The 55,224-nt window shown below is 58.5% G+C and carries 56 protein-coding genes, 3 tRNA genes, 2 pseudogenes and 1 riboswitch (1 of these 62 only partly in view); of the genes and pseudogenes, 36 read left to right on the top strand and 25 right to left on the bottom strand.

Annotated elements, in window-relative coordinates; all coding sequences use genetic code 11:
• The first annotated feature begins 1,008 nt into the window (after positions 1–1,008).
• From phbB to glnS, 5 genes are all read left to right on the top strand, one after another.
• Positions 1,009–1,755 carry an acetoacetyl-CoA reductase gene (phbB, locus tag BFR47_RS02830; protein ID WP_071471673.1) on the top strand — a complete coding sequence of 249 codons (747 nt, stop codon included), beginning with the start codon at positions 1,009–1,011 and terminating at the stop codon, positions 1,753–1,755.
• Between the two features lie 44 nt (positions 1,756–1,799).
• Positions 1,800–3,008, top strand: coding sequence for an acetyl-CoA C-acetyltransferase (locus BFR47_RS02835; protein ID WP_071471674.1), 1,209 nt, complete (start codon positions 1,800–1,802; stop codon positions 3,006–3,008).
• A 39-nt stretch (positions 3,009–3,047) separates the two neighbouring features.
• Complete coding sequence (locus BFR47_RS02840) at positions 3,048–3,383, top strand: phasin family protein (protein ID WP_071471675.1); 336 nt, start codon at positions 3,048–3,050, stop codon at positions 3,381–3,383.
• Between the two features lie 109 nt (positions 3,384–3,492).
• A complete protein-coding gene (gene phaC / locus BFR47_RS02845; RefSeq protein ID WP_071471676.1) occupies positions 3,493–5,277 on the top strand; it encodes a class I poly(R)-hydroxyalkanoic acid synthase in 1,785 nt (594 codons plus the stop codon).
• Positions 5,278–5,495: 218 nt separating this feature from the next.
• Complete coding sequence (glnS, locus tag BFR47_RS02850) at positions 5,496–7,157, top strand: glutamine--tRNA ligase (RefSeq protein WP_071471677.1); 1,662 nt, start codon at positions 5,496–5,498, stop codon at positions 7,155–7,157.
• A 71-nt stretch (positions 7,158–7,228) separates the two neighbouring features.
• Here glnS and fur read toward each other — a convergent pair whose 3' ends face one another.
• Positions 7,229–7,663 carry a ferric iron uptake transcriptional regulator gene (gene fur / locus BFR47_RS02855; RefSeq protein WP_071471743.1) on the bottom strand — a complete coding sequence of 145 codons (435 nt, stop codon included), beginning with the start codon at positions 7,661–7,663 and terminating at the stop codon, positions 7,229–7,231.
• Positions 7,664–7,837: 174 nt separating this feature from the next.
• On the opposite strand from fur, the gene BFR47_RS17365 reads away from it, so the two are divergent.
• Together BFR47_RS17365 and BFR47_RS02865 are read left to right on the top strand one after the other, a co-directional pair.
• Positions 7,838–8,305: a DUF4442 domain-containing protein gene (locus tag BFR47_RS17365; RefSeq protein WP_083398982.1), complete on the top strand. Its 468-nt coding sequence runs from the start codon at positions 7,838–7,840 to the stop codon at positions 8,303–8,305.
• A 131-nt stretch (positions 8,306–8,436) separates the two neighbouring features.
• Positions 8,437–8,679 (top strand): LPP leucine zipper domain-containing protein, encoded by a 243-nt coding sequence (locus tag BFR47_RS02865; RefSeq protein ID WP_071471679.1) that lies wholly within the window; start codon positions 8,437–8,439, stop codon positions 8,677–8,679.
• A 69-nt stretch (positions 8,680–8,748) separates the two neighbouring features.
• Here BFR47_RS02865 and BFR47_RS02870 read toward each other — a convergent pair whose 3' ends face one another.
• The 5 genes from BFR47_RS02870 to BFR47_RS02890 form a co-directional block, all read right to left on the bottom strand.
• Entirely contained in the window at positions 8,749–9,654 is a 906-nt protein-coding gene (locus tag BFR47_RS02870) for a L,D-transpeptidase family protein (protein ID WP_071471680.1), read from the bottom strand.
• Positions 9,655–9,761: 107 nt separating this feature from the next.
• Positions 9,762–10,289, bottom strand: a complete 528-nt coding sequence (gene fldA, locus BFR47_RS02875) for a flavodoxin FldA (protein WP_071471681.1) — start codon at positions 10,287–10,289, stop codon at positions 9,762–9,764.
• A gap of 46 nt (positions 10,290–10,335) precedes the next feature.
• Positions 10,336–10,620 carry a LexA regulated protein gene (gene ybfE / locus BFR47_RS02880; protein ID WP_071471682.1) on the bottom strand — a complete coding sequence of 95 codons (285 nt, stop codon included), beginning with the start codon at positions 10,618–10,620 and terminating at the stop codon, positions 10,336–10,338.
• Positions 10,621–10,623: 3 nt separating this feature from the next.
• The gene (locus BFR47_RS02885) at positions 10,624–10,845 is read right to left on the bottom strand and encodes a DUF2788 domain-containing protein (protein WP_071471744.1); all 222 of its coding nucleotides are present in this window, start codon (positions 10,843–10,845) and stop codon (positions 10,624–10,626) included.
• 56 nt (positions 10,846–10,901) lie between these two features.
• Positions 10,902–11,669, bottom strand: coding sequence for an alpha/beta fold hydrolase (locus BFR47_RS02890; RefSeq protein WP_071471683.1), 768 nt, complete (start codon positions 11,667–11,669; stop codon positions 10,902–10,904).
• Between the two features lie 133 nt (positions 11,670–11,802).
• Between BFR47_RS02890 and seqA the strand changes: the two genes are divergently transcribed.
• From seqA to BFR47_RS02910, 4 genes are all read left to right on the top strand, one after another.
• A complete protein-coding gene (gene seqA / locus BFR47_RS02895) occupies positions 11,803–12,306 on the top strand; it encodes a replication initiation negative regulator SeqA (RefSeq protein WP_071471745.1) in 504 nt (167 codons plus the stop codon).
• A 22-nt stretch (positions 12,307–12,328) separates the two neighbouring features.
• Entirely contained in the window at positions 12,329–13,969 is a 1,641-nt protein-coding gene (gene pgm, locus BFR47_RS02900; RefSeq protein WP_071471684.1) for a phosphoglucomutase (alpha-D-glucose-1,6-bisphosphate-dependent), read from the top strand.
• Positions 13,970–14,295: 326 nt separating this feature from the next.
• Complete coding sequence (astE, locus tag BFR47_RS02905; RefSeq protein WP_071471685.1) at positions 14,296–15,321, top strand: succinylglutamate desuccinylase; 1,026 nt, start codon at positions 14,296–14,298, stop codon at positions 15,319–15,321.
• A gap of 196 nt (positions 15,322–15,517) precedes the next feature.
• Positions 15,518–16,381: a hypothetical protein gene (locus tag BFR47_RS02910; RefSeq protein WP_071471686.1), complete on the top strand. Its 864-nt coding sequence runs from the start codon at positions 15,518–15,520 to the stop codon at positions 16,379–16,381.
• Between the two features lie 51 nt (positions 16,382–16,432).
• Here the strand turns inward: BFR47_RS02910 and BFR47_RS02915 are convergent, their stop codons facing one another.
• Complete coding sequence (locus BFR47_RS02915) at positions 16,433–16,969, bottom strand: HPP family protein (RefSeq protein WP_071471687.1); 537 nt, start codon at positions 16,967–16,969, stop codon at positions 16,433–16,435.
• 132 nt (positions 16,970–17,101) lie between these two features.
• Between BFR47_RS02915 and BFR47_RS02920 the strand changes: the two genes are divergently transcribed.
• On the top strand, positions 17,102–17,311 hold the full coding sequence (locus BFR47_RS02920; RefSeq protein WP_071471688.1) for a hypothetical protein: 210 nt from the start codon (positions 17,102–17,104) through the stop codon (positions 17,309–17,311).
• Positions 17,312–17,362: 51 nt separating this feature from the next.
• Positions 17,363–17,453: transfer RNA gene (locus BFR47_RS02925), tRNA-Ser, on the top strand.
• Positions 17,454–17,512: 59 nt separating this feature from the next.
• On the opposite strand, the gene BFR47_RS02930 is transcribed toward BFR47_RS02925, so the two are convergent.
• From BFR47_RS02930 to BFR47_RS02945, 4 genes are all read right to left on the bottom strand, one after another.
• The gene (locus tag BFR47_RS02930) at positions 17,513–18,496 is read right to left on the bottom strand and encodes a TAXI family TRAP transporter solute-binding subunit (RefSeq protein ID WP_071471689.1); all 984 of its coding nucleotides are present in this window, start codon (positions 18,494–18,496) and stop codon (positions 17,513–17,515) included.
• Positions 18,497–18,670: 174 nt separating this feature from the next.
• Entirely contained in the window at positions 18,671–19,807 is a 1,137-nt protein-coding gene (locus tag BFR47_RS02935) for a MalY/PatB family protein (protein WP_071471690.1), read from the bottom strand.
• A 61-nt stretch (positions 19,808–19,868) separates the two neighbouring features.
• Positions 19,869–20,768: a LysR family transcriptional regulator gene (locus tag BFR47_RS02940; RefSeq protein WP_071471691.1), complete on the bottom strand. Its 900-nt coding sequence runs from the start codon at positions 20,766–20,768 to the stop codon at positions 19,869–19,871.
• Positions 20,769–20,870: 102 nt separating this feature from the next.
• Positions 20,871–21,638 carry a YciK family oxidoreductase gene (locus BFR47_RS02945; RefSeq protein ID WP_071471692.1) on the bottom strand — a complete coding sequence of 256 codons (768 nt, stop codon included), beginning with the start codon at positions 21,636–21,638 and terminating at the stop codon, positions 20,871–20,873.
• A 162-nt stretch (positions 21,639–21,800) separates the two neighbouring features.
• Here BFR47_RS02945 and sohB point away from each other — a divergent pair, with 162 nt between their 5' ends.
• Positions 21,801–22,820 (top strand): protease SohB, encoded by a 1,020-nt coding sequence (gene sohB / locus BFR47_RS02950; protein ID WP_071471746.1) that lies wholly within the window; start codon positions 21,801–21,803, stop codon positions 22,818–22,820.
• Positions 22,821–22,872: 52 nt separating this feature from the next.
• On the opposite strand, the gene astB is transcribed toward sohB, so the two are convergent.
• Entirely contained in the window at positions 22,873–24,210 is a 1,338-nt protein-coding gene (astB, locus tag BFR47_RS02955; RefSeq protein ID WP_071471693.1) for an N-succinylarginine dihydrolase, read from the bottom strand.
• 334 nt (positions 24,211–24,544) lie between these two features.
• On the opposite strand from astB, the pseudogene topA reads away from it, so the two are divergent.
• Both topA and BFR47_RS17915 read left to right on the top strand, forming a co-directional pair.
• Positions 24,545–27,168: pseudogene (topA, locus tag BFR47_RS02960) on the top strand (type I DNA topoisomerase).
• A 109-nt stretch (positions 27,169–27,277) separates the two neighbouring features.
• Positions 27,278–27,442: a hypothetical protein gene (locus tag BFR47_RS17915; RefSeq protein WP_175514048.1), complete on the top strand. Its 165-nt coding sequence runs from the start codon at positions 27,278–27,280 to the stop codon at positions 27,440–27,442.
• Positions 27,443–27,512: 70 nt separating this feature from the next.
• On the opposite strand, the gene BFR47_RS02965 is transcribed toward BFR47_RS17915, so the two are convergent.
• The 4 genes from BFR47_RS02965 to BFR47_RS02975 all read right to left on the bottom strand — a co-directional run bounded on the left by BFR47_RS02965 (position 27,513) and on the right by BFR47_RS02975 (position 31,328).
• Positions 27,513–27,866 (bottom strand): MGMT family protein, encoded by a 354-nt coding sequence (locus BFR47_RS02965; RefSeq protein ID WP_071471694.1) that lies wholly within the window; start codon positions 27,864–27,866, stop codon positions 27,513–27,515.
• A gap of 4 nt (positions 27,867–27,870) precedes the next feature.
• Complete coding sequence (locus tag BFR47_RS02970) at positions 27,871–29,424, bottom strand: methyl-accepting chemotaxis protein (protein ID WP_071471695.1); 1,554 nt, start codon at positions 29,422–29,424, stop codon at positions 27,871–27,873.
• Between the two features lie 168 nt (positions 29,425–29,592).
• Positions 29,593–29,982 (bottom strand): gamma-glutamyltransferase, encoded by a 390-nt coding sequence (locus tag BFR47_RS18950; protein ID WP_281245922.1) that lies wholly within the window; start codon positions 29,980–29,982, stop codon positions 29,593–29,595.
• On the bottom strand, positions 29,925–31,328 hold the full coding sequence (locus tag BFR47_RS02975; RefSeq protein WP_281245923.1) for a gamma-glutamyltransferase family protein: 1,404 nt from the start codon (positions 31,326–31,328) through the stop codon (positions 29,925–29,927). Before BFR47_RS02975 ends, BFR47_RS18950 begins: the two co-directional genes overlap by 58 nt.
• Positions 31,329–31,537: 209 nt before the next feature.
• Here BFR47_RS02975 and BFR47_RS02980 point away from each other — a divergent pair.
• Positions 31,538–31,613: transfer RNA gene (locus BFR47_RS02980), tRNA-Gly, on the top strand.
• A gap of 11 nt (positions 31,614–31,624) precedes the next feature.
• Positions 31,625–31,698, top strand: a tRNA-Cys gene (locus BFR47_RS02985).
• A gap of 20 nt (positions 31,699–31,718) precedes the next feature.
• On the opposite strand, the gene BFR47_RS19365 is transcribed toward BFR47_RS02985, so the two are convergent.
• From BFR47_RS19365 to BFR47_RS19375, 3 genes and pseudogenes are all read right to left on the bottom strand, one after another.
• The gene (locus BFR47_RS19365; RefSeq protein WP_425433982.1) at positions 31,719–32,087 is read right to left on the bottom strand and encodes a DUF1853 family protein; all 369 of its coding nucleotides are present in this window, start codon (positions 32,085–32,087) and stop codon (positions 31,719–31,721) included.
• The gene (locus BFR47_RS19370) at positions 31,985–32,224 is read right to left on the bottom strand and encodes a DUF1853 family protein (protein ID WP_425433983.1); all 240 of its coding nucleotides are present in this window, start codon (positions 32,222–32,224) and stop codon (positions 31,985–31,987) included. The genes BFR47_RS19365 and BFR47_RS19370 overlap by 103 nt, the downstream gene beginning before the upstream one ends.
• A 10-nt stretch (positions 32,225–32,234) precedes the next feature.
• Positions 32,235–32,567: pseudogene (locus BFR47_RS19375) on the bottom strand (DUF1853 family protein); the annotation flags it as partial.
• Between the two features lie 9 nt (positions 32,568–32,576).
• On the opposite strand from BFR47_RS19375, the gene BFR47_RS03000 reads away from it, so the two are divergent.
• The 4 genes from BFR47_RS03000 (at position 32,577) to moaA (ending at position 36,823) form a co-directional block, all read left to right on the top strand.
• Complete coding sequence (locus tag BFR47_RS03000) at positions 32,577–33,335, top strand: Nif3-like dinuclear metal center hexameric protein (RefSeq protein ID WP_071471698.1); 759 nt, start codon at positions 32,577–32,579, stop codon at positions 33,333–33,335.
• A gap of 230 nt (positions 33,336–33,565) precedes the next feature.
• Positions 33,566–34,939, top strand: a complete 1,374-nt coding sequence (locus BFR47_RS03005) for a sigma-54-dependent transcriptional regulator (RefSeq protein WP_071471699.1) — start codon at positions 33,566–33,568, stop codon at positions 34,937–34,939.
• Positions 34,936–35,310: an Hpt domain-containing protein gene (locus BFR47_RS03010; RefSeq protein WP_071471700.1), complete on the top strand. Its 375-nt coding sequence runs from the start codon at positions 34,936–34,938 to the stop codon at positions 35,308–35,310. The genes BFR47_RS03005 and BFR47_RS03010 overlap by 4 nt, the downstream gene beginning before the upstream one ends.
• A 361-nt stretch (positions 35,311–35,671) precedes the next feature.
• A riboswitch (molybdenum cofactor riboswitch) is annotated at positions 35,672–35,812 on the top strand.
• Positions 35,801–36,823, top strand: coding sequence for a GTP 3',8-cyclase MoaA (gene moaA / locus BFR47_RS03015; protein ID WP_071471701.1), 1,023 nt, complete (start codon positions 35,801–35,803; stop codon positions 36,821–36,823). (Overlaps the previous riboswitch by 12 nt.)
• Positions 36,824–36,849: 26 nt before the next feature.
• On the opposite strand, the gene BFR47_RS03020 is transcribed toward moaA, so the two are convergent.
• Positions 36,850–38,262 carry a YfcC family protein gene (locus BFR47_RS03020; protein ID WP_071471702.1) on the bottom strand — a complete coding sequence of 471 codons (1,413 nt, stop codon included), beginning with the start codon at positions 38,260–38,262 and terminating at the stop codon, positions 36,850–36,852.
• A 43-nt stretch (positions 38,263–38,305) separates the two neighbouring features.
• Entirely contained in the window at positions 38,306–39,496 is a 1,191-nt protein-coding gene (locus tag BFR47_RS03025) for a M20 aminoacylase family protein (RefSeq protein WP_217645430.1), read from the bottom strand.
• Positions 39,497–39,649: 153 nt separating this feature from the next.
• Between BFR47_RS03025 and BFR47_RS03030 the strand changes: the two genes are divergently transcribed.
• The 7 genes from BFR47_RS03030 to BFR47_RS03060 all read left to right on the top strand — a co-directional run bounded on the left by BFR47_RS03030 (position 39,650) and on the right by BFR47_RS03060 (position 44,441).
• Positions 39,650–40,564 carry a LysR substrate-binding domain-containing protein gene (locus BFR47_RS03030; protein ID WP_071471704.1) on the top strand — a complete coding sequence of 305 codons (915 nt, stop codon included), beginning with the start codon at positions 39,650–39,652 and terminating at the stop codon, positions 40,562–40,564.
• A gap of 214 nt (positions 40,565–40,778) precedes the next feature.
• Positions 40,779–41,294 (top strand): molybdenum cofactor biosynthesis protein B, encoded by a 516-nt coding sequence (gene moaB, locus BFR47_RS03035; RefSeq protein WP_071471705.1) that lies wholly within the window; start codon positions 40,779–40,781, stop codon positions 41,292–41,294.
• Complete coding sequence (gene moaC, locus BFR47_RS03040; protein WP_071471706.1) at positions 41,291–41,764, top strand: cyclic pyranopterin monophosphate synthase MoaC; 474 nt, start codon at positions 41,291–41,293, stop codon at positions 41,762–41,764. Before moaB ends, moaC begins: the two co-directional genes overlap by 4 nt.
• On the top strand, positions 41,761–42,009 hold the full coding sequence (gene moaD / locus BFR47_RS03045; protein WP_071471707.1) for a molybdopterin synthase sulfur carrier subunit: 249 nt from the start codon (positions 41,761–41,763) through the stop codon (positions 42,007–42,009). The genes moaC and moaD overlap by 4 nt, the downstream gene beginning before the upstream one ends.
• A 1-nt stretch (position 42,010) precedes the next feature.
• Complete coding sequence (moaE, locus tag BFR47_RS03050; protein ID WP_071471708.1) at positions 42,011–42,457, top strand: molybdopterin synthase catalytic subunit MoaE; 447 nt, start codon at positions 42,011–42,013, stop codon at positions 42,455–42,457.
• Between the two features lie 318 nt (positions 42,458–42,775).
• Positions 42,776–43,582, top strand: coding sequence for a MetQ/NlpA family ABC transporter substrate-binding protein (locus BFR47_RS03055; protein WP_071471709.1), 807 nt, complete (start codon positions 42,776–42,778; stop codon positions 43,580–43,582).
• Between the two features lie 16 nt (positions 43,583–43,598).
• Positions 43,599–44,441: an alpha/beta fold hydrolase gene (locus BFR47_RS03060; RefSeq protein ID WP_071471710.1), complete on the top strand. Its 843-nt coding sequence runs from the start codon at positions 43,599–43,601 to the stop codon at positions 44,439–44,441.
• Here the strand turns inward: BFR47_RS03060 and BFR47_RS03065 are convergent.
• The 4 genes from BFR47_RS03065 to BFR47_RS03075 all read right to left on the bottom strand — a co-directional run bounded on the left by BFR47_RS03065 (position 44,438) and on the right by BFR47_RS03075 (position 47,568).
• Positions 44,438–44,695 (bottom strand): DUF1289 domain-containing protein, encoded by a 258-nt coding sequence (locus BFR47_RS03065; RefSeq protein ID WP_071471711.1) that lies wholly within the window; start codon positions 44,693–44,695, stop codon positions 44,438–44,440. The genes BFR47_RS03060 and BFR47_RS03065 overlap by 4 nt on opposite strands.
• Before the next feature lie 63 nt (positions 44,696–44,758).
• The gene (locus tag BFR47_RS03070; protein WP_071471712.1) at positions 44,759–46,033 is read right to left on the bottom strand and encodes an NAD(P)/FAD-dependent oxidoreductase; all 1,275 of its coding nucleotides are present in this window, start codon (positions 46,031–46,033) and stop codon (positions 44,759–44,761) included.
• Between the two features lie 177 nt (positions 46,034–46,210).
• The gene (locus BFR47_RS18955) at positions 46,211–46,360 is read right to left on the bottom strand and encodes a hypothetical protein (RefSeq protein ID WP_281245927.1); all 150 of its coding nucleotides are present in this window, start codon (positions 46,358–46,360) and stop codon (positions 46,211–46,213) included.
• Entirely contained in the window at positions 46,291–47,568 is a 1,278-nt protein-coding gene (locus BFR47_RS03075) for a glutamine synthetase family protein (protein WP_281245924.1), read from the bottom strand. Before BFR47_RS03075 ends, BFR47_RS18955 begins: the two co-directional genes overlap by 70 nt.
• Positions 47,569–47,813: 245 nt before the next feature.
• Between BFR47_RS03075 and BFR47_RS03080 the strand changes: the two genes are divergently transcribed.
• From BFR47_RS03080 to BFR47_RS03110, 7 genes are all read left to right on the top strand, one after another.
• Entirely contained in the window at positions 47,814–49,142 is a 1,329-nt protein-coding gene (locus tag BFR47_RS03080; RefSeq protein WP_071471747.1) for a glutamine synthetase family protein, read from the top strand.
• Positions 49,143–49,249: 107 nt separating this feature from the next.
• The gene (locus BFR47_RS03085; RefSeq protein WP_071471713.1) at positions 49,250–50,611 is read left to right on the top strand and encodes an aspartate aminotransferase family protein; all 1,362 of its coding nucleotides are present in this window, start codon (positions 49,250–49,252) and stop codon (positions 50,609–50,611) included.
• A 20-nt stretch (positions 50,612–50,631) separates the two neighbouring features.
• Complete coding sequence (locus BFR47_RS03090) at positions 50,632–51,738, top strand: extracellular solute-binding protein (RefSeq protein ID WP_071471748.1); 1,107 nt, start codon at positions 50,632–50,634, stop codon at positions 51,736–51,738.
• A gap of 167 nt (positions 51,739–51,905) precedes the next feature.
• Complete coding sequence (gene potG / locus BFR47_RS03095; RefSeq protein WP_071471714.1) at positions 51,906–53,027, top strand: putrescine ABC transporter ATP-binding subunit PotG; 1,122 nt, start codon at positions 51,906–51,908, stop codon at positions 53,025–53,027.
• Positions 53,028–53,034: 7 nt separating this feature from the next.
• Entirely contained in the window at positions 53,035–53,931 is an 897-nt protein-coding gene (gene potH / locus BFR47_RS03100) for a putrescine ABC transporter permease PotH (protein WP_175514050.1), read from the top strand.
• Between the two features lie 3 nt (positions 53,932–53,934).
• Positions 53,935–54,786 (top strand): ABC transporter permease subunit, encoded by an 852-nt coding sequence (locus BFR47_RS03105; RefSeq protein WP_071471716.1) that lies wholly within the window; start codon positions 53,935–53,937, stop codon positions 54,784–54,786.
• 16 nt (positions 54,787–54,802) lie between these two features.
• Positions 54,803–55,224: the 5' portion of a cupin domain-containing protein gene (locus tag BFR47_RS03110; protein WP_071471717.1), read on the top strand. The gene runs 121 nt beyond the window's last position; only the first 422 of its 543 coding nucleotides appear in the window; it begins with the start codon at positions 54,803–54,805; its stop codon lies beyond the right edge, outside the window.

Below are 55,224 nucleotides of genomic sequence, written 5' to 3' on the forward strand. Positions count from 1 at the left end.
ACCAGCGACATACGGATTAACAGTCCGCCGTTCTACCGACTGAACTAAGGGGGAAGAGGCATTGCTTGAATGCGAGGCGCATGTTAATGGCTGCCCCTGAGGCTGTCAACACTCAAAGCGACTTTCCCAGTGAAATCAGCCTGTTTGGCCTAAGAGTATGCAGAAACGGGTGAATTCTGCATCACCTGCTCGTTCACGGGGAATCGAATGACACTTTTTTACCCGAAGTCGAATCTCGGCACGTGGTGTCACGAAGAAAACGAGAAGAAGGGATCTCGTTCCCGTTGTGGTGGCCGAGTTCGGCAACCGTCTGTCTGCACATCCGGTTTGTCTCCGGGCCTTTCTCTGGCATGCCCCGATTCGCCGCCTGTCTCGGTCGGGGCCACTGGGGGCAGGGCGCACTCCGGTGGCCGTTCGACGAACACAAACGTCTTTCATCTATATGTCATCCTTTATATGTCATCCTTCGCTTATGATTCTTTCTACCGTTATTGATCGCAGCGTAATGAAGGACACCCATTATGAAGCACTATGTATATACAATTACCCAATGGTGGAGCAACTGCTCTATTGGTGTAAATTGTGTTTACCTGGTGCATATTATTCCGATAAAAACGCCGTGAAATCCACGGGGCGGTTTTTGGCTTTTTTCAAGGAGGCCGTGCCAAGCAGGAGCAGCATGTACCATCGGTAGAGTTTTATTTCTAGGTGGTGGTTTTTTTATCTGTTTTAGGTTTTTTTGTGGTTTTTTGTGTCGGGTTTTCATTCTTTGGTAGTGGCTATATTTTTTTTGTATTTTTAGTGGAAAATTAAAACAAGTTAATTTATTTGTCATAAAAATAAGCCTATAGTGATTCTCATGTTTTCCGTTTTAGCCGATGATCGGGAAAGTAGAGTGTCTTTGACGGGATATTAATTTCATGTAGAGCAATGAAGTTATTTGCTGTTTAGGCCTGGCGTACGCCGGGTCTTCAATGGCAGGAAAATAAAAAACAAAGGAGTGATTCGATGGCGGATAAAAAAATTGCACTGGTTACCGGGGCCGCAGGTGGTATCGGTACCGAAGTGTGTCGTTTGTTCTTGAATAATGGATACAAGGTAGTCGCAACACACCGGCCTGGCAAAGAGCAACAGGCGGCCAGCTGGTTGCGGGAAGAAAATCTGGATGGTGCCGATATTCAGCTGCTGGCACTGGATGTCAGTGATCACAAGGCGGTTTCCGAAGTGCTGGCCGAGGCGCTGCGCGAGCTGGGCAGCATCGACGTGCTGGTGAATAACGCCGGTATTACCCGTGACGCCACTTTCAAGAAAATGTCCTGGGAGCAGTGGCAGCAAGTCATGGATACCAACCTCAACAGTCTGTTTAGCGTGACTCAGCCCATCTTTAATAAGATGTGCGAGCAAGGCAGCGGCCGTATTATTAATATTTCTTCGGTTAACGGGCTGAAGGGGCAATACGGTCAGGTAAACTATTCGGCTGCTAAGGCCGGTATGATTGGTTTTACCAAGGCGCTGGCTGCAGAAGGTGCTCGTTTTGGTGTTTGTGTTAACGCCGTGGCTCCTGGTTATACCGCCACTCCCATGGTGACCGCCATTCGAGAAGACGTACTGGATTCCATTAAAGCGACCATCCCCATGAAACGGCTGGCGACCACCGAAGAAGTGGCGGGTGCTGTTTTATATCTGGCGGGCGAGCATGGCGGCTATGTGACGGGAGAAACCTTGTCGGTCAACGGCGGCCTGTACATGCAATAAATACAAGACTCAATAATTTGTCATCTATAGAGTGAATATAATTTATGTCTGAATCTGTATACATTGTTGCGGCAAAGCGTACGCCTATTGGCAGTTTCTGTGGCGCACTGAAAACGGTTCCTGCGGCCGAACTGGCCGGTATTGCCATTAAGGGTGCACTGGCCCAGGCGGGACTGGCGGCCGAGCATGTGAATGAAGTGATTGTCGGCAACGTGATCAGCGCCGGCCAGGGGATGGGCATTGGCCGTCAGGCGGCCCTGGCTGCCGGTATTCCGGTGGGTGTTCCGGCGTACAGCCTGAACATGGTCTGCGGCAGCGGCATGAAGACGCTGATGGATGCCTGTGCCCACATCAAGGCCGGCGATGCCGAAGTGGTGGTGGCCGCCGGTTGCGAAAACATGTCACAAATTCCTTTCGTGGTGAAAGGGGATCTGCGTAACGGTCACAAAATGGGTGACATGGCGCTGAGCGATCTGCTGATCAACGATGGTCTGACTGACGTCTTCAACAAGTATCACATGGGTGTGACCGCCGAAAATGTGGTGGCCCAGGAAAACATCAGCCGCGAGCAGCAGGATGATCTGGCCGCAGCCAGCCAGGCCAAGGCCGTGGCGGCGATTGAAGCCGGTCACTTCAAGGCCGAAATCACGCCGGTAGAGGTGAAAACCCGCAAGGAAACCCTGACCGTCGATACCGACGAGTATCCCAAGGCCGGCACCACTGCCGAGAAACTGGCTGGCTTGCGCCCTGCCTTCAAGTCCGATGGTTCCGTCACTGCCGGCAACGCTTCCGGCATCAACGACGGCGGCAGCGCCATCATCGTGGCCAGCAAGTCGGCTGTCGAAAAGTATGGCCTGACGCCGCTGGCGGAAGTGGTCAGCTACGGTCAGGGCGGCGTTAACCCCGAAATCATGGGGTTGGGCCCGGTACCGGCCATCGAGCAGGCGTTGACCCGTGCCGGTCTCAGCCTGGCACAGATGGAGCGACTGGAATTGAACGAGGCCTTTGCTGGTCAGGCACTGGGTGTGGTCAGACAATTGTCCGGCCAGCATGACGTCGCCGAACAGGCATTGCTGGATAAAACCAATATCAACGGCGGCGCCATCGCCCTGGGTCACCCCCTGGGTGCCTCCGGCAACCGTATTCTGGTGACCCTGCTGTATGAACTGCAACGCAGCAACAGCTCGCTGGGGCTGGCCTCACTGTGCGTGGGTGGCGGCATGGGCACGGCAGTCGTGCTGAAACGAGTGTAATGAATCTAGTAATTAACGGCTTTTATTAAGGAACAGGCTATGTACACGGATATCTTCAAGAACTTTAGCGAGCAAACTGAAAAAACATTCGGTCCCATGATGAAATATAATCAGCTGGTGGCCGACAACTTCACTGCACTGACCAATCTGCAACTGGACGCGGCGCGTCAGTATGCGGACATCGGTCTGGCGCAACTGCAGGCTGGCAGTCAGGTGAAAGATGTACAGAGTCTGGTGAGCAGTGGCGCCAAGCAACTGGAAACCATGACCCGTGTCAGCCAGCAGATGATGGAAGACGGCAAGAAGCTGGCCGATCTGGCGCAGGAATTCAAGTCCGGTCTCGAAGCCCTGGCTGCAGATGCACAGAAAAAATAAGGTCTGTTAAGGGTTAACCCTTCAGCTACCGCATATTGCAGGGAAGGGGCTTGGCGGCTCCTTCCCGTTGTCGTTGCTGTTGGGGCACAAACTCTATCAGGGAGGGACAATGCAGCAAGATATGTTTAACGGTACCGACCCCATGCATCAGTTTTTCCAGTGGAATGAAACCATGTGGTCAGAGATGCAACGGTCCAGACTGGGGGACAACCCGGTCAGCCAGGCGTTGTCAGACGTCAACGCCGAGGATCTGAAAGTCTTTTACCAGGCGGTATCAACCAATCCGATGCGGCTGCTCGATATGCAGATGCAATGGTGGCAAGGGCAACTGGCCATCTGTCAGAACAGCATGATAAAAACCCTGGATAACAGCACCGAAAGTCTGGTGGCTGATCCTCCCGGTGATCGTCGCTTCAAACATCAATCATGGAAAGACGATCCTCATTTTGATTTTATGCGGCAGTCTTATCTGCACTTCGCCAAATCGCTGGCCGATATGCTGGAGGTGATAGAGGGGGTGCCCGAGTCGGTTCGCCAACGGTTGAGTTTTACCTTTCGCCAGACCATCAATGCACTTGCACCGACGAATTTCATCTGGAGTAACCCCGAGCTATTGCAACGGACCCTGCAAGAAAAGGGAGCCAATCTGGTCAAGGGTGTCGAACTGTTTCAGGAAGACCTGGCTGCCAGTGCCGATCTGCTGAAAATCCGCATGACCCGTCAGGCAGCCTTTACCCTGGGTAAGGACCTGGCCACGACGCCGGGTGAAGTGGTATTCAGAAACGATATTTTCGAGCTGATCCAGTATACGGCCAGCACCGAAACCGTGCATCAGACGCCCTTGCTGGTGATCCCGCCCTTCATCAACAAGTTCTATATTCTGGATCTGAAAGAACAGAATTCGCTGGTGAGCTGGTTGCGTGATCAAGGACACACCGTCTTTATCATGTCCTGGCGGAACCCGAGTAAAGCGCAGGCCAGTACCGGTTTTCAGGATCTGATCCACTCCGGTACCATGGAGGCCATTCGCGTCATCGAGCAAATCACCGCCGAGAAAGAAGTTAACGCCATCGGCTACTGTATCGGTGGTACCCTGCTGGCTTCTACCATGGCCTTGTACGCCGCACGGCGTATGAAGCCACGAGTCAAGAGTGCGACCTTTCTGACGACCCTGCTGGATTTTACCCAGCCCGGCGAAGTGGGGGTCTTTATCAACGATCCCGTGGTCAGTGCCATCGAGCAGATGAGCGAGGCCCAGGGGTTCTTCGATGGTCGACAGATGGCGGTGACCTTCAGCCTGCTGCGAGAGAACAGCCTGTACTGGAACTATTACATCGATAATTACCTCAAGGGCGAGGAACCATCCGATTTCGATATTCTGTACTGGAATAGCGACAGCACCAATCTGAGTGCCACCTGTGCCAGCTTCCTGCTGCGCGAGTTGTATCTCAATAATCGCCTGAGCCAGCCCGGTCAGGTCAAGGTAGGCAATTTCGGCATCGATCTGGGCAAGGTCAAGACGCCAAGCTACTTCCTGTCCACCAAGGAAGACCATATCGCCCTGTGGGATGCGACCTTCAGCGGCTCTCGTCTGCTTGGGGCGGATACCACTCTGGTACTGGGTGAATCCGGTCATGTGGCCGGTGTGGTCAATCCACCGCACAAGAACAAGTACGGTTACTGGCTGAGTGATGCGGACTATGATAACGCCGAGCAGTGGCTGGCTTCGGCCAAGCGCGAAGCGGGTTCCTGGTGGACCCACTGGCAACAATGGGTCAGTCCTTATCTTGGTGACAAAACGGTTCCGGCCCGCGCCCCGGGCAGCGATGCATTCCCGAGCCTGATGCCGGCCCCGGGTCAGTACGTGCAGCAAACGCTGCCGGTCGAGGAATAAGACGGCAGGCCGCGTCCGGGGACAACGCCTTCGGTGATACCTTACCGACGGGATGGGCGCGAGCTCATCCCGTTGTGCGTTAAACTACCTGCTATCTCGGCGGCCACCGGCTTTTTGGGTGGCAAAACCGCTTATTCCTGTTCTGGCTATTGAGCAGCGGGCGGAGATCATGGATCATGGCTGTTTGATTATGCCATCCCCACACTCGAGGTGTATGAATGAGTCAGGCGGACCATCGTCCCAGCAATTTTATTCGCCAAATCATCGATGAAGATTTGGCCAGTGGCAAACATCGGTCGGTACAGACCCGTTTTCCTCCGGAACCCAACGGTTATTTGCATATCGGTCATGCCAAGTCCATCTGTCTGAATTTCGGTATCGCACAGGATTACCAGGGGCAGTGCAACCTGCGCTTCGATGACACCAACCCGGAAAAAGAAAGCGTCGAATACGTTGAGTCTATCCAGCGTGATGTGCGTTGGCTTGGATTTGAATGGAGTGGCGATATCCGCTATTCCTCCAACTATTTCGATCAGTTGTACGGCTATGCCGTCGAGTTGATCGAAAAAGGCCTGGCTTATGTCGACGAACTGACCCCGGAGCAGATACGGGAGTATCGTGGTACCCTGACATCGCCGGGCCGCCGCAGCCCCTACCGGGACCGCTCGATAGAAGAAAACCTGAGCCTGTTTACCCGTATGCGTAACGGCGAATTTGCGGAAGGCACGGCCTGTCTGCGGGCGAAGATCGACATGGCGTCTCCCTTCATGGTGCTGCGTGATCCCGTGTTGTACCGGGTGCGTTTTGTGCATCACCATCAGACCGGGGACAAGTGGTGCATCTATCCGATGTATGACTTCACCCACTGCATTTCGGATGCCATCGAAGGCATCAGTCACTCGCTGTGTACTCTGGAGTTTCAGGATAACCGCCGCCTGTACGACTGGGTGCTGGACAACATCAGCATCGACTGTCATCCGCGTCAGTACGAGTTTTCCCGACTCAACCTGGAGTACACGGTGATGTCCAAGCGCAAGCTGAATCAGCTGGTGACCGAGGGTCATGTCGAGGGCTGGGATGATCCGCGCATGCCGACCATCTCCGGTTTGCGTCGTCGTGGCTATACCCCGGCCTCGATCCGCGAGTTCTGCCTGCGCATCGGTGTAACCAAGCAGGATAACACCGTGGAAATGGGCATGCTGGAAGCCTGTATCCGCGATGATCTGAACGAGAATGCACCGCGAGCCATGGCAGTACTGCGGCCGGTACGGGTGGTGATTGAAAATCTGGCGGCAGAGCATGAAGAAATTCTGACTGCCCCCAATCATCCCAGCAAACCGGAAATGGGTTCTCGCGAGCTGCCCTTTACCCGCGAAATCTATATCGACGAAGCGGATTTCCGGGAAGAAGCCAACAAGAAGTACAAACGACTGGTGCTGGGCAAGGAAGTCCGTTTGCGTAACGCCTATGTGATCAAGGCCGAGCGAGTGGAAAAGGACGATGAAGGTAATATCGTCACTGTCTTCTGCAGCTACGATCCCGATACCCTGGGCAAGGATCCGGCCGACGGTCGCAAGGTCAAGGGCGTGATCCACTGGGTGTCCGCCCAGTACGGTGTGCCTGCCGAGGTGCGTCTTTACGATCGGCTGTTCAGTGTACCCAACCCGGGCGCGGCCGAATCCTTTGAGCAGGCATTGAACCCGGCCTCGCTGCAGGTGCTCGGTGGTGCCGTGGTCGAGCCGTCATTGCTTAAGGCTACGTCGGAGCATGCGTTCCAGTTTGAGCGGGAAGGTTACTTCTGCCGGGACAGCAAGGAAGAAGGCATGGTGTTTAACCTGACGGTGGCACTGCGTGATTCCTGGGGCAAGGAAGAGGGTTAATCCCCTTTCCATGGCCCACAAAAAAGCCGCAGTCATACTGCGGCTTTTTTAATGCTGGCTGGTGCCCGGGCTTAGTCTTCGTCGTTATGATGACACTGATCGTTGTTGCAGTGGCCATATAAATACAGGCTGTGGTTGGTCAGCTTTATATTGTAGTGGGCGGCGATGTCCCGCTGACGCTGTTCGATCATTTCATCGTGAAACTCGATCACCTTGCCACAATCGAGGCACACCAGATGATCATGATGTTCCTGAGTCGCCAGTTCAAATACGGATTTTCCGCCTTCAAAGTGGTGGCGGGCGACAATACCGGCATCATCGAACTGGTTCAGCACTCGATAAACCGTGGCCAGACCAATCTCTTCACCCTGTTCGATCAGTAGCTTATACAGATCTTCCGCACTGACATGCTGGGTTTCGGGTTGCTGCAGCAACTCAAGGATCTTCACTCGTGGAAGCGTCACTTTGAGCCCTGCTTTTTTCAGTGCTTGATTGTTGTCAGCCATAAAAATAAAGGTTCGCATTTCGTTTGGTTATTGCTTTTATTGTGCTTGTTCCCGGCGGCAAAGGCAACCGCAATCTGGTTTTGTCCGGATACGCCATGATCTCGGCCAGGAAGTCTGCCTATTTCTGTTCATCTTTGTTAGTATCCGGCCATACACACTGGTCGGATGAGCGTGATGAGGCTGATATTTTCCCGTCCCCGGTTACTGAAAACACTCCTTAACTGCTGGCCGCCCTTTTGGGGCGCCGGTATCCGCATCGAACAGCTCAGCAGTGATTACAGTTACTGCCGGGTAGGGCTGGCACTGCGTTGGTGGAATAAAAATGCCAACGGTAGCCAATATGGCGGTAGCCTGTTTTCGATGACCGATCCTGTCTTTTCGATACTGCTGATGGCGCGACTGGGGCCTGACTACCATGTGTGGGACAGGGCCGGCAGCATTACCTTTCTCAAACCCGGCAGAGTTCGGGTCTATGCTGATGTTCATTTGAGTCGAGAGCGGCTGGATGACATACTCGTGGCGACGGAGGGCGGTGATAAATATTTCCCGCATTTCCGACTCAATATCCTTGATGAGCAGGGGAATTTGGTCGCCGAAGTCGAGCGCACCGTCTATGTGCGCAAAAAACAAACAAATGAATGACATATCAGGGCCTTAAGCAAATTTTCCTACTGTCATGAGCGATAAAATAATTTGCGGTAAGCAGGGAACTTCGTCCATACTTAGCTTGCCTAAGTGGTCTTTTTGACTCCCATAGAAACAAGGAGCTAGTAATGCGTAATAAAATGATGTTGGTTGGTGGTGTTGTTGGTACTCTGCTGCTGGCAGGCTGTAGCTCTACCGATGCACTGGAAACCAAACTGGACAGCCTGGCGCAAGACGTACAAGCCGTTCAGCAAGGCCAGCAAATGAACTCTGCCAAGATCGATCGTCTGGCTGCCGACGTTGCCGAAGCTCGCGCTTCTGCCGACCGCGCCAACTCTCGTCTGGACCAGATGGGCCGTTACACCAAGTAATTTGGTGGTACGGAAAAAAAAGCCTGGCTCATGCCAGGCTTTTTTATGTCTGTCATCCGGTGAAATGACTCAGCGGAGTTGTCCCACCAGTTGTGGCATGCCTTGCTGGTTCTGGATCACCTGCTCAATCAGCTGGCGGTCGGCGCCCTGCTCCAGCAGTGGCATCAGCGCCGTCATGTCCAGCGGGCGGTTATCGGCCAGGCCTTCCGGGGTCAGCGGCTCGTGCGCTTCAACAAAGGTCTGACCGTATTGGTCGGTGCTGACCTTGAGTGCCTGGTTGACGATCTGCACCGGGGTACCGCTGTCGACCTGGGCAAACAGCCATTCCACATGCTCAGGATACATACGAATACAACCGGCACTGGCACGCAGGCCCACGTCCAGCGGATCGTTGGTACCGTGGATCAGGTATTCACCGCTGCCATAGGCCAGGCGCATGGCATATTCGCCGAGCGGATTGTCCGGGCCTGCTGGCACGACCGCGGGTAGCGGCAGCCCTTTGGCTGCATATTCGCGCCGGGTGGTGGCCGTGGGCGTCCAGGTCGGATTTTTACGCATCTGGCTGATACGCGTGATCATTTCCGGGGTCGCCCGGCCTACGCGTCCGATGCCGATGGGGAACACATAGACTTCACCATTTTGCTCGGGGTAATAGTAGAGTCTCAGTTCCGCCAGGTTGATGACGATGCCCTGGGTTTGTGCACGGGGCAGTAGCAGCTGATTGGGGATAACAACGGATTGTCCCGGTTGCAGCAGGAACAAATCCTGATCCGGGTTGGCGGCCAGCAGCAAAATCGGGCTGACGCCGTAATAACGGGCCAGACTGGCCAAGGTATCTCCTTCCTGGGCGGTGTGGAGCAAGATCTGTCCCACCGGCTGCCCTTTGTCTTCAGGCAGCGGAAGCGGTTTGATGTTGGCCTGGGCCATGGCGGCCGGCAGCAACAGTATCAACAGTAAAACACTTAACCTTTTCATAGTTGCTCTCGTGAGTTCTATCGGGTTAGCGGATGCCATCGACATGGTATCCGGACACAAAAAAGGGATGCGCCTTCCGCATCCCTGATTAGACCTGAAAAGCGGGATTAAGCTTCCAGCTCTTTCAAGCACATTTCTTCATATACCTGTTTGCACCAGTCTTTTACCCGGCTCTGGGTCAGCTCTGGCTGGCGATCTTCGTCGATGCCCAGACCGATGAAGTGTGCGTCGTCCACCAGGGCGCGAGAGGCTTCAAAGTCGTAGCCTTCGGTCGGCCAGTGACCGACGATGATGGCACCTTTGGGTTCGATGATTTCACGCAGGGTGCCCATGGCATCGAGGAAGTACTCGGCATAGTCTTCCTGATCGCCACAGCCGAACAGGGCCACCAGTTTGTCGTTGAAATCGATACTTTCCAGCTCGGGAAAGAAGTCGTCCCAGTCGGCCTGGGATTCGCCGTAGTACCAGGTGGGGATCCCGAGCAGCAATAAATCAAAACCGGCGATGTCCTCTTTGGTGCTCTTGGCAATATCGTGCACCTCGATGAGATGCTTGCCCAGCTCTTTCTGGATCATCTTTGCCACGGCTTCGGTATTGCCGGTATCACTTCCAAAAAACAGACCTACACTTGCCATAATAATGCTGTACCTGTCGAAAATGTGGGTGGTCAGGCCGCCGGACCTAATTAGGATCCTGCAGCTCAAGCTGTTGCAACAGCAGGGCCTGGATCAATTCGGCCCGGCTGAGCTGTTGCTCGGCGGCCAGTAAATTCAATCTGCTCAACAACTGCTCGTCTACTTTGAGTTCGATGCGGCGAAGGCCGCGTTCTCGATCACGCTTAAGCTGATTGCGCTTGTTGAGTTTCAGTTGGGCTTGCCGGGGCAGGGGATTGGTCTTGGGTCTGCCGCGCCGGCGCTCATCGGCGAACAAGTCCAGCGTGGTTCTGTCTGCATCTTGCTTGGCCATGAATTAACCGACACCGCCCCCTTCCCAGAGCGCTTCGATAACGCCTTTGGTGATAAAGCCGGCACAGCCCAGAAACAACACCAGCCAGACGATGTAACGACCAAATTTGGGCACATTGCCTCTTTTGAGTACATCCTGAATGGCCAGTCCGATCAACAGGAAGATGGCCACGAAAAACAGCTTGAGACCGAGGCTTTCCAGTAGCTCGATTTGTTCCAATGACATCATGTTGTCCGACCGTTGAAATTGGGCGCCACTATATCACAAAGGATTTAAGCCTGTTAACTGACCTCGGTCAGGAAATCCTGCACCAGACGGTTGAACAGCTGGGGTTTTTCCGCATGCAGCCAGTGGCCTGTACCCGGTATCACCTTGGCCCGGGCATTGGGGAACTGTCGTGCCACCTCGGGTTGATGTTCGGGTAGCAGATAGTCGGAGTCACCGCCCTTGATGAAGAGCACGGGACCCTCGTAAGGCTGGCTGACGCCGGGCCAGTTCATGATGCCTTGATAGTGGTCGAACAACACCGGCAGGTTGAAGCGCCAGGGATCGGTGCTGTTGGGGACAAAGGACTTCAGCAGGAACTGACGCACCCCGGCGATGTTCACATAGCGGCTCAGCACTTCGTCGGCGGTTTTCCGGTCCCGGCAACCGGCTGCGGCGACGGCTTTCAGTCCTTGAAAGACGCCATCGTGGCGCGCCTGGGTATAGCCGACCGGGGCGATGTCGGCGACGACCAGGCCATGGATGCTGGCGGGGGCAAGGCCGGCGGTCATCATGGCCATTTTCCCCCCCATGGAGTGGCCGATCAGCACAGGCTTGTCCAGCTGCAATTGTTCGATCAGCTGCAGGATGTCCCGGGCCATGTCGTGATAGCTCATGTGCTCACTGCGTGGTGACAGGCCATGGTTGCGCACGTCCACGGCGATCACATCGAAGTGCTCGGACAGCGGCTTGCTCAGTCCGTTCAGGTTATCCAGACTGCCGAACAGACCGTGGATCACGATCACCGGCCGACCTTGACCCTGACGGCGAAAATTCAGTTGCATGTTCATTTCCAGACGAGGAACCAGAGGCGATATTGTTGCCTGCCCATGCCACCGGTGCAACCCGCTTGGGCACATCGCCCGCTCCATGTATAATCAGGCTCCGTCATTGGGAGTGGACATGCCAGAAAACATGATGAAAACCATAGAGGTAGATGAAGATCTTTATCGTTATATTGCCAGCAATACCCGGCATATCGGTGAAAGTGCCTCGGATATTTTGCGGCGCCTGCTGAAACTGGACTCGATACAGGCGACCGATCAGGCGTCGGCGCCTGCCGTTGTGGCGGAGCCGGAGCCGGGCCGGGGTGTGGTACAGATGCTCAACGGTGACGAGCTGACGGCACAGGAGTCGGCCATCGACCGCTTTATGCATATTCTGTCGGTGCTGTATCGCGAGAACCCGGCGGCCTTTGCTCAGGCCAGCGATATCAAGGGACGCAAGCGTATTTATTTTGCCGACGACGAAGCGGCTTTGCTGGCCAGTGGCAATACCACCAAGCCGAAAGCCATCGAAGGCAGCCCCTACTGGGTCATTACCAATACCAATACCGGTCGCAAGCGCAATATCGTGGCTCAGCTGATGGCGGCCATGGGCTATTCCCACAGCCTGATCGAGCGGGTGTGTCACAGTATCTAATGCAGTAAAAAGGACGAATGTTATGAGCGCAGATCCCCGCGCCGGGATGCCGGCCAGTGCCGCCGATCTGGTCAATATTCCGCGGCTGATGGCCGCCTATTATCAACGGCAGCCCGACGTCGACCAGGCGGCGCAGCGCGTCGCCTTCGGGACCTCAGGCCATCGCGGTTGTGCCCTGGATACCAGCTTCAATGAGCGGCATATTCACGCCATCTGTCAGGCCGTTGCCGAGTATCGTCGCCAGCAGGGGCTGAGTGGTCCCTTGTTTCTGGGCATGGATACGCATGCTCTGTCGGAGGCGGCCTGGGGGTCGGCACTGGAAGTGCTGGTTGCCAACGGGGTTGACGTATGCATTCAGCCGGGGCCCGGTTATACGCCGACACCGGTGATATCTCATGCCATTCTCAACCACAACCGCGCTCATCCCGAAAGCCTGGCCGACGGCATCGTGATCACGCCATCTCATAATCCTCCCCGCGATGGGGGCATCAAATACAACGGCCCCGACGGAGGCCCTGCCTCAAGCGAGGCCACCGGATGGATCCAGGACAGAGCCAATGAACTGATCGCCACCGGCGGCGATATCCGCACCGTGCCGCTGGCCCGCGCATTGGAACAGGCGACGCCCCTTGATTACATCGGTGCCTATGTCGCCGAGTTGGGGGAGGTGGTGAACATGGCTGCCATTCGCGACGCGGGCATTCGCATCGGTATCGATCCGCTGGGCGGCGCCGGTCTGGCATACTGGCCCCATATCGCCGAGCGTTACGGCCTCGACATCACGGTGGTGAATCCGAGCCAGGAGCCGACCTTTTCCTTCATGACTCTGGATCACGACGGCCAGATCCGTATGGATTGCTCCAGCCCTTACAGCATGGCCAATCTGCTGGCGATGAAGGATGACTTCGATATCGCCTGCGGCAATGATCCCGATTACGACCGTCATGGCATTGTCGATACGGACGGCCTGATGAATCCCAACCACTATCTGGCGGTGTGCATTCATTATCTGTTTACCCATCGACCGGCGTGGCCATCCCATCTGGCGGTGGGCAAGACCCTGGTGTCTTCATCGATGATCGATCGGGTGGCAGACCAGCTGGGGCGTCCCCTGATGGAAGTCCCGGTGGGCTTCAAGTGGTACGTCAAGGATTTGATCGACGGCCGGCTGGGCTTCGTCGGTGAAGAAAGTGCCGGTGCCTCCTTCCTGCGCATGAACGGGGAGCTGTGGAGCACCGACAAAGACGGATTCATTCCTTCGTTGCTGGCGGCGGAAATCCTGGCGGTGACCGGGCTGACGCCTCATCGCTATTATCAGAAACTGGCGGCCGAGCTGGGTCAGCCGGTGTACCGCCGGGTCGATGCCCCCGCCACCCTGGCTCAGAAGCAGGTGTTGGCGAAGCTGGACGCGGCCGACATCGATGCCGATACCCTGGCCGGAGACCCGATCATCGCCCGCTTGACCCGGGCGCCGGGTAACGGAGCCGACATCGGCGGACTCAAGGTGGTAACCGAGCAGGGCTGGTTTGCGGCCCGGCCCAGCGGCACCGAACAAGTCTACAAAATCTATGCCGAAAGCTTCAGGGGAGAGGCTCATCTCGAGACCCTGATCCGGGAAGCCCAGGCGCTGGTCGGCGCCACCTTTACCAAGGCCGGCGTGTAATCCATGGCGGGCACTGCGGTGCCCGCCTGTCCTTAATCCTCGTTTCCTTCCTTTCTTCCTCCCATAGCCGGCTTTTTCGCCGGGCATGAGCTTCTTTGTGCCGATATTGTTTCTGCAGTGACAGATGCATAATCATACGGAGAAAGTGGCAATAACCGCATGAAATAGCATCATGGTCACTTGCTTTAAGCACAGCGGCCGATAGGCATCACCGGCGTTCGGCGTCCTGGGAATGCTCTGCCGGTGCCACTGCTAGACATTACTGCTGAAATCATGTTTTATCACCATGTGATATTTTGTTTTTATTGGTGTTACTGGAGGTAAATGTGAACGGAAGCCGACTCGATGATTTTTTAACCCTTAGCAGATCACATCCCTGGGAGCTTGCCCCCTTCAGTGAATCTCTACCCGATGGTGGTCAGGTTCAGGTGTGGGATACCGGGGTATTGTGTATTGAGCCAGTGGCGCCGGCAGGCAGAGACCTGGTGTTGTCCTGCGGCATACACGGTAATGAAACCGCGCCGATCGAACTGTGCGCGCGCTTGCTGAATGCCATTTTAAGCGGTCGTTTGCCTTGTCGTCAGCGGCTCCTGTTCATCTTCGGCAATCCGGCGGCGATGAATCTTGGCGCGCGCGAAGTGGAAGAAAACCTCAATCGGCTGTTTTCCGGTGCCCATGCCCGAGGCGATAAAACGAACAAAGAACGGCAACGGGCGGCCCGGCTGGAACAATATGTCGAGCGCTTCTACCGGAGCCGGGAAGGAACCGAACGGCTGCATTACGATCTGCATACCGCCATTCGGCCGTCGGCGTACGAAAAGTTCGCCATCTACCCCTTCACCCATGGTGCACCCTATAGTCGCAACCAGCTGGCCTTTCTGTGTCGTGCCGGGGTAGACACCATACTGCTGGCCCATGGTCCCACCACCACCTTCAGTTATTTCAGTGCTCATGTCTTTGGTGCCCATGCCTTCACCGTGGAGCTGGGCAAGGTCATGCCCTTTGGCCAGAACGATGCCAGCCGCTTCGCGGCCATGGAGCGTAACCTGGAGCAACTGATCGGCGAGCCGGACTGGCAACCGGCCCCCGTCGACATCAAACAGATACGGGTATTCAGGGTATGTCAGGAAATAGTCAAACAAAGTGAACAGTTCTGTTTTCATTTTTCCGAGAAAGTCGCCAACTTTCACGCCTTCCCGCCCGGGACGCTATTGGCGGAAGACGGTGAACGGCAATGGTTTGCTCATGAGCAGGAAGAGGCGGTGGTCTTCCCCAATGTCAGGGTGGCCAATCAGCAGCGGGCCGCGCTGATGGTGATGGCAACCGAGCTTCCTCCCGAAATGCTGGCTTGAACCGACGATGGGCAGTGATGAATACAAGAGCTTACGAGTAATTTGTGATTTTTATTGTGAACAATATGTAGATCTTTGGTGTTGGTTTGTGTAATTATTTTTGTGCTTTTAATGGCAGAAAAATCCACGCACCGATGTCGTTCAAATCAATAAAAATCAGGACGTCACACTTCAAGCATGTGAGGGAATCACGAATATGAAGCAACTCAGTAAGCGTATTTTTACCGTCTCTGCCCTGGCGCTGGCCGTCTCCGCCGCTCCCCAGCTCAGTGCCGCCACCTGGTCTGATACCTATGTCGGCTATCGTTACGGCTCCGAGTTCACCGAGCCGGGTAATTCCAATGATGTAGAAAAACACATCCTGCAGCTGACTCATGCCAGCGGCTATGCCTACGGGCAGAACTTCTTCAACCTGGATATTCTACAGTCCGACAATATGGACCCGGCCAATGGCGATGTGCGCGGTGAGGGTGATGGTGCAACCGAAGCCTATCTGACCTACCGTCACCAACTGCATCTGGGCAAGGTGCTGGACAAGGATCTGAGCTTCGGCCCGGTCAAGGAAGTGGCGCTGACGGCTGGCTTCGATCTGAACACCAAGAACACCACCTTCGCACCGCGCAAGCAGCTGCTGGTGGTGGGCCCGACCCTGAAGTTCGGGCTGCCCAAGGGCTTTGCCGATCTGAGCGTGCTCTACGCCTATGAACGAAATCACTGTGGTGCGGTTTTCTGCCAGGTTAATGACATCAGCTTTGATCCTTACTACATGATCAGTCTGGCGTGGGGGCTGCCCTTCCAGGCGGGGCCGGTGCCGATGAAGTTCCAGGGTTTTGCCAATTACAACGGCGCCAAGGGTGAAGATTACAGCTTTAACGACACCAAGCCGGAAGTGCTGGCCCGAGCCTCGCTGATGTTTGATGTAGGCCAGCTGGCATTCGACAAGAGTAATACGTTGTGGGCCGGAGTCGGTTACGAATACTGGGATAACAAGTTTGGCAACCACGGCAAGCCGGGTGTTGATACCCGTGCACCGACCTTCCAGATGGAGTGGCATTTCTAAGCCGGTGGCATTTTATATGAACAAAAAAGAGCGCTGGGCGCTCTTTTTTGTTCATGGTGACTTGTTAACCCGACGCTCAGTGGTGGTAGCCTTCGATGTCGGCTGGATGGCCGCTTTGGGGCCGAACGGATAACGGCGGTGGGTAAAAACATAGTGATACAGGCTGGCAAAGGCGACCATGAACAGGCTGCCTGTCAGGGTAGGCACCATGAAGTCCAGCGGTGGCAGATGGGCGCCGGACAGATAAATCAGAATCGGGTTGGCGCCCGCCGGGGGATGCAGGGTGTCGGTCAGTACCATCAGGGTGATGCCGAGACCAAAGCAGGTGGCCAGTCCCAGCATGGGATCGGGGATCAGCTCCAGGCCGAGCACGGCAATACCAGTGGTCAGCAGATGGCCCAGAATGACGTGCTTGGGGCGCGACAGCGGGGCTGAGGGTAACAGCAGCAGCAGTACCAAGGTAGCGCCCAGCGGTGCGCTCAGCACCATGAAATGGGCCCAGCTCTTCAGGTAGCTCAGTAAAATCACGGCGACAAAGGCCGCCAGGCCGGCGAGGGTGGCGTCGCGCAGTCGGTGCTTGAAGTGCATATAACCTCGAGGACAGTAAAAGACGTTGCAGTATGCGGTGTTCAGTCAGCGGGTATAAAGTGTATTCAAAATACATAAAAAAGAAAAGATACGACTGCTATTCTGAAATCATGACTTGGCACCGGAGCCGATATGAGCGAGCATGAGTCACTACGTAAGGCCCTGTCCTGGCTGCTGGAGCATGAGCAGCTGAACCCACAGTTGATCGCGGAGGCAAGCCGGCAGTTTGACCTGTCGCCGGTCGATGAGGAGTTCTTGCGTCGGTATTTTATCGATGAACATCGACAAAAGTCCGACATGAAGTCAAAAAACACCCGAAATGATGATTTAGACAGCAGTTGAATCCCGGGCTATTTACAGGCCCCATCAGTATCAGTATTATTCACGCCGTTCGGAGGGGTGGCAGAGTGGTTGAATGCACCGGTCTTGAAAACCGGCGTGGGTTTATAGCCCACCGTGGGTTCAAATCCCACCTCCTCCGCCACATTGAGAAACGCCGCCAGGTTCTGCCTGGCGGCGTTTTTTGCTTTTTGCTCCGGTACGTTATTTCAGCAAGCCCTTTTCTTGGAAGTATTGGCTTGCGCCAGGGTGCAACGGCGCAGTCAGGCCGACGCTGACCATCTGTTCTTGCTGCAGCAAACCAAACGAGGGATGCAGGCGGGTAAACTGATCGAAATGGTTGAACACTGCGCCGGTCAGGGTATGTATGACCTCATCCGGCACACTGGCGTGAGTGAGCAGATTGGCACCCACGCCAAAGGTGGGGGTTTCTTCATCGTTGCCGCTGTATTGCCCGGCAGGAATGGTGATATGGCGGTAGTAGCCGTGCTCGGCCACCAGTTTATCGATCACCGGACCGCTGACCGACACCAGCCTGGCTTCGCAGGCCATGGTGGCTTCCCGGATGGAACCGTTAGGGTGACCGACCACATAGACAAAGGCATCGATACGGTCGTCACACAACGCCTGACTGTGCTCGGCCGGAGACAGCTCGGATACCTGACTGAAGTCGTCGTAGCTCCAGCCATAGGCCTTGAGCAGGGTATCCAGGGTATCGCGCTGGCCAGAGCCGGCATTGCCGATATTGACTCTCTTGCCCTTGAGATCCTCGAAGCGGCGAATGTTGGTATTCTGCCGGGTCACGATGGTGACCGCTTCACCATGCAAAGAAAAAACGGAACGCAGATCCGAATAGGGTCCCGGTTTGGCGAAGGGACCCTCGCCATGATAGGCCTTGTACTCCAGATCCGACTGAACTATTCCCAGCTCCAGCTCGCCGCGCTGCAATGCGTTGATGTTGTCGGTCGAGCCCCCGGTACTTTCTACCGAGCAGCGTATTCCGTGTTCGGCCCGGCCCTGATTAACCAATCTGCAGATGGCTCCACCCGTTGGATAGTAAACGCCGGTCATGCCGCCGGTGCCCATGGTGATAAAGACCGGCTCGACCGCCAGCGGCGTCGACAGTACGGCAAACAGGCTGACGCCGATGGCGGTGGCAGTGCTACCGAGGACTTTCTTGATCGACATGGTTGTTTCCTTATCCTGACTGTAAACCATCGTTCAGATTTGATTTTGCTGCTAAGTGTTTAAAATATAGCAAAAAATACTTAATTAAGGGAGCGGTTCCGTGGTCGAATACGACAACGCAGACCGGGCTGGCTAGGATATGACCGGGCCGCGGTGGCGGCCCGGAGAGAAGGTTCAGCGATTGTTGATGGCGGCGATCATGCGGTGCAGGGCTTCATCCAGCATGGCTCGGGAGCAGCCGAAGTTGAGCCGGACAAAATCGCTGCCGCCGAACTGGCCACCGGGCGACAGGCCGACCCCGGCCTGCTCGAAAAAGCCGATGGCATCATCCAGTGCCAGCGCACTGATATCAATCCAGGCCAGGTAGGTGGCTTCCGGTGCCAGTACCTTGATGCCGGGCACCTGATTGAGGCGTTCCACCAGCAGATCCCGGTTCTGGCGCAGGTAGGCTATCTGGGCTTCCAGCCAGTCATCCCCGGCCCGATAGGCCGCTTCGGCGGCGACGAAGCCGAGCAGGTTGACGTCGGCCATGATGCCGCGGGCGGTACGGGTAAAGCGGGTGCGCAGCTCGGGGTTGGGGACGATGGCGAAGGAGCAGCAGAGGCCGGCGATATTGAAGGTCTTGCTGGGCGCCATCAGGATCACGCTGCGGCTGGCGGCATCGTCGTCCAGTGCGGCGTAAGGAATATGGGGCTTGCCCTCGTCGAGCAACAGATCGCAGTGAATTTCGTCCGAGCAGACAATCAGGTTATGGCGTTTGGCGATGTCGTTGATGGCGAGCAGCTCGTCACGGGTGTAGATGGTGCCCCCCGGATTATGCGGGTTGCAGAACAGCAGCAGTTCGCTGTCTTTGGCCTGTTGTTCAAGCTGCTCCAGATCCAGCAGCCAGCGACCGTCTTGCTCGACCATCTCTACATAGGCGGCCTTGCGGCCATGAAACCCCGGCGCATGCAGGAAGGGATAATAAATCGGTTTGGGGGTGATCACGGGGCTGCCTGGCTCGCTGAAGGTCTGGCAGGCCAGGTTCAGGGCGGGGACCACGCCGGGCATGTACACCAGCCAGTCGGCTTCGATCTGCCAGCCGTAGCGGTCGGCCATGCGTTGGATGATCAGCTCGGTCAGCTGCGGGCTGGGCCGACTGTAGCCGAAAATACCGTGCTCTACTCGCTCACTCAAGGCCTCGATGACCGCGGGCGGGGCCTGGAATTCGGTATCGGCCACCCACATCGGCAAAATATCGGTGCCTTCGTATTTCAGCCATTTCAAGGCGCGGGTCGGGCGGCGGTCTATCCACTGATCAAAATCAAACATTGGGGTTCCTTGTCAAATACGAGGCCATCAGCATAAGGAAGGCGATTCGGGCTGGCAAGGATCAAGAGGCGGGAAGGCTGCCTTCGTGGTCGCTGTAATGATGCCGGATCATGGTCAGCAGCAGGCTGGCAGCCGGTCCCGGCGGCGTGGCCCGGGGCAGGATCAGATGGGTAAAACGCTTGCGCAGCGCCTGATTGGCCATGGGTAGCTGGGTCAGCAAGCCGCTGTCGATCAGCGGCGCCACTACCTCCAGTGGCAGCCAGGCAAAGCCGATGCCCCGGCGCAACAGCGACAGGGTATCGTGCAGGTGGTTGATGATCCAGCGTTGCTCGGCCCGTTCCCAGCCCTCTTCCTGTTCGTTGCCATCCGCCAGAATAAGCTCCAGTTCGGGCTCAAGCTCATGGGCGGTGACCTCCTCCAGTTGAGCCAGCGGATGTTCAGGGGCACAGACCGGTACATACACGGTGGTGGCCAGCGGCAGGCTGGTGATGCCCGTAAAGGCGCGACAGGCAAAGACTAGGTCGGCGGCTTGCTTGCTGACCACCGCCTGACAACCGGTGGGCTGAGCTTCGACCAGATGGATACGACACCCCCGGGAGCGGCCGGCAAAATCGGCCAGGGCGTGATAGAGCGGTTGGCGGGGCAGGGATGCCTCCACCACGATACGCAGAATAGGCTCCCAGCCGCTGGCCAGTACATCGGCCAGTAGCTCGAGATCTTTCATGTCCTGGGTGAGCTTGCGTGAACGGCGTAAAAATACCTCGCCTTCCGGCGTCAGATAGGCCTTGCGGCCTTTGACTTCCAGCAGCGCCACCCCCAGTCCTTGCTGCAGCTTGGCCACGGCGTGATTGAGGGACGACTGGCTTTTACTGAGGGTTTCCGCCGCCTGGGCATAGCCACCACTGTCGACCACCGCCTGAAATATTCGCCATTGTTCTACCGTGCTCTTGGGGCGATACATGACTGTTGCCTCATCCTTTTGGCAATGGGGTCAAGCTGTTATGACCCCGCAGTTAACGAACCGGTAAGATTAGTTTTAGACGAAGTTAGGCCGCCTGTCAGCTTATTGGCTGGCGCGGGGACGAATTTTGTCTGGCTGGGCGGCGAGCGACTGGCCGTTGATATGCTGGCTGTCATTTCCCATCAGATACAGATACAGCGGCATGATCTCCCGGGGGGTACGCAGGGTGGCCGGATCTTCGCCGGGATAGGCCCGGGCCCGCATGTCGGTACGGGTCGCCCCCGGGTTGATGCAGTTGAACCGCACCCCGCTATCGTCGAATTCGTCGGCCAGCACTTCCATCATGCCTTCGGTGGCAAATTTGGAAATGGCGTAGCTGCCCCAGTAAGCACGTCCTTGTTTGCCGACGCCGGAGCTGGTGTAGATCACGGATGCGGCAGGGGTGGCTTTCAGTAGTGGCAACAGCGCCTGGGTCATCAGGAACTGGGACTTGAGGTTGATCTGCATCACCTTGTCCCACTCGTCCTCCCCAATCATCTCGAAGGGGCCGAGCACGCCCAGGTGACCGGCGTTGAACAGTACCCCGTCCAGGCGACCAAATTGCTGCTTGATGGTCTCGGCCATGTCCAGATAATGCTGTTTGTTGGCACCTTGCAGGTCCAGCGGGATAATGGCGGGTTCCGGGCTGCCCTGAGCCAGCAGCTCGTCGTAGACCGCTTCCAGTTTTTTCACGGTTTTGCCCAGGAGTATGATGGTGGCGCCGTGAGCACCAAAATGTAACGCCGCCTGTCGGCCAATGCCATCGCCGGCACCGGTGACCAGAATCACCTTGTCGTTGAGTAAGTCGGGGGATGCGTGATAATCGAGCATTTGCCTGTGTTCTCTCAGCAAAAATCAAAGTGGCCCGATCAAACCAGACTCTGGCCGAGGATGCCAGTGCTGAACATAAAAAGTTGGCAGCAAAAGCCCATTGGTGTTCGGTGTGATGGCTTTTACAATGGGTGTCGAATTACGCCTTAAGGAGATGTCATGCTGGAGTTTTTATACGAATACGGCCTCTTTGCCGCCAAGAGCCTGACCTGGGTACTGGCCATCGGTGCCGTGGTGGCACTGGTGGCCGGGGTGGCGACAAAACAGAAGCAGGGGAACGACCGACTGGACGTTGAGGATCTGGGGGCGGCTTTGCGCCTGCAGCAGCAACGGTTGAAGCTGGCCACGGCGGTTGGCGATGGTGAACGCAAGCAACTCAAGCAGCAATTCAAACAGCAGGCCAAGGCCGACAAGAAAGCGGTGGAAAGCGGTGCCCGGCTCTATGTGCTCGATTTCAAGGGCAGCATGGATGCCCATGAGGTGGCCGGTCTCAGCCGGGAAATCACCGGCCTGTTGCAACTGGCCCGGAAAGGCGACGAGGTCTTGCTGCGGCTGGAGTCCGGCGGTGGCGTGGTGCACGGTTATGGCCTGGGAGCCGCCGAGCTGGCTCGGCTCAAGGCGAAGGGGCTGCACCTCACGGTGGCGGTAGACAAGGTGGCGGCCAGCGGTGGCTACATGATGGCCTGCGTTGCCGAGCGGATCATCGCGGCGCCCTTTGCCATCGTCGGTTCCATCGGCGTGGTGGCGCAGTTGCCCAACTTCAATAAATTCCTCAAGAATAAGGACATCGACATCGAGTTGCATACCGCCGGTCAATACAAGCGCACCCTGACCCTGTTCGGCGAGAACGACGACGAAGGCCGCGCCAAGTTCCGCGAGGAACTGGAAGTGATCCATCATCGTTTCAAGGATTTTATTGCCGAGAACCGGCCGGCACTTGCACTGGACAAGGTAGCCACCGGTGAACACTGGCTGGCTACCGACGCCCGTGAGTTGGGCCTGGTGGACGAGCTGATGACCAGCAGCGACTACCTGCTGGCGCAAAGTGCCGACAAGCGGGTGATCCGACTGCATTATCAGCCGAAGCAGAGCCTGAAGGACAAGCTGGGCAAGGCGGTGGAAGCGGGCGTCAGCCGGGCGCTGATGAAGCTGGTGGAAGCGGGGCAACGCCCCTTCGGGTGATTAAATTCGGGGACTGGGGACAATGTCCCCAATCCCCAATCCCAGCCTTTAACTACCGTTGGAAGGGGTAGACCGAGCCCAGTTGCAGGATCTGGGTCAGCTCGTCGAGGGCCGAACGAGACTCCAGCAGCAAGGCCGGGTCACGCAGATCGTTCAGACTCAGGCGGTCGCGGTAATGCCGGTCAACCCACTGGTTGAGACGGCCAAACAGCGCCTCGTTCATCAGGCAGGCGGGATTGGTGGCCGCATGCTCTGCCTCGTTCATCGCGACCCGCAAGCGCAGGCAGGCCGGCCCACCGCCGTTGCGCATGCTCTGCTTCACATCCATGAAATGCACTTCCCGGATCGGGGTGTTCAGGGTCAGCAGCTTGTCCAGATAGGCTTTGACGCTCGGAGTTTCGGCACACTCGGAAGGGGCGATGATCGCCATGTGGCCGGGTCTCAGGGTCACGATCTGGGTGTTGAACAGGTAGCTCTTTACCGCATCCAGCACCGGTACCTCGGTGGTAGGCACTTCGATGAAATGCAGCTCGGTGTCGGGCAGCTTGCGACGGATTTCATCCAGCGCGGCGGCGGTGTCGAGAAAGGCTTCCTGATGATAAAACAGCACATTCTGGTTGCCGACCGCGATCACGTCGTTATGGAAGACGCCCTGATCGATGACATCGGGATTCTGCAGGATAAAGATGGCGGTATCGTCGTTCAGACCGTGCAGTCGGGCCACGGCGCGGGAGGCCTCAAGGGTCTGGCGGGCCGGATAGCGGCGGGGCGCCGGCTGGCTCAAATCGAAGGCGCTGCGGCCATAAACGAACAATTCAACCCCGCTCCGGCCGTAATCGGCGCACAGACGAGTGTGGTTGGCGGCCCCTTCGTCACCGAAATACTCGTTGGCAGGCAGCGCCTGATGGTGACAAAAATAGCGCTCGTCGGCAAAGACCTGGCCGAGGATACGGCCGGTGACTTCATGTTCGATGGAACGATGAAACTTGTTGGTCAGGTTTGCCGGGGTAAAGTGAATGCGGCCGTCCTGGGTATCGGCGCTGGGCGAGACGGTGGCGGCATTGGCGGTCCACATGCTGGACGCGGAGCAACAGGCGGCCAGTAGCACCGGGTCTTCGCGAAAGGCTTTTTCCAGCACCTGGGCATCGCTGCCGGTAAAACCCAGCCGGCGCAGGGTGTTGATGTCGGGGCGCTCCTGGGGCGCCAGTACCCCCTGTACCAGACCCAAATCGGCCAGGGCCTTCATTTTTTGCAGGCCCTGTCTGGCCGCCTGTTTGGGGCTGGAGGCATCCTGAGCATTGCTTTGAGAGGCTACATTGCCGTAAGACAGGCCGGCGTAGTTATGGGTGGGGCCAACCAGACCGTCAAAATTAGCTTCAAACTGTACCATTATATTGTCCTTTTAAATGGTGTTAGGGGCAGAGAAAATGCTGATTGAAGCCATTATATGTGGATTTTTTGGGGAGATGTAACCCAATTTTAACAACAGATTATGCCTTAATCATAACAATGCATAAAAAGCGGTCGAACAGGCAGCTTATTCAAAAAAGCGGTTGATTCCTGCTGGTATGAAGGTGTTAATAAGTAAATATAAATTCATTGAACTTTTTTCCGGCTCTAGCCTGGCAAGTTTGCATTTTACGGCTTTTTAACTTATACAGCCGTCATTACCTTGCCGCCGGACCCCTGAACGGGGGCCAGACCTTAAGGACCTTACGCGCTTTATGAGCAAATCGCTGGTTATCGTGGAATCGCCCGCCAAGGCAAAAACCATCAACAAATATCTGGGTAAGGACTTTATCGTCAAATCCAGTGTCGGCCATGTGCGGGATCTCCCCACCGCCGGCTCCTCTGCCGCCAAGAAAACCGGGGGGAAAAAAGCCGACACCAAGCAGCTGAGCCCGGAAGAAAAGGCCCGGCTCAAACAGCAGAAAGAACAGAAGGCGCTGATCGCCCGTATGGGAGTGGATCCCAACCATGGCTGGAAGGCGAATTATCAGGTGCTGCCGGGTAAAGAGAAGGTGGTCACCGAATTACAGACGCTGGCCGAAAAAGCCGACACCATCTATCTGGCAACGGATTTGGACCGCGAAGGGGAGGCGATAGCCTGGCACCTCAAGGAGCTGATCGGTGGTGACGATGAGCGCTTCAAGCGGGTGGTATTCAACGAAATCACCAAGACCGCCATTCAGGATGCCTTCAGTCGTCCCTCCGATCTGAACCAGAACCGGGTCAATGCCCAGCAGGCCCGTCGTTTTCTGGATCGGGTGGTGGGCTACATGGTTTCGCCCCTGTTGTGGAAAAAGGTCGCTCGTGGCCTGTCTGCCGGTCGGGTGCAGTCGGTTGCGGTACGGCTGCTGGTAGAAAAAGAACGTGAAATCAAGGCGTTCGTGCCGGAAGAGTACTGGGACATTCAGGCCAGCCTGAGCAACGAAGAAAAGCTGGCGCTGTCGATGGCGGTGGCCAAGTACCAGGCAAGGAATTCCGCCCGGTCAACGAAGCCCAGACCATGGCCGCGGTCGATGCGCTCAAGGCGAGCCGTTTCGAAGTGGTCTCGCGGGATGACAAGCCGACCCAGAGCAAGCCACCGGCGCCCTTCATTACCTCTACCCTGCAGCAGGCGGCCAGTACCCGGCTGAGCTTCGGCGTCAAACGTACCATGATGCTGGCCCAGCGACTCTACGAGGCGGGTTACATTACCTACATGCGAACCGACTCCACCAACCTGAGCCAGGAAGCGGTGGCCGGGGTGCGCGAGTTTATTCAGGAGCAATACGGCCCGTCCTATCTGCCCGACGATCCCAATGTCTACAGTGCCAAAGCCAACGCGCAGGAAGCACACGAAGCGATTCGTCCCTCCGACGTGGCGTTGGCCGCCGACCAGCTCGATGGTATGGAAGCGGATGCCAAGCGGCTGTACGACCTGATTTGGCGCCAGTTTGTGGCCTGTCAGATGGTGCCGGCCCAGTATGACAGCAGCACCATTACCGTGCGTGCCGGCGACTACGATCTCAAGGCGCGGGGTCGCATCCTGAAGTTTGCCGGCTGGACCAAGGTACTGACACCCCAGAGCCGAAAGGGCGAAGACACGGTGCTGCCGGCGGTACAGGCGGGCGAAGTGCTGACGCTGGATAAACTCGATCCCAAGCAGCATTTTACCAAGCCGCCGGCGCGCTTTACCGAAGCGGCGCTGGTGCGAGAGTTGGAGAAGCGTGGTATCGGCCGCCCTTCCACCTATGCGTCCATCATTTCCACCATTCAGGACCGGGGCTACGTCAAGGTGGAAAGCCGGCGCTTCTATGCGGAAAAAATGGGTGAGATCGTGGCCGATCGGTTGCAGGAAAGCTTTGCCGAGCTGATGAACTACGACTTTACTGCCCAGATGGAAAGCAAGCTGGATGAAATTGCCGACGGCAGCCTCAACTGGACTCAGGTGCTGGACGCCTTCTATGCGGAGTTCAGCGAAGATCTGGAAAAGGCCGAGATGCCGGCGGAAGAAGGTGGCATGCGTGCCAACGAAATGGTGCTGACCGACATCGACTGCCCCACCTGTGGGCGCAAGATGGGTATCCGTACCGCCAGCACCGGGGTCTTTCTGGGGTGTTCCGGTTATGCACTGCCACCCAAGGAACGCTGCAAGCAGACCATCAACCTGATCCCCGGTGACGAATTCGTGCTGGCCAACGACGAGGAAGCGGAAACCGACGCCCTGCGCGCCAAGCACCGCTGCGGCAAGTGCGGTACCGCCATGGATGCCTATCTGATTGACGACAAGCGCAAGCTGCACGTCTGTGGTCAGAACCCGGACTGTGACGGCTACGAGCTGGAGCAGGGCCAATTCAAGCTGAAAGGCTATGAAGGCCCGGTGATCGACTGTGATCGTTGTGGTGCCGAGATGCAGTTGAAGAACGGCCGCTTCGGTAAGTATATGGCCTGCACCAACGAGGAGTGCAAGAACACCCGCAAGATCCTCAAAAATGGCGAAGTCGCTCCGCCCAAGGAAGATCCGGTGCATCTGCCCGAGTTGCCCTGTACCCAGTCCGATGCCTATTTCGTGTTGCGTGACGGTGCGGCGGGCATCTTCATGGCGGCGAGCAATTTCCCCAAATCGCGGGAAACCCGGGCGCCGCTGGTGGAAGAGCTGGTGCAGTTCAAGGATCGGCTGCCGCCCAAGTTCCTGTACCTTACCGAGGCACCGACCGAGGATCCGGAAGGTAACAAGGCGGTGGTGCGATTCAGTCGCAAGAACAAGGAACAATATGTGATGACCGAGGTCAATAAGAAAGCGACCGGTTGGACGGCTCATTATACTGATGGTAAATGGCAGCAGCGGCAGAAAGGAAAGTAACCGCGATACCAGGCCGGCCAGAATGGCTGGCCTGATCAGATAACCAAGGGTGAAGGTTATCGCAAGGATGTCAATTTAAAGCGGCAAACCCTGCCTATGGAGAGTGAATATGGATATTCATGACATCAGACCGGGTATGATTTGTCATACTTCGGACGGCTCCGGTTATGTACTGGAAGTCGACATCAACAATCAACTGATATTGCTGCAGCGAGAAGATGAAACCATTCCGTTTCAGGTTCATGTCAGTGAACTGCTGGAAGAGGCGGACTGAGCCGCCAGCGGTGTTTAATGTTCCATCAGCACCTGGATGGCGGCCGGTTCTGGCAGGTTTGCCATCTGTTTCAATGTTCCATCAGCATCAGGATAACCGCTAAATCGGGCCGCCATCTGTGTTGCTCCATCGCGACCCTGTTCCCTTGCAACAAGACGCCCTCTGCCTGTAACCGGTATCGTTGTTCAAGCCAGCCATCACTGCCAGCGGGCAGACTGATGCGGCCATCGGCGGCGACGACCCGGTGCCAGGGCAAGGCTGAAGTGTCTTCGGTACGCAAAATGCGGCCGACCAGCCGGGCTCTTCCCGGCAGGCCGGCCAGATCCGCCAGTTGCCCGTAACTGACTACCTGCCCCGGAGGGACCAGGGCAAGCAGGTTCAGCACGTGGCGGTGATGGTCGGGTTTGTTGCTGTTGTTTGGCAAGGGCTCAGGAAAAGGTCCGGGTCAGATCGTTGAGTCCCTGGGAGCGATCCAGCAGTTCTTTGCTGGAGCTTTCCACATGGGCGATTTTGTGCAGGTTGGCCGAGGACGTTTCCGAGATCTGATGGACATTGTGGCTGATTTCTTCTGCTACCAGTTGCTGTTGCTCGGCGGCGGTGGAAATTTGCACGGTCAGGCCGACGATATTGTCAATTTCGGTCACCACTCGAGCCAGGCTGGCGCTGCCGGTTTCGGCCGCATGCACGCATTCCTGGCTGTGCTCCATGTTGGCGTCCATCATGGAGCGCCACCGTGCCAGCGTCTGCTGGATCTGACTGATACTGGTCTGAATCTGTTCGGTGGCACCGTGGGTGCGGGTGGAGAGGGCGCGGACTTCTTCCGCCACCACCGCAAAACCGCGACCGTGTTCGCCGGCGCGAGCCGCTTCGATGGCGGCATTAAGCGCCAGCAGGTTGGTCTGGTCGGCAATGCCCTGGATTTCACTCATCAGGGTGCCGATGCGGTCCGACTCCTGGGTCAGGGCCAGGGTCGCCTCGGCGGCGTGTTCGGCCTCCCGGGCCAGATCGATAATCTTCTGTTTGGTTTGTTCCAGCTGCCCCTGGGTCAGGTGGCACTGGTGCTGGGCCTCTTCCGCATTGCTGGCCGCCTGCTGGGTATTGCGGGTGATTTCGTTGGCGGTAGCCGACATTTCATCGATGGCGGCGGCGATTTGATGGGTATCGCTGTCTTGCTGGCTCAGATCGGCGCGCGCGCCGGTCATGGATTGCATCATGCTGCCCGCCAGCGCCTTGAGCGAATGGGTGGCGTCATCGACCCGGCCCAGTATGGTGCGGGTACGGGCCTGCCACATCTTGAGGTGGTAGTCGGCGATGGAGTGGGGTTCATCCCCGGAATAGATCAGCCGGGAAATACTGTCGTATTCGCGACCCAGTCCCTGGAGATAATGTTGGGTGCCAAACAACGACTTGCGGTAGCAGAGGGTGAACCAGGCTACGGGCAGTAGGCTCCAGAGCAACTGGCTGGTGCCGCCATAGGCAAAGGATCCTGCCAGCAAGGCCACCAGACCGCTTGCCGATAACCAGGGAGTGATCCGTTTCAGCGAGAGGCGAGAGCCGCTGTTGTTCTGTTCCTGTTTCAGTAACTGCCGGTAGGCCTGCGCAGCCCGGTCACGGACGCGATCGTCGAGTCGGGTGCGCACCGACTGGTAGCCGGTGACTTTTCCTTGCTGGTAAATGGGTGTTACATAGGCATCTACCCAGTAATAGCGGCCGTCTTTACAGCGATTCTTTACCGCGCCCCGCCAGGCCTGACCGGCCTTGGCATGTTCCCACAGATCCTGAAAGGCCGCCTTGGGCATATCCGGGTGGCGAACGATATTGTGATTTTTGCCAATCAGTTCTTCGGGTTGATAGCCGGCAACATGACAGAATACATCGTTGGCATAGGTGATAACGCCGCGCAGGTCGGTGGTGGAAACCAGTTGCTCCTGGTCGTTGTAAGTCACTTCCTCATCAATAAGGTGCTGGTTTCTTCTGCTCATCGGTATCCGCTATTTGTTATGGAATGACGGTGGTGTGTGTTCGGGTTATCGGTCCCGGCGCCGCAAACTTTAGTAGCGTCTTTCAAGGCCATCAATATACGGTGATTCTACGTAAAATACAGGCTTTACCTGTATATTATGTAGGGTTATTCGGTTTTCGGTCATCGTCTAGTCGGCGGCCAGCGCAACCCCTTCACGCCGTGGGTCGGCAGCGCCGCTGAGATGGTCCTGATGCAGCATGATGCCGTGCAGGCCGGAGTTGAGTTCGGTCAGGCGGGTACTGAAGCCCTGCTGTTCCAGAGCCGCTTGCAACGCCTGGTTGCGCCCTCCCGGCTCCATTTCCAGTACTCCCCCGCGATGCAGTATATGGGGCTGATGCAGCGCTTCCTGCAGGTTCATGCCCCAGTCGAGCACATTGAGCAGGGTGTGCAGCACATAGCCGATAATGCTGCTGCCCCCGGGTGAGCCGATCACCAGCAGGGGGCGGCCCTGATACAACACTATGGTGGGCGCCATCGACGAGCGAGGGCGCTTGCCTGGTGCCAGTCGATTCGCCACCGGTATGCCTTCCGATGGGGGCTGAAGGAAAAGTCGGTCAGCTCGTTGTTGAGCAGAAAGCCCTGTACCATCAGGCGAGAGCCGAAGCCGTTCTCGATGGTGGAGGTCATGGACAGGGCATTGCCTTCCCGGTCGACGATGCTGAGATGAGACGTGGAAGGAAACTCGGGAGAGCGGTCGGTAGCCTGTTGCCCGAGCGAGGGCAACGGGGTGCCGGCGCTTACCCGGGGTAGCGCACGGGTGGCCTCGGTGATCAGTCGTGCCCGGTCGGCGAGATAGCCGGGGTCGAGCAATTCGTCCACCGGCACCGGGACAAAGTCGCTGTCGGCGGCATAGACATTGCGATCGGCAAAGGCCAGTCGTGAGGCATCGGCAATCAGCCGCCAGCTTTCCGGCGAGTTGGGGCCCGTGGTGGCCAGCTCGACATGGGACAGGATCCCCAGTATCTGTCCCAGCGCCAGGGTGCCGGAGCTGGGCGGTCCCATGCCACAGATCTGATATTGCCGGTAGGGGGCGCAAAGCGGCGCTCGTTCCTTGACCCGGTAGTCGGCCAGGTCGGTCAGACTAAGGTGGCCGGCGGGGGTGGCCTGACGTACCTTGTCGACCATGGCGTTGGCCAGTGCACCCCGATAGAACGACGAGGGGCCTTCGATGCTGAGTCGGGTGAGCATGGCAGCCAGCAGGGGGTTGGTCCTGATGGCGCCGGCCTGTAGCGGCTTTCCGTCATTATCGAAGAAATAGCGGCGGCTGTCCGGATCCCGCGACAGGTATTCCCGATCCTGTGCGATCAGTCGGGCCAGGCGTGGTGATACGATAAAGCCGTCCAGCGCCAGGGAGATGGCCGGGACGAACAGCTCGCGCCAGGGCAGGGTGCCGAAGCGCTGATGCGCCTGCCACATCAGCATGACGGTGCCGGGCGTGCCGACCGAGCGCCCGCCGACCACCGCATCGAAAAAGGCCAGTGGCTGTCCCTCTTCATCGAGAAACAGATCGTCCGGCGTCGTCATGGGGGCGCTTTCCCGCCCATCCAGTGTGGTCAGACGGGCCTGCTGTTGCTGCCAGTACACCAGAAAGGCGCCACCGCCCACCCCGGAGGACTGAGGTTCGACCAGAGTCAGTACCGCCTGGGCCGCCACCATGGCATCAACCGCGCTGCCGCCTTGTTGCAGTATCTGTTGTGCGGCCTTGCTGGCATAGGGATTGGCGGTGACCACCATCGCCTTGTGGGCGGTGACCAGTGGCTTGTCACGCCAGCCGGTGGCGGCTTCCGGTGCCGGCACACCGGACAGGGTGTCGGCCTGAACAGCGGGGACCAGCAGCAGTATCATCAACAGCAGCAAGGACATGGGGCTACTCCATGGAAACAGATGCTGGCAAGCTTAGTCAGTTTCGGGCAGAACGGCCAAGGCGGCGGCTTGTTAAAAAATGCTCAACTCGCTGAAAATTAAAACGAATAAACCAAATGACATAAAAATGACTTGTATTGGCCGTCGGTCCGCCTATAATGCGCAGCCATCGGACGGCAGCAACTGCGGCCCGGTATACCAGATTTAAAGCGGGAATAGCTCAGCTGGTAGAGCACAACCTTGCCAAGGTTGGGGTCGCGAGTTCGAATCTCGTTTCCCGCTCCAAATTCTGCAAAGGCGCGTTAGCAAAGCGGTTATGCAGCGGATTGCAAATCCGTTCAGTCCGGTTCGACTCCGGAACGCGCCTCCATTTTCCAGCTTTATCCCTCGTTATCTACCCCTTGTGTCAAGCCACTCCTCATCGACTCTGATGTACCAGTTACCTTCCCGGTTATGGAAATTCTGTTTTTTATCCTGATGATCACCGAGCCGTCCACCGGTCAACCAGCCCATTTTCTGCTGTGGTTCAAAAGAAGCATCCGGATACGCCAGGCCCCAGTACCCGCGCTCCCCCTGTTCGGATAAAAATTGTTGGCAGCCGGACGGGTAATACAGGCGTCCTTTCAGGATCATGCGTGTTTTTTGTGGCATTATTTTCAGCTGACCGAGCCGTTCACGGATGGTGGGGTGCTGGCTGAGCCGGAGCTGATGGTGGAGCATGTGCTCGACCTTGTGTCGTAGTTTGTCGCGAGGGTTGATGCCACAGCCGTGACCATAGGAGCGCCGGGATCGCTTATCAGGTAGAATTTTACCGCCAGCTCCCAGTGTTCGATACGCTGTGATGCCCGGTCCCAGACGATAAAGTCGAAGGCACCGAGGGTGGTGCCGTCGACCACCTGCTGCCAGTTGTAGGCCAGCAGCTGAAAGCGATGATGATCGAGCAGAAAAAAAGTGCCAGAGCGCTTCGAAATACAGGCCCAGCCTGCGGTAAGTACGACAATGGGCGTGCAGCAGCTCGGGGGCCGCATCAAGCTCGAACAGTCGGGGTTGGTATTCATCGAGTAGCTGCCGATACCAGTCATTATCGGGTGCCTGCTGGCTGACCTGCAACAGGTTGGGGCTGGCGAGCGCCCAGGCCAGATCCCGTACTACCGGATCGCTCAGCCGCGCCAATAAAGAACGAAATGCATGACTCATCAGCGGAACCTTTTGTTTTACAATGGGGCAAACACACGTCATGGAGCCAGTATGAATAATCTGGAACTCGAACAGCTGCTCAACAGGCAGCTCAATGCAGACGCCATCAAGGATTATTGTCCGAATGGCCTGCAAGTGGAAGGTAAAAGCGAGGTTCGCCACGTGGTAACCGGCGTCACCGCTAGCCAGGCGTTGATCGATCATGCGGTGGCCGTGGGCGCAGACGCCGTGCTGGTCCACCATGGTTACTTCTGGAAAGGCGAAAACGAGTGTGTACGCGGCATGAAGCGGCAACGACTCAAGAGCCTGCTCGGCCATGACATTAATTTATATGCCTATCACCTGCCCCTCGACATCGCGCCCGAGCTGGGCAATAACGCCCAGCTGGCGGCGTTGCTGGGGATCCGGGTCGAGGGGCCACTCGAGCCTGGCAACGCGCTGTCGGTGTCGATGCGGGGAGAACTGGATGACGCGCTTGACGGCCAGCAACTGGCCGAGCGACTGCAGCAACGGCTGGGGCGTCCGATCTTGCACGTTGGTGACAGTGGCCCGGCAGTGATCCGCCGGGTCGGCTGGTGTACCGGCGGGGGGCAGGGCTATATCGATCTCGCCGCCGAGCAGGGTATGGACGCCTTCATCAGCGGTGAAGTGTCTGAGCAGACCGTGCATGTGGCCCGGGAACGAGGCATCCATTTTTTCGCCGCCGGTCATCATGCCACCGAACGTTACGGCATCAAGGCGCTGGGCGAGTGGCTGGCGCGAGAGCAGGGGCTGGAAGTCAGTTTCAAGGATATCGACAATCCGGCTTGAGTCGTAAAGACGCAGGCATAAAAAAGACCAGGGTACACAGATACCCTGGTTTCGCAGCAGCCACAGAGGCATAAAACGGTTGTCGTACTAACAATGAGATGGCAGTGATGAGAGAGTGACAAATGAGTCACACTTGATGTTGGCTTGATGTTAACATGAAGTTAACTTGCTGCAAGTATTTTTTCGTGGGCCGTAGCAGCCGAACCGGAGATTGAGGGTGAGAGATAAAGATGGTAGATGAAAGACTGAGCGTCTTGCTGGTAGAGGATACGGCTTCCCTGGCGGCGCTGTATCAGGCCTATCTGCAAGATGAGCCGTTATCACTGACGGTGGTCACCAATGGACAGCAGGCGTTGGAGCATATCCGGCGGCAACCACCGGACATTCTGTTGCTTGACCTGATCCTGCCGGATATGCCCGGCATGGAGATTCTGCAGTGGCTGCACAGGGAGCAACCGAACGTCACCACCATCGTGATGACGGCCCATGGCTCAGTGGATGTGGCGGTAGATGCCATGCGCCTGGGAGCCCATGATTTCATCAACAAGCCGGTGGAAGCCGAACGACTCAAGGTGACCTTGCACAACACCATGAAGTTCCGCCATCTTAACCAGCTGGTGAATCGTTATCGTCATGAAATTGAACAAGAGCGTTTTCAAGGCTTTATCGGTGACAGCTTGCCGATGCAGAAAGTATACCGCCTGATTGAAAACGCCGCCCCCAGTACCGCCACCGTCTTCATTACCGGCGAGAGTGGTACCGGCAAGGAAGTCTGTGCCGAGGCGTTGCATCAGCTCAGTGGCCGCACTGAAGAGCCCTTCATTGCGCTGAACTGTGCCGCCATTCCCAAGGATCTGATGGAAAGCGAGCTGTTTGGGCATATCAAGGGCTCCTTTACCGGGGCACAGCAAGACAGAGACGGAGCCGTGATCAGGGCCGATGGTGGCACCCTGTTCATGGATGAAATCTGCGAAATGGATCTGGAGCTGCAGAGCAAGCTGCTGCGCTTTTTGCAGACCGGACAAATTCAGCCGGTGGGCAGCTCTCAGCAGATCAAGGTCGATGTGCGCATCGTCTGTGCCACCAACCGGGATCCCCTGGTTGAGGTGGAGCAGGGGCGTTTCCGGGAAGATCTCTATTACCGTTTGCATGTGATCCCGATTAACCTGCCGCCGTTGCGGGAGCGGGGTGCAGATGTGATCAGCATTGCCACCGCTCTGGTCCGCCAGGCGTCCCGGGAAGAGGGCAAGTCTTTTGTCGGTCTGTCCGAAGCCACCAAGGACCGGCTGCGGGCCTACCACTGGCCGGGTAACGTACGCCAGCTGCAGAACGTGATCCGCAATGCGGTGGTGCTGCATCAGGGTGAATGGATAGAGCTGGATATGTTGCCGGCCCCGCTGGATACTCCGCTGGCACACGGCACACCGGCACAGTTGGTGACCGATGCCATACCGGCGCCGGTCGTTCCCCTGGCCGTTGTCGAACGACAGGCCATCGAAAAGGCGATCAGCCATTGCCAGGGTAATGTTTCCCGGGCCGCCGCCTTGCTGGAAGTCAGCCCGTCCACCATTTACCGCAAGCTGCAGAGCTGGGGTAATGAATGAGTGACTGGCTTCGCCTGCAGGCCCGTTTACCGCTGCTCGAACCTCACCATCTGCAGCGGATGGAGCGGGAGCTGGGGCCCGAGGTACTGGAGCGACTGCTGCGGCTCTTTGTGCAGGATGGGCAGCAGCAGAGCGCGGCCCTGCAACGGGCCTTTGGCGAGCGAGATTACGACGCGATGGCCCGTAGCTGCCACAGTCTGAAGTCGGCCTGTGGCAGCTACGGAGCCCTGCGCTGCCAGTACCTGAGCGAAAAGCTGGAGCAGTCCTGCCATGAGCGGGATGAGGCGAGGGTGGATGCTCAGATGCAGGCATGGCAGCCAGCGCTGGAGGAGACCCTGCAGCAGCTTGAAACCCGGCAGTATGGGGAATAGCAGGCAAAAAAATGGCCAACCCAATGGGTTGGCCGAACTTCAGCTAGAGCTGAAGAGAGCACGGGATAAAAACAACTGCTGTTATATATGAAATTATCGTGCCAACTTCGCAAAGCCAGTGCTGGCAAGGCATGTTACCGAAAAGGCTGAAAATTGACCGGCGCATATTGCGAAAAGTGGACTTTTTGCAACATTCTCTTTTGCAATATGATACTCACACCTCACACCTCACACCTCACACCGCACACCTCACTCGGCGATGGACGATAAAGGGTGAGCTCCCTCAGAGAATCCACCCTGGCTCCATATTCTTCTTGATCTGAAGTTATGTTTTTACCTAAGGTGGGGACAGAAAACCGAGAAACGTCAAAAACTCCGAGTCGGGTGGACCTACGTTGACCGACGTCAATAAGGTTGCCAGACCGTTCAGCCTGGTGCTGTAAGGGTAGGGGGAGAAATGCCCCTGCCTCCCGTATTGGAAAGGTGTTTTATGTTTGAATTACAGGATGCGTTTGCGCGCAAGTTCCAGTATTTGCGGCTGTCGGTCACCGATGTCTGCAACTTCAAGTGCACTTATTGTCTGCCGGATGGCTACCGGCCCGATGGCCGCAAGTCATTTCTTACCCTGGATGAGATCCGCCGCCTGACCCGGGCCTTTGCCGCCATGGGCACCAGCAAGGTGCGTATTACCGGTGGCGAACCCTCGTTGCGCAAGGATTTTACCGACATCATCGAAACCGTGGCGGCGACCCCCGGCATCCGCAAGGTGGCCATGACCACCAACGGTTATCGCATGGCGAAACAGGTCGCCGACTGGCGTCGTGCCGGCCTGACCGCCATCAACGTCAGCGTCGACAGCCTGGATCCGCGCATGTTTCACCAGATCACCGGCCAGAATCGCTTTCATGAGGTGATGGCTGGCATCGATGCGGCCTTCGACGCCGGCTTCGAGCAGGTCAAGGTTAATGCGGTGCTGATGCGTGGCCTCAACGACGGGGATCTCGATCGTTTTCTGGCATGGATCAGGGACAATCCCATTCAGCTGCGATTCATCGAACTGATGCAGACCGGCGACATGGACGAGCTGTTCAACCGCCACCATGTACGCGGGGCCCTGATCAAGGAGCAACTGCTGAAAAGTGGCTGGCAACAGAAACTGCGCGCCCACAACGACGGTCCGGCCGAGGTATTCTGGCACCCGGATTATGCGGGAGAGGTCGGTTTGATCATGCCTTATGCTAAGGACTTCTGCGCCAGTTGCAACCGGTTACGGGTGTCGTCGCTGGGCAAGTTGCACCTGTGCCTGTTTGGAGACCATGGCGTGGACTTGCGTGATCTGCTGGCCGAAGAAGGGCAGCAGGCGGCGTTGCAGCAGCGGCTGCGGGAAGCCCTGGCCGACAAGAAAGCCACCCACTTCCTTCATCAGGGGCACACCGGCATGACGCCGCACCTGCCTCCATCGGCGGCTGAGCATAGCCCTCTTGATTGCTTTTACCGAACCGCTCTGGCCTAAGCCAGAGCGGTGATGGTTAAAACGTATCAGTAGCCCAGGTAGGCGGCGGCCACCATCATGACCCAGCAGAGCGCGTAAATGGGCACCATGATGGGCACAATGACCGGTAACCACTGGGCGTAGGACACCCGGCCCAGCGCCAGCATGGCCAGAATGCCGCCCGCAGTGGGAATGAAGAGGTTGGTCAGTCCATCACCGATTTGAAACGCCGAGACCATCAACTGCCGGCTCATGCCGATGAGATCGGCCAGCGGGATTAGGATCGGCATGGTGATCAGGGCCTGGGCCGAGCCACTGGGAATGAACAGGTTGATCACCCCCTGAATGATGCTGGTCACCACGGCGGCCAGGGCCACGGGCATGCCTTCCATAATGGAACTCAGCGATTTGACGATGGTGTCAATGATCTGGGCGTCCTGCAAGATCACCGGGATCGAGGCCGCCAGGCCTATCACCAGAGCACCCGAGGTGACCGAGGCGGCACCTTCCATCATCCGCTTGACCAGCTGGTGGGCACTCATGCCCGCCGCAAAACCGATCACGATCGCCATCATCAGGAAGATGGCGGTAATTTCCTTGATGTACCAGCCATGGGTGAACACGCCGGTCACCAGGGTAACCAATCCGGTCAGGAAGATGCCGAGAATGATCAGATCCTGGCGTGACAGCCGGTATTCATGCAGCGACTTGCTCATCTCGACCGGTTGATCGTCATGGAACTCCAGCTTGACCACGCGCAGACAGAGATAGGCCGACAGCATGGCCAGCGACGCCAGCACCATCAGGATACGCAGCTCCCAGCCCGAGAACAGCGGCAGCTCGCCAATGCTCTGGGCCACGCCCACGGTATAGGGGCTGATCGGTGACAGGGCAAAACCGATGCCGATACCGCCAACGGCCATGGTCACGCCCACCAGCCGCGAGCAGCCGATGGCTGACGCAATCAGCACGCCCACGGGCACCAGGGCGATATTGTTTTCACCGCCGACGGCCACGCCGAAAAAGCCGTAGATAAAGGTACCCAGCACGATGATCAGGTTGCGGCTCCTGATGCTGTTGCCGGCCCCGACCTTGTTGGCGGCCACGCCGACCAGGTTTTCCAGTGCGCCCGTGCTCTGCAGCACATGAAAGAGGCCGCCGGCGATAAACACGATAAACAGGAAGGGGGCGGCATTGATCATGCCCTGGGGAATGGCCAGGAACAGCTCGAAGACGTGCAGCGGGGCCGTCTCCGTTATCAGCTGGAAGGAGCCGGAAATGACCCGGCTTCTGCCATCCACGAGTTCGCGCGCGAACTCGCCGGCCGGAATAATGAAGGTCAGCAGGTAAACCGCGACCAGCACCATGAAGATAAGTACCATGGGGTCGGGGAACTCGCGAAACCATCCTCGTCTGGTGACATTGGCTCCGGTGCGGGAGTGGGGCTGTTGTTGGCTCATATTGTTGTCCTGATATGTTTACAAACAGTAATGAAGGAAGGCGTCATTCTTCAAGCGGGGTGTGCCGGGAGAAATAACGGGATATCAGGCTCACCAGGAAAGTGGCGGCCGCCTCCATGCAGTCGTCGTTGAAGTCGTAATGGGGGTTGTGCAGGCTGCAGGGGCCCAGTCGGGCGCCGGCTTCATGGCCGTTGTCGCCGTTGCCGACCAGGAAGTAACAGCCGGGCACCTGCTCCAGGAAGTAGGCGCAGTCTTCACTGCCGGTCAGGGGCGCGGTGGGCGCCTCGACACGGTCGTCGCCGAACAGCTCCCGGGCCGTGTCGATCGCCAGTTGGGTGGTGTCAGGATCGTTCATCAGCACCGGATAGCCGCGCTGGTAGTCGATGTCGCACTGGCAATCGAAGGCCTCGGCCTGTGACCGGGCCAGGGTACGGATGCGGCGCTCCAGGGTGTTGCGCACCTCGGGGTCCAGGGTGCGAATGGTGAGCTCCAGCTCGGCGGTATTGGGGATCACGTTGGCGGAGGTGCCTGCCTGCATGCGGCCGACGCTGATCACCGAGACGAGATTGGGGTCTACATTGCGTCCCACTATGCTCTGCAGGGCCAGCACGGTGGCGGCCGCCGGCAGGGTGGGATCCTGGGCCAGCTGGGGCAGGGCGCCATGACCTCCCTTGCCGATAAAGGTCAGTTTGGCCGCATCCGAGGACGCCATGAAGGCGCCGGGGCGAAAGCAGAGCTGACCCACGGGCATGCCGGGGAAATTATGCAGGGCAAAGAGCGCATCGCAGGGAAAGCGTTCAAACAGCCCTTCTTCAAGCATGCGCTGAGCGCCACCGCCGCCGCCCAGCTCCTCTGCGGGCTGGAAAATCAGGGTCAGGGTGCCACTGCCGGGCAGTCCCTGTTCACGGTGCCGGCGCGCCATGACGTCGGCGACGCCCAGCAGAATGGCGGTGTGGCCATCATGACCACAAGCATGCATCTTGCCCGCCACCTGGCTGGCCCAGGGCAGCCCGGTGGCTTCCTGAATGGGCAGGGCATCCATATCCGCGCGCAGACCCAGGCGTGGTCCCGGTGCCTCTCCCCAGCGTAGTACCCCTACCACGCCGGTGACCGCGATGCCCGTGTGGACTTCGTAGCCCCATTCCTGGAGTCGTTCCGCCACCAGCTGACTGGTTGAGAACTCTTCAAAGCCCAGCTCCGGGTGTTGATGGATCTGGCGTCGCCAGTCCTTCATCTGTTCGAGACCTGGTTTAATGTCTGCGTTCACTGTCATAATATTCACCGGCTGACATGGTTTTTCATTTATGGTGCGCAATGGTGTCAGCCGTAAGTGATACTGTAAAGGCAACGAATATTGACTGGTGACAACCTGAGGTAATCACTTTATATGAAAGATCATCAGCTCAGGGCCTTGATAAAAGTAGCCGAAGAAGGGTCGATTCGCGGTGCGGCCAGGGCGCTGCATCTGAGTCAGAGTGCCCTGACCAAGGCCTTGCGCGAACTGGAGGCCGAGCTGGGGGCAAAGCTGCTGATCCGCAGTTATCGCGGGGTCGAATTCACGCCCGCCGGCAAGAGGCTGCTGACTCGGGCGCGTCTGGCCCTGTCCACCCTGGACAAGGCCCGCGACGAGATCCGCTGGCTGCAGGGGGGCGCCGGGATCCAGGTCACGGCGGCGGTGACCACGGCCATTGCCTCGACCGCGCTGCCCATGGTGCTGAACGAGTTTGAACGTGAGTTGCCGGATGTCAGCCTGAGGTTTGTCGAGGGCATGCTGACCACGGTGCTGCCCGGGTTGCTGGAGGGGCATTTCGACTTCGCCATTGCCGTGGCCGAGCCTGAACAGCTGCCCTACGAGATCGCGTTCGAACCCCTGACCCGTATTTTCTCCGAGCCGGTGGCGCGGGAGGGGCACCCGTTACTGGCGGCCACCGACTGGTCCCAGATGCGGGATGCCCGCTGGGTCCTGAACCTGACTACCGGCAGCTCGGCCCAGCAGCTGGTGAGCTGGCTCGACACCCAGGGGCGGTCACCGCGTATTGTCCGCTGCGACTCACCCTTGCTGATGATGGAGCTTATTCGCCGGACCGACCTGGTGGGCTTTGGCCCCCGGGTCTTTTTTGAAGATCCGCTCTCCGGTTGCGGGCTGACCTGCTTTGACGCACTGCCCCGGTTTCCGGCCCATGCGCTGGGTATACTCAAGCTCAGGGGGGTGCCGCTCAACCTGGGGGCAGAGCGACTGGCCGCCCTGTTCAAGCGTCATATCAACGAGCAGGCGCTGGTGCCTCGGGGGCTGGCCACCTGAGCCGGTTCACGGGCGCGCAGCAGACGACCTTGCAGCTGCGGTTGCGGGAATCTGGCCTCCATCGGCGGCTGACCGCCAACTGCCTTTCATCGTCCCCGGCGCCGAGCGCGCCGCCGCCGGCTTTATTTTTGAGACGGCTCTCGTTGATCTTGTGTTTCCCTGTGCGAGAATGCGGTTATCAATATTCTTTATGTAAAAATTTTGTGAGGATTTCATGAGCCATGCCGATACGGCCTTTGTGCCTTTGAACATAGCGGTACTCACCGTCTCCGACACCCGTAACGAAGACACCGACAGCTCGGGCCGTTATCTGGTCGAGGCACTGACCGGGGCGGGGCACCGGCTGGCGGAAAAGGTCATCCTCAAGGATGACAAATACGATATTCGCGCCCTGATTTCCCGCTGGATCGCCAGTAAAGAAGTGCAGGTCGTGATCATCACCGGCGGCACCGGCTTTACCGGCCGCGATACCACGCCCGAGGCGGTCGCGCCCTTGCTTGACACCCATATCGATGGTTTCGGCGAGTTGTTCCGCCATATCACCTATCAGGAACTGGGTACCTCCACGGTGCAGAGCCGGGCCCTCGGCGGTCTGGCCAACCGTACCGCCGTGTTCTGCCTGCCGGGCTCCACCGGCGCCTGTCGCACCGGCTGGAACGGCATTCTGGCGGAACAGCTCGATGCCCGGCACAAGCCCTGCAACTTCGTCCAGCATCTGGTGACCGCATGAGTGGGCTGACTCACATCAACGCCTCGGGTGAGGCCAACATGGTGGACGTCGGCGACAAGGCGGTGACGGTGCGTGAGGCCCGAGCCGAAGCCTGGGTGCTGATGGCCGACGAAACCCTGCAGCTGATCCTGAGTGGCCAGCATCACAAGGGTGATGTGTTTGCCACCGCCCGCATCGCCGGCATCATGGCGGCCAAGAAAACCGCCGACCTGATCCCCCTGTGCCATCCGCTGGCGTTGTCCAAGGTGGAAGTACAGCTGACGGCGGATGCCGAGCGGGGCGGGGTGCAGATCAGCAGTTACTGCAAGCTGTCCGGTCAGACCGGGGTCGAGATGGAAGCACTGACCGCCGTCTCGGTGGCGGCGCTGACCATCTACGACATGTGCAAGGCGGTGCAGAAGGACATGAGTATCGAAGGGGTCCGGCTGCTGGAAAAGCGCGGCGGAAAATCGGGAGATTTCACGGCATGACCATCAAGGTGGTATTTTTCGCTCAGGTACGCGAACTGGTCGGGCAGGATGAGCTCAGCTTGCTCGCCGATTACGCCAATGTGGAGTCGCTGCGTCAGGCACTGGTGGCCCGGGGCGACAAGTGGGCGCTGGCGCTGGCCGACGACAAGCTGCTGGCGGCGGTCAATCACACCATAGTGCCGCTCGATACCCCCATCAAGGCGGGAGACGAAGTGGCCTTCTTCCCGCCGGTGACCGGAGGTTGAGATGATTCGGGTACAGACAGAAGACTTCAGCCTGGGCGAGGAATACACCGCCCTCAGCCAGTCGCATCAGACCGGCGCCGTGGTCACCTTTATCGGCAAGGTGCGCGAAATGAACCAGGGAGCGTCGGTCAGCGGCATGACCCTGGAACATTACCCGGGCATGACCGAGCATGCCCTGCAACAGATAGTGAGCCAGGCCCAGGGCCGCTGGCCACTGCTGGAATGCCGGGTGATCCACCGGGTCGGGGCATTGGCATTGGGCGACCAGATTGTCTTCGTCGGGGTGGCCAGCCAGCACAGAGAGGCGGCCTTCGAGGCCTGTCATTTCATCATGGACTACCTCAAGACCTGGGCGCCGTTCTGGAAGAAAGAGCAGACCGCCACCGGCGAGCGCTGGGTCGAGGCGAAAGACAGTGACACCCAGGCGGCAGAAAAGTGGCACCAGTGATCTGAGCCGTTCTTTCTGCCCACTTCAATATCAGCGTAGGCTGCAACCTCACCTTGTAGATGGCACCAACGGATAACGCCGGAGCATTAAGGAGGACGAAGGGATCTGCTTCACCGACCATCACATGACAGGGATGTCATGTGTTGAGCGTCACAGTGAGGTGCTTGAGCGGGTCGGAGAAGCTGGCCCTTTGTCCGGGATTGATATGACATGCTGATTTCCACTTGGCGTCAAACGGCCTCCTTGTTAGTATAGCCATCTAAATGTCCAAACACTCAAGCGTGCGTTGGTCGTTGCCGTCATTCTCAAGGAGTTGTCATGCGTCGTACCCTGCTCAAGTTGCCCCTGCTGGCCCTGGCCTTCGGTGCCTTTCCGGTGCTGGCCGCCGATGAAGATAAAAAGGAAATCGTCATCGGCACCACCGTGGGCGACTTTGCCGACATGGTGACCGAGTCAATCAAACCCCAGCTGGAAGCCCTGGGCTACCAGGTCAAGCTGGTAGAGTTTACCGACTACGTGATGCCGAATCTGGCACTGGCGGAAGGGGCGCTGGACGTCAACTGCTTCCAGCACCGCCCCTACCTCGAGACCTTCAGCAAGGATCGGGGCCTGGATTTGAGCCCGGTGGCGCAGGTGCCCACCGGCCCCATGGGCCTGTATTCCGGCAAGCTGAGTGCGCTTGACCAGGTGAAAAAGGGCAGCACCGTGGCCATTCCCAACGACCCGACCAATCAGGCGCGGGCGTTACTGATGCTGGCCGATCTGGGCTGGATCACCCTGCGCGACGATATCGATCCACTGCGCGCCAGCGAATTCGATGTGGCCGACAATCCCAAGGGCATCAAACTGGTGGTGCTGGAAGCGGCGCAGCTGCCTCGTTCCCGGCAGGATGTGGATTTCTCGGTGATCAACGGCAATTACGCCGCCTCCAGCGGTATCGCCTTCAGCGAGGGCCTGTTCCTCGAGCGCAGCTACGACTTCATCAACTGGGTGGTGGTGCGCAGCGAAGACAAGGACAAGAGCTTCGTGCAGGACGTGGTGGCGGCTTACGACTCGGATGCCTTCAAGGACTATGCGGTGAAGCGTTTCGAGGGCTACAAGTACCCCGAGAGCTGGAACCGTTAAGGCACCTCCATTTCCGATGCATTCATCATGGCAGTTTGAGGTTCATGGCCGACGGCTGGCGGTGATGGAGTGGGGCGACCCGCAGGGGATGCCGGTGGTGGCGTTGCACGGCTGGCTCGACAACGCCGCCAGCTTCACCCTGCTGGCCCGGCATTTACCCCGGATACGGCTGATCGCCCTCGACCTGGCCGGGCATGGATTTTCCGATCACCGAGCGGCCGGCCAGCCCTACTATATATGGGACAATGTGGCCGATGTGCAGGCCTTGCTCGACGAGCTGGCGCTGGACAGCGTGGCCCTGCTCGGGCACTCCATGGGTGCCGGGGTCGCAACCCTCTTTGCGGGCGCCTTTCCCGAACGGGTCAGCCGGCTATTGCTGTTGGACGGCCTGACCCCTCTCGATTATCCCGCCGAGCAGTTGCCGCAGCAGATGGCCGAGGCCTTGCTGAAAGGTACTCGCCTGAGTCGTCGTTCGCTGCGGCCCTATGCCAGTTTCGAGCAGGCGGTACAGGCGCGCATGAACGGGCGCTGGCCGGTAAGCAGAGCGGCGGCGTGCTGGCTGCTGGAGCGGGGCTTGAGGCAACAACCGGATGGCTGGGTCTGGCGCAGTGACCTGGCCCTGACCCGGCCCTCGGTGGTTCGCCTGTGCGAGCAACAGATTACCGCCTTCGTGCGCCGGCTGACCATGCCGGTGCTGCTGGTGATGGCGGAGCAGGGTATTGGCATGGCACGGGTCGAACCATGGCTCGAACTGATGCCGTCGCTCGAACTCAAGGTGCTGGCCGGCGGCCATCATCTGCATCTGGAAGAAGAAGCGGCGGTACGGATTGCGGGCTGGATAGGCGAGCGGCTGGTCTAAAGCAGCGAATCCTGGGGCGGGGCGTCCTGTTGGGCCAGATCCAGCTCCAGCTGCTTCTTGCGGGCGGCGGCCAGCACCCGGCGCTTGCGATCCTGGCACAGGCGGATCACCTCGCGCTTTTGTCCCGAGGTGAATTTCAGCCAGTTGAAACGTTCGTCCCGGCTGCGAAAGCAGCCCTTGCAGTAGCCTCGGTTGTTGACCTGACAGACACCGATGCAGGGGCTGACGACCTCGAAAAACTCCAGTTGCTCCATCTGTTTCCTCCCAATCCCCCCTAAATGGAGCATATTTCACCGCGTTCGGCAAGCGGCCCGGACCTACAGCCAGTCGCGCATCCGGTACCAGGCCATGGCCAGCACCAGTGCCGGGGTGCGTAATAGCCGGCCACCGGGAAAGTCGTGGTGCGGTATTCGCCCGAACAGATCGAAGCGTTCGGCGCTGCCGGCGATGGCATCGGCCATCAGGCTGCCGGCCATGCCGGTGAGGGCGATGCCGTGGCCGGAAAAACCCTGGGCGAAATAGACGTTGCCGTTCAGGCGGCCGAAGTGAGGCGCCCGGTTCATGGTGATACCCACATAACCACCCCAGGTGTAGTGCTGTTTGACGTCCTTGAGCTGGGGGAACACCTGACGCAGCCGCTGGCCCATGGCGCCGGCCAGATTGAGCGGATCCAGCCGGGAATAGCTGACCCGTCCGCCGAACAGCAACCGGTGATCGGCACTCAGGCGGAAGTAGTCGAGCACGAAGTTGATGTCCGCCACCGCCATGTTGTTCCTGATCAGATCCCGGGCCCGCTCGGCACCCAGTGGCTCGGTGGCGGTGATGTAGGTGCCGACCGGCATGATCTTGCGTTCTATGTCCGGGGCTATACCCTCCAGATAGGCGTTGCCGCACAGCAACAGGTGGCGACAGCGCACCCGGCCACGGGCGGTGTGGGCCACGGGCGTGGCGCCCTGCTCGACGCGGGTGACGGCACTCTGCTCATAAAACTGTGCGCCCGCCTGCTGGGCCGCCTGTACCAGCCCCAGGGTGTAGTTGAGCGGATGCACATGACCGCTGTTGGGGTCATAGAGGCCGCCCAGATAGGACTCGCTGGCCAGTTGCGCCTGCACCTGCTCCTTGTTCCACAATTGCAGGCTGTCGTAGCCAAAGTGACGGCGCAGATCCTCGGCCCAGCCTTCCAGCTCGGTCATGTGGCGGGGTTTGACCGCCGCATGCAGGTGGCCGTCGGCCAGGTCGCAGTCGATGGCATGGGTCTTGATGCGTTGGCGCATCTGGGTCATGGCTTCGAGCGAGATGTCCCACAGGGCCCGGCTGGCGTCCTGGCCGACCTGCTGGGTCAGTTTGGACTGATCGCAGGCGTAGCCGAAAATCATCTGGCCACCGCTGCGTCCGGAAGCACCCCAGCCAACCTGGTTGGCTTCCAGCACCGCCACCTTGTAGCCTTTCTGCACCAGTGACAGTGCCGCCGAGGCGCCGGTGATGCCGGCGCCGACGATGCACACGTCCACGTCCAGATCGTTTTCCAGGGTTGGGTAGCTCAGGGGCAGATTGAGGGAGGCGGCATAGTAGGAATCGGCGTGCTGCTGCATAAAGGGCTCCGTTAGTCACTTTGTTGTTTTGCTTTAATATCCTGGGTCGGCCCACCAAAGGGGCCACTCCGCCGACACGCTGTGAATACCTCCATGTACGCTCTCCGCTTCATCCTTGAAGCGGAAGGTCGGCGGAGCAGCTCCCTTTGGCCGTCTACCTGATATGGAGTCATCTTGTTACACCAGGTGTTGGTACCACTGGTATTCCAGCGGGGTTACGTGCTGGTCGAATTCGGCCAGCTCGAAGCGCTTGTTGATCAGATAGGCGCGATGAAACTCCTTGCCCAGATACTGGGACAGCCGGTGCGACTGGGCGAAACGGTCCAGCGCATCCTGCCAGCGATAGGGCAGCAACGGCAAATCCAGCTTGTTGGCGTCGCCTGAATCGGGGCCGGGGCCTGCAGTTGCTCGCTGATGCCGTGATCCACCGCCGCCAGAATCGCCGCCACCACCAGATAGGGGTTGGCATCGGCGCCGGCCACCCGGTGTTCAAGGCGGGTATTGGCCTTGTCGCCGGAGGGGATACGCAGCGCCACGGTACGGTTGTCGAAGCCCCAGCTGGCGTGCAGCGGCACAAACATGTGCGGTTGCAGACGGCGGTAGGAGTTGGCGTTGGGGGCAAACAACGCCATGCATTCGGGTAGCATGCTGCAGTTGCCGGCAATGGCCTGGCGCAGCAGCTCGTGATCTTCGGCGAACACGTTGTTGCCTTCTTCGTCGAGCAGGCTGACGTGAATGTGCATGCCGGAGCCGGCCTGGCCGTTATAGGGCTTGGCCATGAAGGTGGCGTACATGCCTTCCTTGTTGGCCACCGCCTTGATCGCCCGTTTGAGCAGCACCGCCTGATCGCAGGCGTCCACCGCGTTGTGCTGGTGGGTCAGGTTGATCTCGAACTGGCCCGGGGCGTATTCCGCCACCGCGTTGTCGGCGGGAATCCGTTGCAGCTTGCAGACCTCCGACACCCGCATCAGAAAATCTTCCCAGCTGTCGAGATCGTCGAGGGAGTAAACCTGGGTGTCGTGCATGCGCTCATCGGTGCCCGGCAGTATTGGTGGCTGCGGCAGACCATCGGCACCTTCTTTTTGGTCCACCAGGTAGAATTCCAGCTCCACCGCCACACAGGGGCGTAGTCCCTTGTCCTGCAGCCGTTGCACCACCTGCTGCAATACATGGCGCGGATCGGCGAAGAAGGGACTGCCGTCGCTTTCTTCCATGGTCATCAGGATCTGGCCGGACGGCGTCTTGTGCCAGGGCACGGGCGCCAGGGTATGGGGCAACAGCCGGCACAACCGGTCGCTGTCGCCCTGAGCCAGACCCAGCCCGGTTTCCTCCACCGTCTGGCCGGTGATATCGAGGGCGAACACCGAGGCGGGCAGGCAGATGCCGTCATTCATGGCCTTTTCCATGGCGCTGCTCTGAATACGTTTTCCCCGGAGTACCCCGTTGATATCGCACAGCATCAAATCGATGGATTGATAATCGGCCCAGGGGCGGGTGGAGTCGATATGCGGTTGGTCGCTGAAATCCTGGCTCATGGCGTCATCCTTAACGGTGTTCATGGTGATGGTGTCAGATAATCACCACCCTGGCTGTTTAATATATGGATATTTTGGTTAACTTTGAACTCGGTCGACGTTACTTTATCTCAAGATGAAAGAGAGTTTGCTGAGCAATAATTCTTATGTCTAGCATGATATTAGCCAAATATGGACTATGCTGACGTTTGTTTCCTCAACCATGGGCATTGGTTATGAGTGTTCAAGATCCCGAAAAACGAGATATGGAATGGTTAAGACTGTGGATGCAGCAGCATGCCATTACCGAGGTGGAATGTCTGCTGCCGGATTTCACCGGTAACGCCCGGGGCAAGATCCTGCCCGCCAGCAAGTTTCTGAAGGAAGGCGGCATGCGGCTGCCGGAAAATATCTTTCTGCAGACCGTCAACGGTGACTGGCCGGACGACGAGAATATCGACTGGACCGAGCGCGACATGGAGCTGCACGCCGACATCAAGACCCCGCGGCTGGTCCCCTGGGCCAGCGAGCCCACCGCCCAGGTAATCCACGACTGCTTCGATGCCAGCGGCAATCCGGTCGACATGGCTCCGCGCAGCGTGCTGCGCCGGGTGCTCAACCTCTACGAGGCGCAGGGCTGGCGGCCGGTGGTGGCCCCGGAGCTGGAGTTTTTTCTGGTCAAGAAAAACGAGGACTGGGACTATCCGCTGGAGCCGCCCATCGGCCGCAATGGCCGTCCCGAGACGGCCCGGCAGTCGTTCAGCATCGACGCGGTTAACGAATTCGATCCCATTTTCGAGGAAATGTACGACTTCTGCGAGGCCCAGGAGCTGGAAGTGGACACCCTGATCCACGAGTCGGGGGCGGCACAGATGGAGGTCAACTTCATTCACGGTGACGCCCTGGATCTGGCGGATCAGGTGTTTCTGTTCAAGCGCACCATGCGCGAGGCGGCGATGCGGCACGATGTGTACGCCACCTTCATGGCCAAGCCGATGAAGAACGAGCCGGGCAGCGCCATGCATATCCACCAGAGTCTGGTCGACGCCGACGGCAACAATCTGTTCGCCAATGCCGACGGCAGCCACAGCGAGCTGTTTTTGCACTTCATCGGCGGCATGCAGCGCTACATTCCCAGTGCGGTGGCGCTGTTTGCCCCCAACGTCAATTCCTATCGCCGGCTGGCCTTTGGCGATTCGGCACCGCGTAACATGGCCTGGGGGGAAGACAACCGCACCGTGGGGTTGCGGGTGCCGCGCTCCGGCCCGGCCGACCGGCGTCTGGAAAATCGCTTCGCCGGGGCCGATGCCAACCCTTATCTGGCGCTGGCCGCCAGCCTGGCCTGTGGCTATCTGGGCATGATGAACAGTATTGCTCCTACCGAACAGGTGCAGGGCAGCGCCTATAACATGCCCTTCGGTGTGGCGCGCAGCCTGGAAGAAGCCCTGCTGGAGCTGGAGCAATGCGATGAACTGTGCCAGCTGCTGGGTCCCCGTTTCGTCAGCGCCTTTATCGCGGTCAAGCGCAAGGAATACGAGGCTTTCTTCACTGTGATCAGCGCCTGGGAACGGGAGTTTCTGCTGCTGAACGTGTAACGGGCAAACCGCGCCCGCAAACCGGTGATGGTCATGCAGTGCGCAGGGGCGAATTTATTCGACCCTAACAAGTGAATGGAATGGCGATAGCGAACAGGGAGTCGAGGATGCCAAAGTCACACAAGAGTCCATTGCAGCAACTGGATGCAGCCCATCATCTGCATCCCTTTACCGACAGCCAGGCGCTGCATCAGAAAGGTGCCAGGGTGATCGAGCGGGGCGAGGGCGTCTATCTGTGGGATGCGGACGGTCAGCGCATCCTCGATGGCATGGCCGGGCTCTGGTGCGTCAATCTGGGGTATGGCCGGGAAGAGCTGATCCGGGCCGCCGATCAGCAGCTGCGCCAGTTGCCCTATTACAATCTGTTTTTCCAGACCACCCATCCGAGGGCCACCGAGCTGGCTTCCACCCTGGCCACGCTGTTGCCCGGCGACATGGAGCATGTCTTCTTCACCGGCTCCGGCTCCGAGTGCAATGACACCGTGATCCGCATGGTGCGTCATTACTGGGCCGGGCAGGGGCAGCCCGGGCGCAAGACCATCATCAGCCGCCACAATGCCTATCATGGTTCCACCCTCGCCGGCGCCTCCCTCGGCGGCATGAAACCCATGCACGCCCAGGGGGGCTTGCCGTTGCCGGACATCGTGCATATCGACCAGCCCTACCATTTCGGGGAGGGTCAGGGGCAGGATCCGCACCAGTTTGGACTGGAGCGGGCCCGCCAGCTCGAACAGAAAATTCTGGATCTGGGGCCGGACAAGGTGGCGGCCTTTATCGGCGAGCCCATTCAGGGCGCCGGTGGCGTCATCATTCCGCCAGACTCCTACTGGCCGGAAATTCAGCGTATCTGTAACCGCTACAACATTCTGCTGGTGGTGGACGAGGTGATTTGCGGTTTTGGCCGCACCGGCCACTGGTTTGCCAGCGAACATTACGGCCTGGAGCCGGATCTGCTGTGCATGGCCAAGGGCATCACCTCCGGCTATATCCCGCTGGGGGCGGTGGCGGTGGGGCCGCGGCTGGCTCAGGGGCTGATTTCCGGCGGCGAGTTCTTTCACGGCTTCACCTATTCCGGCCATCCGGTAGCCTGTGCGGTGGCGCTGGCGAATATCGAGGTGATGCAAAAGGAGCGGCTGGTGGAGCGGGTACATGACGATATCGGGCCCTATCTGCAGCAGGCCTGGGCCAGCCTCGGCAACCATCCGCTGGTGGGGGAAACCCGGGGCCTGGGACTGCTGGCGGCACTGGAGCTGGTGGCCGATAAAAGCGACAACCGGCGCTTTCCCGATGACGCCGGGGCCGGAGTTATCTGTCGCGAGCACTGTTTCGAGCTGGGCCTGGTGATGCGGGCGGTGGGCGATACCATGATTATTTCGCCGCCGCTGGTGATCAGCCGGGACGAAGTCGACGAATTGATCGGCAAGGCGCGTCAGGCGCTGGATTTGACCTGCCAGACATTGAATAACTAACCAAGGACGGAGAAATGCAGATGATAAAGACAACCGCTTTTCGGGTGAGCATGGTGGCCGCAGGCCTGGGGCTGGCATTGAGTGCCCAGGCCCAGGAAACGGGCCAGGTGAATTTCTATAACTGGTCCGACTATATTGCCGAAGATACCCTGGCCGACTTTACCGCCGAGACCGGTATCGAGGTAACCTACGATGTGTTCGACTCCAACGAGGTGCTGGAGGCCAAGCTGCTGGCGGGCAATACGGGCTTCGATGTGGTGGTGCCGACCAGCGATTTCATGGCCCGCCAGATTCAGGCCGGCGCCTTCATGGCGCTGGACAAATCCAGACTCGCCAATTACGGCAATCTGGACCCCAGGATCATGACCTTGCTGGCGGACAAGGATCCGGGTAATACCTATGGCGTGCCCTATCTGTGGGGCACCACCGGCATCGGTTATAACGTCGACAAGGTCAGGGAAGCCCTGGGCGAAGCGGCACCGGTGGACTCCTGGGACCTGGTGATGAAACCGGAAAACCTGGCCAAACTGAGCCAGTGCGGTGTGGCTTTTCTCGACGCGCCCACCGAAATCTTCGCGGCGGCACTCAACTATCAGGGGCTGGATCCCAACAGCACCAATGCCGCCGATTACCGGGGGCCGGCCACCGAACTGATGATGAGTCTGCGGCCTCATATCACCTATTTCCATTCTTCCAAGTACATCAATGATTTGGCCAATGGCGACATCTGCGTGGCGGTGGGCTGGTCGGGGGACATCCTGCAGGCGCGGGACAGAGCCGACGAAGCCGGGCAGGGAGTCAAGGTGGCCTACCGCATCCCGAAGGAAGGCGCCCTGATGTGGTTCGACATGCTGACCATTCCCAAGGATGCCCGGCATCCGGATCAGGCGCACCAGCTTATCGACTACCTGCTGCAGCCCGAGGTGATTGCCGGCGTATCCAACTATGTGGCCTACGCCAACGCCAATTCCCCCGCCAAGGCACTGGTGGATGAGGATATTCGCAACGATCCCGGTATCTACCCCACCGAAGAAGCGGCGGAGAAGCTCTACACCGCCAAGGTATTGCCGCAGAAGGTCAACCGGGTGATCACCCGGGCCTGGACCCGGGTCAAGACCGGCAAATAATACGAGGGAGCTGATGTTGTCGTCATGCCCGCGCAGGCGGGCATCCATGCGGCGCTGCATACCAGTGGGAAGCAGACAGAAGAGTACATTCTGTCGTGGCTTCCCCTTGGCGGACGACTCGACCGCGAGCGTGTCGAGGTCACCGCTGGTAAACACAAGGAGGTAATATGCCGGAAAACGAAGGTCAGCCCCGGGTCGATACCAGTCCCTTTCTGGAAATCCGTGGTCTTACCAAGCTGTACGACGGCCAGCCGGCGGTGGACGACGTCAGCCTGGGGGTGATGCGGGGTGAAATTTTCGCCCTGCTCGGTGCCTCCGGCTGCGGCAAGTCGACCCTGCTGCGCATGCTGGCCGGGTTCGAACAACCGAGCCGGGGTGAGATTCTGCTGGACGGCGTCGATATCGCCGAGGTGCCGCCCTTCGAGCGGCCCATCAACATGATGTTCCAGTCTTATGCGCTGTTTCCGCACATGACGGTGGAGGCGAATATCGCCTTCGGCCTGAAGCAGGACAGACTGCCCCGGGCGGAAGTGGCCGAACGGGTGGCGCAGATGCTGAAGCTGGTGCACATGGAAAGCTTCGCCAGCCGTAAACCTCATCAGTTGTCCGGTGGTCAGCAACAACGGGTGGCGCTGGCCCGCAGCCTGGCCAAGCAGCCCAAGCTGCTGCTGCTGGACGAGCCGATGGGGGCGCTGGACAAGAAGTTGCGCGAAGAGATGCAACTGGAATTGGTCAACATCATCGAGCAGGTGGGAGTGACCTGCGTCATGGTGACGCACGATCAGGAAGAGGCCATGACCATGGCGAGCCGCATCGCCATCATGAACAAGGGACGCCTGGTCCAGGTGGGCGAGCCGCTGGATGTGTACGAGTTTCCCAACTGCCGTTACAGCGCCGAGTTTATCGGCTCGGTCAATGTATTCGAAGGGAAACTGGAAGCCAACGAGGCAGACAGTGCCATCATCCGTTGCCCCGAACTGGAGCGGCCCCTGCGCATCAATCACGGGGTATCCATCGGGGAAGGGTTGCCGATGATGATAGCGGTACGACCCGAGAAGATGTTTCTCTGTGCCGAGGCCCCGACGGCAGACAGCAACTGGCTCAGTGGCATCGTCGACGAAATCGCCTATCTGGGCAGTTTGTCGATTTATCATGTGCGGCTCGCCTCGGGTAAACGGATTCTGGCGACCCTGCCCAACATGGACCGGCATCGTCGGGGCAATCCGACCTGGGGAGACCGGGTGCATTTGCGCTGGGAAGCCGACAGCTGCGCCGTGCTACTGACCTAGGGAGGTGATGATGAGTACCCGTTCCCGCTACCATCCTGGCCGCAGCCTGGTAATTGCCCTGCCGTACAGCTGGCTGCTGCTGTTTTTTCTGATCCCCTTTCTGATCGTGTTCAAGATCAGTCTGTCCGAGGCGGCACTGGCCATCCCGCCCTACAGCGAGATACTGAGCTTTGCCGACGAGCAGTTGCAGCTGGTGCTCAATCTCGGCAATTATCTGTTTCTGCTGAGCGACAGCCTTTATGTCCAGTCTTATCTGCAGTCGCTCCAGGTGGCCGGCATCTCGACCCTGCTTTGTCTGTTGATCGGCTACCCCATGGCCTGGGCCATCGTCCACTCCCGCCCTTCCACCCGTAACGTGCTGCTGATGCTGGTGATACTGCCGTCCTGGACCTCGTTTCTGATCCGGGTCTACGCCTGGATGGGCATTCTCGGCAACAATGGCTTGCTCAACAATATGCTGCTGGCGGTGGGCGCGATCGAGGCTCCGTTGCAGATCCTCAACACCAACACCGCCGTCTACATCGGCATCGTCTATGCCTATCTGCCCTTCATGATACTGCCGCTCTATACCGCCCTGATGCGGCTCGACTATTCGCTGGTGGAGGCGGCCGCCGATCTGGGCGCCCGTCCCTGGAAAAGCATGCTGACGGTGATAGTGCCCCTGACCAGGGGCGGCATCATCGCCGGCTCCATGCTGGTGTTCATTCCGGCGGTGGGGGAGTTCGTGATCCCCGAGCTGCTGGGCGGCCCCGATACCCTGCTGATCGGGCGGGTGTTGTGGCAGGAGTTCTTCAATAATCGTGACTGGCCGATAGCGGCGGCGGTGGCCAGCATCATGCTGCTGTTGCTGATGGTGCCCATCATGTGGTTCCACCACATTCAGCGCAAAGAAATGGAGGGCTGAGCCATGGATCATATTCCCGTCAGTCGCTCCCGGCTGCGACCGGGTATCCTGTTGCTGGGCTTCGGCTTTCTGTACCTGCCCATGCTGATATTGATTATCTACTCCTTCAACAGCTCGCGGTTGGTCACGGTCTGGGCCGGTTGGTCTACCCGCTGGTACGGCGAGTTGTGGCAGGATCAGATGATGATGCAGGCGGTGGGTCTGAGTCTGACCATCGCCTTCCTTGCCGCCAGTACCGCCGTGGTGCTGGGTACGGTGGCGGGCTTTGTATTGACCCGGATGGGGCGCTTTCGGGGGGAAAGCGGCTTCGCCTTCCTGATCACGGCGCCGTTGGTGATGCCGGAGGTGATCACCGGTCTGTCTCTGCTGTTGCTGTTCGTGGCCATGGGCGACTGGCTGGGCTGGCCGCAACAGCGGGGCATGGGCACCATCTGGATTGCCCATGTCACCTTCTGCACCGCCTATGTGGCGGTGGTGGTCAGCTCGCGGTTGCGCGAGCTGGAACGCTCGGTGGAGGAGGCGGCGATGGATCTGGGGGCCCGTCCGCTGAAGGTGTTTTTCGTGATCACCCTGCCGATCATCGCGCCCGCTATTATCGCCGGCTGGCTGCTGGCCTTTACCCTGTCGCTCGACGATCTGGTGATTGCGAGTTTCGTGTCCGGGCCCAACGCCACCACCCTGCCGATGGTGGTGTTTTCCAGTGTACGGCTCGGGGTCAGCCCCAAGATCAACGCCCTGGCGACGGTGATTATCCTGATCGTGTCGCTGGTGACCTTTATCGGCTGGTGGCTGATGGCGCGTGCCGAACGGCGGCGCGCCCAGGAAGCGGCGGCGGCCCGCGGTGGTGGTATCTGAGGGAGGAAGACGGACGATGGAGCTTGCCGAACGACTGAAATGGCTGCGCAGCCGTCATGGCCTGACCCAGCGCGAGCTGGCGCGTCGGGCCGGGGTGAACAACAGCCTGATCTCGCAAATAGAACAGGCTGCGGTCAACCCGTCCGTGGCCACGCTCAAGCGGATACTGGATGGTTTCCCCATCACCATGGGGGCTTTTTTCAGTCTGGAGCGAGAGCAGACCAGGCAGATATTTTTCCGGCAGCAGGAGCTGCTGCCGATCTCCAGTGGCGAGGTGCAGATGTGGTTGATTGGACCGCTGCAACGGGGCCACAAGCTGGCGCTGCTGCGAGAACGGTATCCGCCGGGTGCCGATACCGGGCCCGACATGCTGAGCAACGAGGCGGAGGAAGCGGGGCTGGTGCTGAGCGGCGAAATCGAGATCACGGTGGGGGAGGA

The sequence above is a fragment of the Oceanisphaera psychrotolerans genome, assembly GCF_001870485.1.
Classification (GTDB): domain Bacteria; phylum Pseudomonadota; class Gammaproteobacteria; order Enterobacterales; family Aeromonadaceae; genus Oceanimonas; species Oceanimonas psychrotolerans.

Excerpts from the sequence above, each read along its gene's own strand:
- phbB (WP_071471673.1), top strand. The coding sequence starts at position 1,009 with ATGGCGGATAAAAAAATTGCACTGGTTACCGGGGCCGCAGGTGGTATC.
- BFR47_RS02835 (WP_071471674.1), top strand. The coding sequence starts at position 1,800 with ATGTCTGAATCTGTATACATTGTTGCGGCAAAGCGTACGCCTATTGGC.
- BFR47_RS02840 (WP_071471675.1), top strand. The coding sequence starts at position 3,048 with ATGTACACGGATATCTTCAAGAACTTTAGCGAGCAAACTGAAAAAACA.
- phaC (WP_071471676.1), top strand. The coding sequence starts at position 3,493 with ATGCAGCAAGATATGTTTAACGGTACCGACCCCATGCATCAGTTTTTC.
- glnS (WP_071471677.1), top strand. The coding sequence starts at position 5,496 with ATGAGTCAGGCGGACCATCGTCCCAGCAATTTTATTCGCCAAATCATC.
- fur (WP_071471743.1), bottom strand. The coding sequence starts at position 7,663 with ATGGCTGACAACAATCAAGCACTGAAAAAAGCAGGGCTCAAAGTGACG.
- BFR47_RS17365 (WP_083398982.1), top strand. The coding sequence starts at position 7,838 with ATGAGGCTGATATTTTCCCGTCCCCGGTTACTGAAAACACTCCTTAAC.
- BFR47_RS02865 (WP_071471679.1), top strand. The coding sequence starts at position 8,437 with ATGCGTAATAAAATGATGTTGGTTGGTGGTGTTGTTGGTACTCTGCTG.
- BFR47_RS02870 (WP_071471680.1), bottom strand. The coding sequence starts at position 9,654 with ATGAAAAGGTTAAGTGTTTTACTGTTGATACTGTTGCTGCCGGCCGCC.
- fldA (WP_071471681.1), bottom strand. The coding sequence starts at position 10,289 with ATGGCAAGTGTAGGTCTGTTTTTTGGAAGTGATACCGGCAATACCGAA.
- ybfE (WP_071471682.1), bottom strand. The coding sequence starts at position 10,620 with ATGGCCAAGCAAGATGCAGACAGAACCACGCTGGACTTGTTCGCCGAT.
- BFR47_RS02885 (WP_071471744.1), bottom strand. The coding sequence starts at position 10,845 with ATGTCATTGGAACAAATCGAGCTACTGGAAAGCCTCGGTCTCAAGCTG.
- BFR47_RS02890 (WP_071471683.1), bottom strand. The coding sequence starts at position 11,669 with ATGCAACTGAATTTTCGCCGTCAGGGTCAAGGTCGGCCGGTGATCGTG.
- seqA (WP_071471745.1), top strand. The coding sequence starts at position 11,803 with ATGAAAACCATAGAGGTAGATGAAGATCTTTATCGTTATATTGCCAGC.
- pgm (WP_071471684.1), top strand. The coding sequence starts at position 12,329 with ATGAGCGCAGATCCCCGCGCCGGGATGCCGGCCAGTGCCGCCGATCTG.
- BFR47_RS02910 (WP_071471686.1), top strand. The coding sequence starts at position 15,518 with ATGAAGCAACTCAGTAAGCGTATTTTTACCGTCTCTGCCCTGGCGCTG.
- BFR47_RS02915 (WP_071471687.1), bottom strand. The coding sequence starts at position 16,969 with ATGCACTTCAAGCACCGACTGCGCGACGCCACCCTCGCCGGCCTGGCG.
- BFR47_RS02920 (WP_071471688.1), top strand. The coding sequence starts at position 17,102 with ATGAGCGAGCATGAGTCACTACGTAAGGCCCTGTCCTGGCTGCTGGAG.
- BFR47_RS02930 (WP_071471689.1), bottom strand. The coding sequence starts at position 18,496 with ATGTCGATCAAGAAAGTCCTCGGTAGCACTGCCACCGCCATCGGCGTC.
- BFR47_RS02935 (WP_071471690.1), bottom strand. The coding sequence starts at position 19,807 with ATGTTTGATTTTGATCAGTGGATAGACCGCCGCCCGACCCGCGCCTTG.
- BFR47_RS02940 (WP_071471691.1), bottom strand. The coding sequence starts at position 20,768 with ATGTATCGCCCCAAGAGCACGGTAGAACAATGGCGAATATTTCAGGCG.
- BFR47_RS02945 (WP_071471692.1), bottom strand. The coding sequence starts at position 21,638 with ATGCTCGATTATCACGCATCCCCCGACTTACTCAACGACAAGGTGATT.
- astB (WP_071471693.1), bottom strand. The coding sequence starts at position 24,210 with ATGGTACAGTTTGAAGCTAATTTTGACGGTCTGGTTGGCCCCACCCAT.
- BFR47_RS17915 (WP_175514048.1), top strand. The coding sequence starts at position 27,278 with ATGGATATTCATGACATCAGACCGGGTATGATTTGTCATACTTCGGAC.
- BFR47_RS02970 (WP_071471695.1), bottom strand. The coding sequence starts at position 29,424 with ATGAGCAGAAGAAACCAGCACCTTATTGATGAGGAAGTGACTTACAAC.
- BFR47_RS02975 (WP_281245923.1), bottom strand. The coding sequence starts at position 31,328 with ATGTCCTTGCTGCTGTTGATGATACTGCTGCTGGTCCCCGCTGTTCAG.
- BFR47_RS03000 (WP_071471698.1), top strand. The coding sequence starts at position 32,577 with ATGAATAATCTGGAACTCGAACAGCTGCTCAACAGGCAGCTCAATGCA.
- BFR47_RS03005 (WP_071471699.1), top strand. The coding sequence starts at position 33,566 with ATGGTAGATGAAAGACTGAGCGTCTTGCTGGTAGAGGATACGGCTTCC.
- BFR47_RS03010 (WP_071471700.1), top strand. The coding sequence starts at position 34,936 with ATGAGTGACTGGCTTCGCCTGCAGGCCCGTTTACCGCTGCTCGAACCT.
- moaA (WP_071471701.1), top strand. The coding sequence starts at position 35,801 with ATGTTTGAATTACAGGATGCGTTTGCGCGCAAGTTCCAGTATTTGCGG.
- BFR47_RS03020 (WP_071471702.1), bottom strand. The coding sequence starts at position 38,262 with ATGAGCCAACAACAGCCCCACTCCCGCACCGGAGCCAATGTCACCAGA.
- BFR47_RS03025 (WP_217645430.1), bottom strand. The coding sequence starts at position 39,496 with ATGAAGGACTGGCGACGCCAGATCCATCAACACCCGGAGCTGGGCTTT.
- BFR47_RS03030 (WP_071471704.1), top strand. The coding sequence starts at position 39,650 with ATGAAAGATCATCAGCTCAGGGCCTTGATAAAAGTAGCCGAAGAAGGG.
- moaB (WP_071471705.1), top strand. The coding sequence starts at position 40,779 with ATGAGCCATGCCGATACGGCCTTTGTGCCTTTGAACATAGCGGTACTC.
- moaC (WP_071471706.1), top strand. The coding sequence starts at position 41,291 with ATGAGTGGGCTGACTCACATCAACGCCTCGGGTGAGGCCAACATGGTG.
- moaD (WP_071471707.1), top strand. The coding sequence starts at position 41,761 with ATGACCATCAAGGTGGTATTTTTCGCTCAGGTACGCGAACTGGTCGGG.
- moaE (WP_071471708.1), top strand. The coding sequence starts at position 42,011 with ATGATTCGGGTACAGACAGAAGACTTCAGCCTGGGCGAGGAATACACC.
- BFR47_RS03055 (WP_071471709.1), top strand. The coding sequence starts at position 42,776 with ATGCGTCGTACCCTGCTCAAGTTGCCCCTGCTGGCCCTGGCCTTCGGT.
- BFR47_RS03060 (WP_071471710.1), top strand. The coding sequence starts at position 43,599 with ATGCATTCATCATGGCAGTTTGAGGTTCATGGCCGACGGCTGGCGGTG.
- BFR47_RS03065 (WP_071471711.1), bottom strand. The coding sequence starts at position 44,695 with ATGGAGCAACTGGAGTTTTTCGAGGTCGTCAGCCCCTGCATCGGTGTC.
- BFR47_RS03070 (WP_071471712.1), bottom strand. The coding sequence starts at position 46,033 with ATGCAGCAGCACGCCGATTCCTACTATGCCGCCTCCCTCAATCTGCCC.
- BFR47_RS03075 (WP_281245924.1), bottom strand. The coding sequence starts at position 47,568 with ATGAGCCAGGATTTCAGCGACCAACCGCATATCGACTCCACCCGCCCC.
- BFR47_RS03080 (WP_071471747.1), top strand. The coding sequence starts at position 47,814 with ATGGAATGGTTAAGACTGTGGATGCAGCAGCATGCCATTACCGAGGTG.
- BFR47_RS03085 (WP_071471713.1), top strand. The coding sequence starts at position 49,250 with ATGCCAAAGTCACACAAGAGTCCATTGCAGCAACTGGATGCAGCCCAT.
- BFR47_RS03090 (WP_071471748.1), top strand. The coding sequence starts at position 50,632 with ATGATAAAGACAACCGCTTTTCGGGTGAGCATGGTGGCCGCAGGCCTG.
- potG (WP_071471714.1), top strand. The coding sequence starts at position 51,906 with ATGCCGGAAAACGAAGGTCAGCCCCGGGTCGATACCAGTCCCTTTCTG.
- potH (WP_175514050.1), top strand. The coding sequence starts at position 53,035 with ATGATGAGTACCCGTTCCCGCTACCATCCTGGCCGCAGCCTGGTAATT.
- BFR47_RS03105 (WP_071471716.1), top strand. The coding sequence starts at position 53,935 with ATGGATCATATTCCCGTCAGTCGCTCCCGGCTGCGACCGGGTATCCTG.